The sequence below is a fragment of the Shewanella sp. ECSMB14102 genome, assembly GCF_000813075.1.
GTDB classification, from domain to species: Bacteria; Pseudomonadota; Gammaproteobacteria; order Enterobacterales; family Shewanellaceae; genus Shewanella; species Shewanella indica.
The window spans coordinates 1-57508 of record NZ_JWGX01000019.1; the positions used below are offsets into that span (position 1 = coordinate 1).

Consider the following 57508-nt stretch of genomic DNA (forward strand, 5'->3'; position numbering starts at 1 on the left):
GATCAATCAACACCATGCGTGTCTACTGAATTGAATAAAAAGGGAATTACCTGGGGATTCCCTAGATTCGGGGTAAAGGTCACTGCCAAAAGGTAATAAAGATTAATCCACAATGAGTTAGTTGAATAGCTAACTTAGTTGTGGGCATTAACTGGTTAGAATTTTTGTTCTACTTTGATGAATCATCATTGTAAAAAAAATTAGGTTTGTAGTACAAAACTCCGATAACAACTTACTATCGATTTAACCACGGCGTCTTTTGGCATTGATCTTTTAGTAGAGATAAAAAGCCAGTGACTCGCGCCGACCTCTCATGCGCAGCAGAAGTCACTAGGGCAACAATATCGGCGTTTGGAAGCTCGTAAGCAGGTAACAGCCGCACTAATTTACCACTATCAATCTGTGACTGAATGTCCCATTCGGATCGCATGATGATCCCCAAGCCTTGTAACGCCCAGTCTTTAATCACTCTACCCTCATTACTTGCAAGAGAAGGGCGAATACGAATACTTTCTATGGCCCCTGTCACTGCATGAGTAAAGCTCCACAGCGTGACATCTTCATTATTTTCTCTCAAGGCAATACATTGATGCTTCTTAAGATCTTGCGGAGTCTTAGGCTGTCCATGACGAGATAGATACTCCGGCGAAGCGCAAACAAAGCGTTTGTTTGGGGCCAAGCTCACCATCTTAAGGCTGGAATCCGCTAAGTGGCCAATGTAGATGATAATGTCCCATTTATGATGGTTTGCCCAGTTTGGGTTGTCTGACAATTCTAGCTCCACCTCTAGGCGCGGATGAGCTTGTTTATACTCACCTAATAAAGGGGCTATCACATCGTTGCCAAAGCCAAGGGGCGCCAAAACTTGTAGACGACCACTGACATCCCCTCTGCTTTCATTGAGCTTATCGATGAGTTCATCCAAGTCCTCAAGGATCGAAATACCGGTATCGACTAAGACGCGCCCTTCTTCTGTTAGGCTAACCACACGCGAAGGTCGTTGAAGTAACTTAAGTGATAGCTTCTTTTCGATATGTTGAATACGCTGAGTGACTGATGGAGGCGTTATATTGAGCGCACGAGCCGCATCTGCCAATGTTCTATGGTTAGACACTACCACAAGAAATCGAATATCTTCTGTCGTCAACATTAACTTTCAACCTAATCTATAAGTAGATTTTTGTTAATATAATTCAACTTTCTCCTATCTCATAATCATTTCATCGACATTGAACTGCAATTTGCGAGCTTAGGTAAATGAAATGATTAAACATACAGAACACCCTGATTTAGAAAAGCAATACAATGCCATCGGCACACCATTTCTCTACCTGGACAAACAAAAGTTTTTAAACAATCTCGCGCAAATGCGCAGTCATATGTCGAAACTGGGCGCGCCACTAAGACCCCACTTTAAAACGGTAAAGTCGTTAGATGCGCTTCCTTACTTAATTGACTCTCTAGAGGATCCAATCACTGTATCTACCCTTGAGGAAGCAGAACAGCTTGCTAATTATGGTTGTAAAAACATTCTCTATGCAGTTGGTATATCACAAGAAAAGCTATCACGAGTCGAGCTATTACTGAAACGTGGCATTAGCATTGTGGTGTTACTTGATAGCATGGAACAAGTCGATTTCGTTAACACCTACTGTCAGGAACATGAGTGTGTCATTAGCTGTCTTATAGAGATTGATTGTGACGGACACCGAGGTGGCGTCAGTGCAGATTCCGAAGCCTTGATTGCTATGGCTAAGAGCTTAGATAAAGGTTTTGCCGATTTTAAAGGTGTGATGCTTCACGCAGGCGAATCTTACCACTGTTCGTCTCAAGAAGCGCTAAACCAATCAGCCAGTAATGAAGTAGCGACTGCACTACTTGCAGCGAAACGCCTCGAATTAGTGGGGATTCACTGCGAAATAGTCAGCATAGGGTCTACCCCAACGGCATGTTCATACACAAACACAAGTGGAATTACAGAGGTCAGAGCTGGTGTCTATTCGTTGTTTGATTTAGTGATGCATCAGCTTGGAGTATGTACCTTAAACGATATCGCAATCTCAGTAGTAAGTAGTGTTATTGGACACAACAAATCAAGGGGACAAATATTTGTTGATGCTGGTTGGATGGCTCTTTCTTTAGATAAAGGCCATGACGAACAATGTTATGGCGTGGTTCTCCAACCGAATGGTCAAGAGAGTCAAATACTGAAAGTCGTGCAGGTAAATCAAGAGCACGGCATACTCGAAGCGGCTTCTGGAAGCGAGATCGACTTCGAATGTTTTCCCATTGGTTCTCGAGTTCACATAGTCCCAAATCATGCATGCTCTACAAGCGCAATGCACAGTCAATACCATGTCTTTGACTTGGTCGAGGGGCAAATTGAACAATGGCAACGTATCTCAGGGTGGTAAACATGCTTTATTTAGATGAAAAAACAACCGCAGCGTTAATTACTCACGAACTGGCATACAAAGCAGTCAAAGCGGCATTTTCCGCAGTACAAGAGCAGCACTCATCAATATTTCCGGTCGTTAACGCATCTGGCCAGATAGAAGGTTCAATATTTTCACTCAAATCGGCACGCACAGATCAATTGCTTGGTTGGAAAATGGGAAGTTATTGGCCTTACAATAACCAAGTTGGGCTACCAAACCATGGTACTCATATTTTTCTTCTCTCACCTGATACGGGAGAAATGAAAGCCATTTTGTCAGCAAGTTTGGTTAATGCCTACCGAACCGCTGCAGCCGATGCCATCGCAGTTGATCTATTGGCGAGACAAGATTCAACGGTACTCGCGTTATTTGGCACGGGTCATCAAGCTAAATATGAAGCGCTTGCCATTTCAAAAGTTAGGAACCTATCTAAAGTGCTGATTATTGGTAGAAATCAGACTAGTGCTAACCAACTGGCGCAAGAGCTAAGCGATGAAGGTTTAACAACTGATATCAAGACTGCTCAAGAAGCCTGTGAAAGCGCAGATATTATTGTCACCGTCACGGCGTCTACAGCTCCTCTATTTGAATCGTCGTGGGTGAAGTCTGGAACTCATATTTCTGCAATGGGAGCAGATAAAATAGGAAAACAGGAACTGCCGCCATCGCTATTTGAGAATGCCATACTCTACTGTGATTATTTACCTCAGTCCAAAACAATTGGTGAGTTCCAGCATGCACCAGATAAAGAGATATATCAGATCTGCGACAAGCTTCAATTAAAAGAAAGGAACGAAAACGACATTACTATTTTTGATAGCTCAGGAATTGCCTATCAAGATCTTTATATTGCTAAAATAATTTTAGATAAATACCTATCCAAGGAAGATGGCCATGAATAACGTTAGCTTTTTAAAAATAAACGGTAACACCATCGATGACATTATTGACCTTACAGTGGGAGAGTTTCAAAAGCATCTTATTGCTAGTAACGCAGAATGGCTTGCAGAGGCGAGTTTTAACGACGATAGTGTCAGCTACGGCATTTATTTAGACGACAAGCCAGCAGGGCTCATCTCTCTTATCGATCCAAGATTACTCGATAAGTTCGATGATCACTTTCAAAAGGATCATTTGTACGTGTGGCGTGTCATGATTGACCATCGTTTTCAAGGAAAGGGATTGGGGAGTCACGCGATTAACTTCAGCAAGCGATACGCTTCCATTGTTGGTTTAAAAGGCGTGTCGCTAACCACAATGGATAAAGAGGAAGGGAATGCTCTCTATATTTACCAAAAGCTTGGGTTTACACCAACGGGCAGAAGACTTGATGATGAAATTGAATTAATTTTTAGCTTAGATATTTGATTGAATAAACGGGTTAGACGGTTCAGTGTAGTACTCATGATTTAATTTGTGATAAAAATTAAGTGGCTATTTAAATTTAGGTTTTCAAATTGTTGATGAATTGATTCATAAAGTTGAGGTTTTAATTTGTCAATCTGGAGAGCTAATGAAGAATATACTGAGATATATTATTTTCTATTGTCACCCCAAACCACTGCCTATGGCGGTGGTGGTTGTCTTAAATTCGGGGTAAAGGTCAATTGATATAAAAAAGACCTAAATGAATAGATCTTTTTATATGCTACCAACCACAAGTAATAACATTCTGGGCTTTATGCTTAACGGGAAACTGCCTCATCAGCAGCCGCGGCAGAATGCTTTAGTCCACCAGGCTGTATTGTTCCTTGAGCACTCGGATGATTTCTGCCTTGGGATTATCCGAGAGAGTAATCTTGGTTCCGGTGACTTTCTCGGCAATACCTGTGTAGGTACGCGAGACATTCATCATGGCCTCCAGTGGCAGGTCGTTGTCGCGGGCCAGGGCTTCACGTTCCGGCATTCTATCCTTGTTCAACAGGATATCCGGATCCGGGAAGTGGTTGAGCAGGAATTGACGGAAACCTTCTTTGGAGTTCTCGAGGATCTTGCCGTCACGGTAGGCGCTGCCATCCCAAATACGTGAAGAGTCCGGGGTTCCCACTTCATCCATATAGATAAGCTTGGATTGGCCTTGTTTGTCAGTGACATAGCCAAATTCGAACTTGGTATCGACAAAGATCTGATCTTGCTGTGCCAGCGCCTCGGAAATGACTTCGAATCCCTGCTTGAGCAGTTTTTCGTACAGATCGATATCTTCAGGCTTTTCAAAGCCGAAGGCCTCGAAGTTGGCTTCGATATCTGCGCGGCTGATGTTGACATCATCCTGCTCCGGCACCCCAGGGATCCCCTTGAGTATGCCCTTGGTCGATGGGGTGATCAGTAACTCGGGTAGCTGCTGGTCCTTTTGTAATCCTTCCGGCAGCGTGATGCCGCAAAATACCCGCTCACCCTTTTGATAGGCGCGCCACATGGATCCGGTAATATAGCGGCGAATAATGGCTTCTACCTTTATCGGGCGAGCCTTTTGTACTATCCACACGAAGGGATGGGGAATGTCGAGAATATGGCTGTCGGCCAGCCCTTTTTCCTTGAACAGGCTGAACCAGTGGTTGGAGATGGCGTTGAGTGCCGCCCCTTTGCCCGGGATCCCTTTGAGATCTTCTTCGCCGTGGAAGATGCAATCGAAGGCGGAGATACGATCCGAGATCACCATGATCGCCAGCGGAGTATCGGCGGGCACATCATAGCCCTTTTCGCGGATCAATCTGGCGCTGTCGGCCTCGGTCAACCAGTAGACACTGCGCACTTTTCCGCTGTGAACCGGCTTGTCGGTGCGGATAGGCAGATCATTGTTTACGGCTAGAACGGAATCAGCAAGACTCATGACGAGTATTCCTCTGGGTGTAGGGTTTAAGGCTAAGTCCGGCAGGCGGGGTTATTGTTATCTGCCTGTTTCCGGGAGAATGCGAGCCGGCGGCGGGGCAGCAGCAAGCAGCAAAAAAGACTGTGCTTGAGAGGTAAAGCCGCTGTGGAGTCATGCAAGTATGAGATGCCGCCGACAAAAGATGGGTTATTTTACCTCAGTCGCAACCTTTTGCCACGGGGAGGCTTTGTTTACTGGAGCAAAACTCTGTTCGCGATAGAGACTAATGAGGCTGCACCCAGGGAGATTGGGCGCTGATTCGGCATCCATGTTTCAGCCACGTTATTTGCGCCAACAGTTTTCGGCGACACCGAGGGGGAAAGTCGGTGCAATTCTGCAATCATAGCGTTGCTTGAAATTGCTTATATACCTACAGACATACGCCTATTTTCCAGGCATAGGCGGAACTGTGACCTTCCGCGCCAGGGATGGCGAGGCGACTACCGCATTTGTTCCAGACAAATGTCGGCATACACTCCATATATGGAGATAAGGGATGTACTTGAATAACGTCCCTGTTTAACGGCCGGCTCACCGTCCCTGGCTCGCGCTCGAAAGCACGTTGCTGTGCAACTCTCGCCATGTCACAGGAGCGCCTATGCATAAGCCTGCGGCAGGCAATGAGCAACATCCATCGCCGGAAGCTCGGGCAATACTAGCTTAGATACTTTTAGCTGGAAGCCATGCTAGCCGCTGTAGCAGCGGCCTAAAGTCGTGGAGCAAGTGCATCCATGCATAACGGCAGTACTTGAAAGCACGTTGCTACGCAACTCTCGCCGTGTTACAGAATCGCCTGTGCGAAAGGCCGTTCTCGAACATCCTATTCTTCACTGCATTCGGGCTTCCTGCCCATCCTCACTGCAGGTGATGAGCTGCAGCTTAACCAATACCCAGGCACAGGATTGTCTGTGTAAAAGTTGTTCTTGGCAGCGCCGCGTTCGGGGGAGGGAATAACTTGGTTTCCGGCGGTTATTATCATTAATGAAAAGACCCAACTCACGTTGGGTCTTTGGGGTTTTTAAATCAAGGAGATTTTGCCGCTCAGGTTGGCGGCAAACGCCTTAAGCCTGTTGCGGTTCCACTGCCCGATAATGATCCTGCATGGTGTAAGAGCGGGCATAGAGCGCAAACACCAAGGCGGCCAGCAGGGCGAAGCCGGCGAAGAAGAACATCTGGAAGGCGGTGACACTCAGGCCGGTTTCGGCAATCTGATTGGTCACGGCATCGCTCTTGACGCTGGCGTTGGCTAATAGCACCCAGAGGTTGCCCACAGTGACCGATAGGGTCCAGAAACTCATGATGCTGCCTTTCATCGACTTGGGTGCCTGGCTGTATGCAAACTCCAATCCGGTGGCAGAAACCAGTACTTCACCGAAAGTCAGCAGTGCATAAGGCAGTACTTGCCAGGTGATGGACATGGGGGTGCCGCCATCCATCATCAACTGAATGCTGCCTATCACTATCCAGGAAAGGCCGGAGAAGGCGATACCCGCACCCATTTTACGCAGGGCATTGAGGCGCACGCCATTGCGCTCCAGCATGGGGTAGAGCACAAAGTTATTGAAGGGGATCAGCAGCATAACCAGTAGTGGGTTGAGAGCTTGCATCATGGCCGGCTCAAACCAATCCGGCTTGACCATGTCGTTGGCCTGTAAAATCCAGGTGGAAGCCTTTTGATCGAACAGCGACCAGAAGGGGGTGACCAGGGCAAACAGGATTAAGATGCGAAATACGGCGCGCACTCCGTCCACTGCCTCGAGCGGGTGTTGATTGCGGGCCCGCTCAAGCTGCATGGAGGCGCCTACGCCGACAAAGCCCATCAAGAGCACCATTGCCAGACATAGCGCTGTTACCACTCCAAGGCTGTTGTATTGGGTGAGGGAAAACAGCGCCAGCAGTATACCTATGGCACTCAGCAGCAAACCTGTATTGGCCTTGCCGGGTACGGGGGTGAAGATGGCGCTCTTGAGCACAGGTAGGAAGCCGTGTGGATCTTTGGGCTCGGGTTGCTGGTGGACATAACGTTTACGGCCGCCCCAGAAGAATACCGTGGCGATAAACATCAATACCCCTGGGATACCGAAGGCCACCGAAGGGCCGAAGAATTTCAGCAGCAGCGGCATCGACAGCGAGGCGAAGAAGGAGCCGAAGTTAATGGTGAAATAGAACATATCGAAGGCTTTTTGCGCCAACGACTTATTGCTCTGATCGAACTGATCGCCCATGAAAGAGGATACCAGCGGCTTGATGCCGCCTGACCCCAGGGCTATCAGAAACAGGCCCGAATAGAAGCCGGTTTTGCTGGTTTCGAAAATCGCCAGAAAGGCATGGCCAATCACATAGACTATGCTAAGCCACAAAATGGTGTGGTATTTACCGAAGAAACGGTCGGCCAGCCAGCCCCCTAAGAGGGGGAAGAAATACACCCCGATCACAAAGGAGTGGAACACATCTTTGGCTTCGCCCTGACGCAGTTCTTCCGGCACTGACAGCAGCAGAGCCGTCATCAGGAAGGGAGTCAGAATATTGCGCATGCCGTAAAAACTGAAGCGCTCGCAGGCTTCACTGGCAATGATAAAAGGGATCTGCCGCGGCCAGCGTGCAGAGGAAGGTGAGCTCATAATGTACCTTGGTTATTGTCGATTCTAATAAAGGTTGCAGCTATATGCGCATAATCCGGCTTTCCATTCAACTCCGGCCATGAACAAAACCGTTTTTTTTGTGAACTGAAGTGCAAATTTGCTTCGAAAGCCATGAAAAGGGCAAACTGATTACTCGCATTGGCAACGGCATTGAGCTGTCATCATAGCGCCACGCTAAACCAAGGTTATCGGGAGCCAGGCACCATGGATACACCCTTGTATGGACCATTGACTATCGATGAATGGCTCAGGCTCAATCTGCAGCGCCAGGGCTTGTTGCAACCGGCGAACTCGGCGGCGGCCGTGATCCGTCAGTTGGGCTATATCCAGATAGATTCCATCAATGTGGTCGAGCGGGCCCATCACCATGTGCTGCACAATCGGTTGCCCGGTTATCACCCCGAACAGCTGCAACAGGCTATGGCCGATAAGGAGGTGTTCGAGTACTGGGCTCACGCTGCGGCCTATCTGCCCATGAGTGACTACAGGTACAGCCTGCAGCGCAAACGGCAACTGAGTCAGGGGGATAAACACTGGTTTGAACCGGACGAGCCCTTGATGCGGGAAGTGCTTGCCAGAGTGCGCGCCGAGGGGCCGCTCAAGGCCAGTGATTTTGAACACTCAAGTGATCAACGTGGCAGTTGGTGGGACTGGAAACCGGCCAAGAAGGCGCTGGAACAGCTGTTTATGCGCGGCGAGTTAATGGTGCTGCGGCGTGAGCGGTTTCAAAAGGTTTATGATTTGGCCGAGCGAGTGCTCCCGCCGGGCATAGATACCAGGGAGCCTGACGATGATGAGTTTGGCCGGTATCTGGTGAACCGCTTTCTCAATGCCAACGGTTTTGGCTCAGAGGCCCAGTTTGCCTATCTGCGAAAAGGCATGCGGCCGGTTATCAAGCGGGTGTTGGACCAAGGGCTGGAGGCCGGTGAACTGCAGCGGTTCAAGGTCGATGGTCAGCAGTATTTCTGCCCGGCAGAGCTGAGCGCGGTGCCCAAGATCCCGGAGCGGGTCTGGCTGCTCAATCCCTTCGATAATCTGGTTATTCAACGTAACCGCTTAAAGCAATGGTTTGGCTTTGACTATCAACTGGAAGTGTACCTGCCGCAGGAAAAGCGGGTCTACGGCTATTTCAGCCTGGCCATCCTCTGGCGCCAGCAGTTTATCGGCCGGGTCGATGTCAAGGCCGACCGGCTGCGCCAATGCCTGTTGTTGCAAAACCTGGTGTTGGAGCCCGAGTATGCCAACCGGCCTTTGGATGATATGTTGCTGGCCGAGCTTACCAGGGCCATTGGCGACTATGCCTGTTTCAATGCCTGTGAACGCTGGAAGCTGGTGCGCAGCAATCACAAGGGGCTGAAGCAGCGCTGGCGCCGTTTGCAAAGTTTATAGTGCCGACTCGGCTCTGAGCCTACCTTAAAATAGCCGTGTAGTTGGCTGAGAGGAGTGTGGCATTTTGGTCAATAAATCCCCGCAAGCGGACTTTTGTTCTCAAGGCTTTTTTGGCGTCGCCGGTAGACTCGGGCCAGTTTTTATCCGAGAAACAGCTTATGGCAGCACATGCCAACGGCGCCAAAGGCGATTTTGCCAAGACAGTTATCATGCCCGGCGATTCTTGGTGGGCCAACTACATTGCCGAGCACTTTCTCGATGATGCCCGCGAGGTGATCTCGGTGCGCAATATGCTGGGTTATACCGGCAGTTGGCAGGGGAAGCCGGTTTCTGTAATGGGCCAATCAAAGCAAAGAATACGCTTTATAGTCAGCAGTGACAGAGTCAGCGCGCGCTTATGGTACGTTTCGGGACGGCGCGAAATGACATATTGTGAATGGCCTTTGTCGGTTTTTTGCAAGCACACAATAGGTTTCAGTAAAAAAACGGGAGCCTTGTGGCTCCCGTTGGCAGTGACTCACTTCAACTTTGCATCAATCGTTCAGGTGGGCACAGCGACCAAACTCGGCTCCGCCTTTAACGGCAGCAACCACCTGTTTAGGGAAGCTGAGCTGAACATCCTGGCCATCATGGCAGACAAAGGCATTGTTCAGATCGACATCGATAGACAAGACAGCTCCTGCGATACCACCCATCATTTCAGAGCCGTTGGCACTGATGGCAAATGGGTTATCTATGGTCAGTGCCTTGGCTTCGGTAACGCCCTGCTTGGCGAAGAACTCCTTGGTGCTCATCCAGCCCAAACCTTCCAGGTAGATACCACCACTGAAACCGGTAAACAGGTTGCCGGAGCGAGCAGTAATCATCGACAGATCGTCGCTGGCATCAAGCAGCAGCATACGCGGTACGCCAAATTCGGCGCTGATGCTGTCGTGATCCCAACCTTCGGCACACAGATTACCCAGGAAGAAGTGATTGAAAGGTACCTGCTCACACCAGCGCAGACTGCCTATGTTCTCCTGTTGGCCCGAGTCCGTATGCCACAGGGTGACTCCGGTGCGGGTACCAAAGCCAACTGTGTTACCGTCGTTGGAGATCACCGAGGAGTCCTGGGCGCCAAATTCAGCCGAGGTGTCGTGGAAGCGGCCATCGACCCAGGCAACCTGACTGGTGCCATCATAAGTACCGGTAATGGTACTGCCGTTGCCGGCTATCCTGTCGGCACGTAGCCATTGAACCTTGTCGGCAAATTGGTAAGGCAGTTGCTGCATACCGGCCTTCTTGGTCCAGATAAAGGGCACTATCTCGTCTTTGAATGCACTCTGGCAGGCGCCGTTACCGTCAGTATCCATATAGGCGGTGCCGACAACTGTGTCGCCGCTATCGTCCATATCCCAGACATAGCTGGAGTTGGTGCCTGACTGGCCCGAGCCACCGCAGCTGTTACCGTTGAGATCCCCAAGCGAGGTCAGCTTGTCGCTGCGCAGATCCCAGATGGCGGCATTGCTGATGCCGTTGCCACTGAAGTCCGCCATGACACCGGCCTTGGTAGCGTTTTTGTTCATGGTGGCGTGTCCGGCAACCACGGCATTACCGGCCGGGTGCAGCTCGAACAGGGCTTTCTTGGTGCTGTCATAGAGGAAAGGCGTAGTGCCGGTTATCCCCATGGCACGTTTGCCGTTCTTGGCATGATCCAGCACAAAGGCGCTTACCAGCGGGGTATATTGGATGCCATCGCTATAGCCGTTGAAATAGATATCGGCCTGTTTGGTCACCCCGGCTTCGGCAATGATAGGAGTGAAATCACAGGCTCTATCGCTGGCCGGATTACTGCTTTCATTGCTGTTCCAATACTCGGCCTCTGACAAGAGGGAGGTTTGCCGGGTAGGATAACCACCGGCCTTGATGGTCTCCATATAGAGCACATAGCGGCCGCCGGGAGTCAATCCATTGATGGTGAACTTTCCATCCGGGCCTACCAGTCCTTGAGTCAGGTTGCCGGTCTGCTGAGTGACCACATCGTACAGCGGGTTATCCAGGTTGCGGGCCACCATGTTCATGTCCGAATAGTCCACTCCTTCCTTGGTGTACAAGGTGCCGGAAATCGAGCCGTAGCCTGAACGATATTCCGCTGTTGGATAGAGGTCGGACAGATTGACTATATCGTCGCGCACATTAACAGTTGATTGCTCGGCACCCTGAACTCCTAACACATTGATGAAGGGGAACATGGTTTCAATAGTGTCCGGCGCTATCTGGCTGGCGCTGGTGTATTGATTGGTGATGGCGCAACCCGGTACTCCGTCATATTGCGGGCTGTATGAGGCTGACATATAGCTGAGATGGCCATTGGCCTGGGAGTGCGACATGTTGAGGGCGTGGCCGAATTCATGGGTAAATACCCCGGCAATCATTTCGCCTTCTGTGTCATCTATACCCACATACCAGCCGTTCATCAAGGCAGTAGCCTCGAGGATTTCACCGGTTTCTTCATCGGCCCACTCGGGGAAGGCTATCCCCAGCACCTGGCTGCGTGGAACACCGAAATACTGTTCCAGGATCTGGCCGTCGGTGTCATAGTTGACCCAGAAACCATAGCCGTTAACGGCGGAATAGATCTGATCGACATTATGTTGATTCACATCTTTGATGCCGGTTTGTTGTTCAATGGTGCCTTGAACCGACATTTCAAAGGTGGAGGTTTCCACCGCAGACCATTCGCCCACGGCCTTGGCGGTAATGGCATTGGCCTGAGCTATGCTGAGGAAGGTGTAATCCCGGTCCAACACAGTACCTGCCGGGATAACAGTGCCGTCCGGCAGTGTAATGTCAAGATTGAACACCAGCCCTTTTTCCAGAACGGTGAAGGTTTGTACGTCAACGCCATCCTTGTTTTTAATCACAGGGCCGCCGTCGGTATAGACGGGAATCGCCCCCTTGGACGTATCCCACTTATAGGGCTGCATTGTAGGTTCGTGAATATACAGCGGGCCACCGGCCAGCGCGGCAGAGGAGACTGAGCCCAAAAGTAAGGCAGTGGCAATTCTTGAAAGCTTCATTATTTGGCCTCCTGTACCAGTTTGCCAACCAGAGACATAAATGCGGCGGCATCCACAGCACCGGCCGTGGTGATAAGGCTCTGCTCTTCAGGGCTGAGCGACTGAGTGTTCATGCCATCAAACAGGCCTATGTTGCCCAGTTGATTGCTGACTTTGCCGTTTTGCACAATGAATTTGCCTTGTTCCAGCCCTACGGTAGAAGTCAGGCCGGCACCGAGATCCGGATTCATAAAGGCCACTACCTGCTCGCCAACCGACCAGCGGGCGAACCCTTCGGGTGATACGCCCAGGTAGACTTTGCCATTACCCATGGAGCGGGGCTTGAGCAAACCAAACTGGCGGAAGGTATATTCGCTGCCTGCTTTATGTTTGTGTTTGGCATCCATACCTACCCGAATGGTTATCTGGGTATAGGGGCGTTTGCGCTCATCAAAGCCATCGGTCACAGACACCACTTGGCCCGAGACTATGCTGGACGCTTGATTGGTCAATTGACTGAGATTTTGTTTGAGATGTTTTTGGGCTATCGCGGCGGGTGTCAGCAGCAAACTGGCTGAGACGAGACATAGCGCCGACAGACGCTTGAACCACTGGGATCTTGTCACTGGAATACCTCCTGTATGATTGGGATAAATTCAGCTTTCGATCATCGACCCATACATCCTTGGTCGAATATTGACCGAGCACCTACTTAAGCACGTCGACTCAGTGGGTGGCACGGCAAATGATGTAGCGTTTTGTAGCGTGTTTGTTAAACGCACACGATTTGTCTCAATCTTGTGCTAGGAAAATATCACGGAGAGATAAGAGATTGGCTTTCAACACACCTTTGGTTATCTTTTGCTCAGCGTGAGCTGTTTTGCCATGCTGAATATCAGTTAATAACAGGGAGAGAGCTGATGAGCTGTAACTTTTGTGGTGGGCGTTTGAATAGCGGAATGTTACGTAAGCAGGAGCCGGGAAGCTGCCGAAAGTTTAAGTCGTGTCCCAACTGTTCAACGACTCATGGTGAGGAACATATATTTCATCCCTATCCCACTGATTTTGGTAATACGCCGGCACGAGTGACCGCGGCCAATCCGGACGGGCATCAAAGTTATTGCAGAAATTGCCGGGCGCTTGATACGGGTATTGCTTCAGAGAACTATCAAAAATGGAAGGTGCGAACAAGTCCCATGTGTGCTCTGCGTCGGCTTACAGGCCTGGATGCAAGGCGTGGTTCGCAGCAAATGGCCCTAGTCCTTTGCAAGAAGCACAACACAGCAGACAGATCTGTAAGCCACGCCCTTCGGGGCTTTCACAGCAACCGGCTCTCTGCGTTATTCGACTTCAACATGCCCCGGCATGCCTTCAGTCAGATGCCTTGAGCGCCAATTGCTGTGTAAGCCACTCTCTACAAAAGAGAAGGCCACGAGGACCTATTCGCACCTTCCTAAGCGTTGCAGCGAACTGAGCTGATGGCTCTGCCAATTTATCAGCCTAATACCTGATGCATGACAGAGCATGAAATTGACCCTCAAAGCCATGTGAGTCAGGCCTTGAGGGCGCACAGGATTAAACAGGTTTGTTCATTTGTGCTTTGGCGGCTTCAACCTTGGAAAAATCCAGTCCCAGTTCTTCCACGGCTTCTTTGATCAGGGCTGGGTTCTGCATCACCTGCATCATCAACCCCTGCAGCTTTTCCGGTGGCAATCCCAACTGACCCAAGATACCCATGGCCATCAGAGGATTTTCGGTCAGGCTCTGGAACAGGCTGCTTATTTGTTCATCGCTGATATTGTGCTCTTTCAGCAGGGCAATAATAGGGTTCATAAGTTCCTCATTGGTTTCAAGCATTCAGATTGAGTTGATTTTAACAGAAGAAACGCCTGGTACCTTCATCGGGACATCGCAAAATTAAGCTGCTTTGGGTTATTTTTAAAGACTCTATTCAAGCCTGGCTGAGAGAAAACCTGCCAAGAGTCATGGGGCTTGGTTTTTTGTTTTTAGTCGTAGTCTTGGGGTTCAGTTCGATACGGCGTATATGGTCGAATAGCAGGAGAATTGTGACTTCTGATTTGGCATAATGTGGCGCTAATTTTTCAGCGTTCTTCTTCAAGGAATGAAATGAAGCAGTATCTTTCCCTCTTCGGCCTGTTATGGCTCTTATCCGCGTGTACCCCCAATTCCCATGTTGAATTTGACCCTAAACAAGGCGATCGAGTCGATTACTGGGTGCAGACAAAAGCCAACATAGATATTGGCGGACGGGTATTTACTCAGTACAGCAACTCTTTGATGCACTATGAGGTGATTGAGACCTCGCCGACACTAAAGCTGGAGCTGGTGCCCAGGTTTATGACTATGTCCGGTGGCGGCAATAGTTTCAGTAGTTTTACCGCTGCAAACGATGAGCCCGAGTTGCAACAGATGTTTTCCAGCGGCTTTGAAATCACCCTGGATAAAGACTCCGGCAAATTACTGGCATTTAAGGGCAAGGATGAAGAGAGCTGGCAAAAGATGTTGGCACGCTCGGGCCCTGAGTTAATCGAGCATTTGACTCAGGGGATGGAGACTCCCGGTGTGTTGCAAAAGATCCCCGCCAAAGAGGGCAGTAAGCTGATACTCGAGGGGTTCAATGGTCAGCAAACGGAACTATTGGTCACTAAGGTGACCCCGGAGATAGTGGACGCAGAGTTGACCGCCGAAAGCGGCGATAGTCGCCTGTATGGTCATATGCGCCTGGCGCGTGAGAGTGGTTGGTTGCAGAAAATGGTATTGGTGCTGGAGAGCAAGATTGACGCCATGGGCCAACAAGGCAACAACCATATACAGATAGTGATGTCGCGCAAGGATCTGCTCGATCAGGTGGGCGATCTGAGGCAACAAATCGCCTTCGATGATATGGACAACTGGAACCCCATCATGGCATCGCCCCCCAAGCCAGCCGATGGGCTTGAGCTCAGTGCCGAAAGCTTATTCCAATATGGCAAGGGCACATTTCGTGGCGAGTCAGAACATCTGCAACTGGAACTCTTGCTGACCGAAGTCGATAGAGAAGTTTTGGGGGAAATCCGCTACCGAGATCTGCAGGCGCTGGATGCCGAAGATAAACCCATTGCAATGGAGTGGAGCATACTCAGCCAGTTGGGTCCCTATCGGGAGAGTGGTGCGCTAATCACCAGCACCGCGATTGTGCCCCTGGGATGGGATCAGCGAAACCAGTTTGAAAAAATATCCTCCTTCAGTGCCGTGGCAGACTATACGCCACTCGAGTTGGTATCGGTTTCCAGCCAATGGCGGTCTGGGCAGGAGCAGCAGTTGGCGCTGGCCGGTGGCACACTCACTATTACCCCGGTAGCGCAGCAAGAGGGCGAGTATCTGCTGCATTTCAGTGGCGCCGATGGTTATCTGGTGCCGTTTTTCGATGGGCTTGAAGGCGAGTTCCGCTATCAGACACCGCAAGGTGGCCCCGAGTGGCTCAACAGCATGGATCGCAGTTTGCTGTTTAGCGGCCAACAACTTTTTCGGGTGAAATTGACCAAGCCGGCAGCTGAGGTAACCTTCCATGCCATCTTGGATCAGCAACAAGCCGGTTTCAGCCGTGAGGTGCGCTGGGTAAGCCGAGAGGCCTTTGCCGCCGATTACACTCTGCCTCCCATGGGCAAGCATTACCTTTATTACAATGATACCGACGAAGAGGCGGTCGATTTTGATCCGGCCAGCTTTGCGACTCAGGCCGATACGCCACAGGGTGCCAAGCTGATTCTGCCGCAGGACTGGGCCGGTATCTGCCAGCTGCAAATTGAAGGCGATTTTAAACAAGGGCCATCGGCTTTGGTCTGGAAAGCAAAGCCTAACGAGCGCATGACGACTCAAGTCGAGTACCAACTGAGTACCGAGGATGGTATACGCCGTTATTTCTATGGTCTGGAAATACCCAGTCACCTGCATTGTGATGGTCGCCCGGTATGGAACTCTGTCGACTATACCCCGGGTGAACGTGCCTGGTTGGTGCCCCTTGAAGTGTTTGGCGAGCTGGATCGGCAGCAATCTGTGCAGCAATTCCTGCAGAATTACCATCTCTACAGCGCCGATGATGTGCAACTGCCGTTGCTGGACAAGCAGGCGCGCTACCTGAGTTCAGAGGATATCCCGCTGAGCGAAGCCATCATGGAAGACAAATACCTAAGGGTTGCCGATAGCGTGGAACGTATCGGTAAACTCGACTACCAGGGCGAACCCCTGGATATCCGCTGGGTCAACAGTTTCCCGCCACTGCCTTAAGGACAAGAAAATGCGTGTATTGATATTACTTTGTGGCCTGATGAGCTGGATGGCCAGCGCCGAGACAGTGTGGCTGAATGAGGATTGGCAAGTGGTCGACAGTGAGCGCCAGGCCAGTTTTTATGTCAAAGATCCGCAAACTCAAGATCAACAGGGTTGGCAGACCACCATCTATTATGTCGGCTCGGATACCCCCAGATTCAAGGGCAGCTTTGCCAAGCCGGGTATCTTTCAAAATGCCTTGGGTAACTACCAGTTCTTTCACAATAACGGCAAGCTGTCTTCCGATGGCCGTTATAACGATAACAGCGAGATGGAAGGCCCGATCCGTTTCTATGATGAAGACGGCATCTTGACCATGGAGGCCGGTTTTGTTGATGGTGAACAAAGAGGCACTCAAAAAAACTTCTACAGTAACGGTCAGTTAGAGGAGGTTTATCAGCAGTTGGGCGACAAACGCGTCGGTAAAGACAGCCACTATTACCAGGATGGCAGTCTGCAGGCGCAGCACTCGCTGGTCAATGGTCTGCCGGAAGGGGAGCAACTGGAATACTACCCGGGTGGGCAACTGCGTGAGCGCAGTCTGTATCTGGCGGGTAAACTGACAGGGGAGCGCAAACGTTATCACCGCAATGGTGAGCTGTCCTCCATTGACACCTTTGGCCCTAAAGGTCAGCAGGGAAAAGCCTATGAATACTGGGATACAGGTGTCCAAGAGGCCGAGTATGTCTATGTGGATGGTCAGCGACAGGGACCGGCCAAACGCTGGCATAAAAATGGCCAGCTTAGTCGGGAAACCAGTTTCCGGCAGAATCGAGAGCATGGGGAAAGCCGCCAGTATGATGCCAAGGGACAGCTGACTCGAATTGAACATTATCAGCAGGGCAAAAAGGTGGGCGAGCAGCAAACCTTTTATACCAGTAGCTCGCAGCTGCAGCAGTTGCAGCGCTTTGACGAAAAAAGCCGTTTGGTCTTTGAACAAAAGTTTGCCGATGACGGCAGCAAGACCATGGAGTTCAACGCCCGTTTTGTCAAAGACAAACAGATCCTCGACAGACAATACTTCCAAGACGGCAAACTCAGCTCAAGAATGCAGCAGGATATGACCCGGGTGTGGACTTTATACCAGAAGTTTGATGCCAACGGCGTTGTCATCGAACGAGAGGAGAAACTCAAGGGCAAGCGCGAGGGGCTGGCCGTGCAAATGTATCAGGGGCTCTGGGATGATGAGCCCTACATAGAGACCAGTCACTACCAAGAAGGCCAGCTTCACGGTGCTTATGAGAAGAAACTGGTCAGCGGCAAGCTGCTGGAGCAGGGCGAATATGCCCATTACAAAAAGGTGGGGTTTTGGACTTATCAAGATGCCCGTAACCGCCGCACAGAACAGCGTGATAGCCAGGGGCGGTTGCACGGTGAAGTGAAAGAAATCCAGGTACACGATGGCCAATTGTTACAGCTGGCGCATTACCGGCACGGGCAGCTTGAGGGGGAATACCAAACCTACAGCGAAAAAGGCGAGCTGCAAGCCAAGGGAAATTATAGCCAGGACAAACGGCATGGCCAGTGGCAGTACCAGGATCCCTATGAAACCCAATTGTCCCTCTGGCAAGGGGAGTATCATTACGGCAAAAAAGTCGGCACTTGGCTGGCGCACTCTGCAGCGGGTTACGAACTGGGGCGGGAGCAATATGACGCCAAAGGACAGGCGCAGGGCAGTTTTTACTATTTCACCGAAGATGGGTTACTGAACAAGGTCGCCCGTTATCAGGACGGTAAAGAGCATGGCGAAACCGTGTCTTACATCCAGGGTAAAGCTTACTATATCCAGACGTTCGAACACGGTGAGTATCTGGGCAGTCGTGATGTTTACGACGATGAGCTTAAGGCCGAGAGCGACTGCGATAGCTCTGCCTCATCGCTGTTATTTGGCTGTTGAGGCTTTATTTATGGTTTAGCCGTGTGGGCTTAATGATTGCCGCAATAAGCTGTTTGCGCTGCAGCTTGAGCCCTTCGGCAACCTGTTACGCCGAGGGACTATAGTGGCTCTGGCGCTTAAAGCAGGCCGGTTTGTCTGTCAGGAAAGTGGTCAACTCGGCTTCGCTCGGCGCCTGTGCGAATTAATGGGCAGAGTTGTTGAAATCGGGTGTAAAATAAGGTTTTCAACCCTTACCGCAAGCGTTACAAGGAAAGTATAAGTGGCTGAATTTACTTTTTTATTCCTATGTTTAGTGGTGCTCTCTCTTTGGGTAAGAGCATGTCTGAAACTGCATAAACTGACTCAGACCAATCAGGATAAAAACAGGACATTTTGGGGACAAATAGGCCAACAACTAGGCGACTATGATCTGTATATGGGGATCTTGTTTGGAAGAGCTGAACGTTATTCCCTGTATCATTCAGAGTTGGCAGCGCTAATCACTGAAATCAGAGCGGCTTTCAAACTGGCTATATGGGCAATACTCTTGTTTATTTTGTACTTGATATTCAACTTTGGGTTATAGCAAGGCAAATTACCGCGAAAGAAATTTGCGGGTCGAAAAAAGTCATACCAGGGGGCATCAATAGGCAGTTGTTAATGCATAAGCGTGTTTTTTATACATCTCTTACCCAAACTGTTTTTACATGCTTTTTAAGCAAAGCTACCACGCTGTTATGGATAAACAGGTAACCGAAATCCTCTTCAAGCTTAAATATTAGTCGCTCTTCAAGTGGGACACCTTCCAGGCGTGAAAAATCCAGCTTTGCGGTTTCCAAATCCAACCAGTTTAACTTGCCATATTGCTTCTCTTCATTAGTTAGCCGATAAGTCTGGTGTATGTACGGCATACGGAAGTTTTCAAATACTTTTATTTGATCTTTTGATGGTTGGCTTGGTGAGCAATCTACCCTTGCGTCTAGCCACTCGACACCATGTTGGACCCGTTCCGCGATTCTCTCTGCTATATCGTTGACAATAAAAAGCTTGGGGGAGAATGTTATTTCCAGAAGCAGGTCTGGTTCAAGAGTGACTGTGGATTTCGGGGTTGGCTGGAATGCAAATTCAGCCAGAGATTGTCTGGACAGCAGCGCGTAATCATTCATGGTTATATTCATAGCGGCATTATTAGTGGGACTCATAGCCAGGCGCATCCTTTTTAAAGGTTTATATTCTAGGTGCTTCTTCGGATGTATCAAATGAGAAAGCCACAATGCTGGTGTTTATCTTTCCTTCCTCGTCCAGGCGTATGAGGGCTTCAAGTAGTTCAATAGAGAAGAATGTTTTCGTCATTCCTATCGGTTTGAATACATGTCTTTTACTTTCGGGGAGTTTATTGATTTTTTCAGCCGATAAGAAAAACCGGCTGGTAGCTTTGGTTATTTTGATGCTGTTTTCGGTATCAACGGCATCCACCAAGTTGTCTACTGCCAGTATATAACGATCGGTTAAAACCCCTGAGCCGGCGCAGGTTAACTTGGAGGGATAGACTTCGACCCCGTAAGGGTCAAAGCTCATGATTAATTCGGCTACCTCCTTGGTAACATTAAAAGCGCCCCCTCTGATTAAATCCAGCGCTTCAATATCGAGGATGTCAGTGTCCTGCCATACAATCTCATTCAGACAACTAGTTGGGATAAAATCATTGTCATCATAAAGTGACGAGCGAATATCGACCGCACTAAATAGTGATTCCCCTTCATTCATGTCTTCGTTTATATAGGCTACTTGCATTCTCAATTCTCTATATTTTTCTCTGGGGTAAAAAAGCCACCTCGTGAGGTGGCTTGGGGGAGTATAAACCGGCGTTAGCCCATACGTTTAAGCTTTTCCTTCAACTCCGGGATGGCGCGGGTAAAACCGTCGATATGGTCGGTCAGGCGTGACAGCAGTTTGCGCTTACGCTCTTGGTTACGCCGACCATAAAGTAGGGTCCAAACCAGGAGTACTGCACTGACCATGATAAACACCACCAGGGTCAGGTTGTGTCTGAAAAATGAGGTGCTGTAGATGGGATCCAGCAGCGGGAAGTAGAGCATATCGAACAGCGGATACCAGATATGATCCGGGCCCCAGAAGTTGAAGACCAAGGCGGCAATCGCCAACAAGATCCAAGTGCCTGCGCCGTTGAGCTTGCCGTATTGCTGGAAAGATGTGTTGTTATAGCGTTTGTTCTTGGTCAGGTTGTAGGCGTACTCACGGTTATAGTCATCAACGCCCATTTTGGCTCTTGAGCTGGCGTAAAGCATCCAGTCGCCCACATCCAGATCCCCCAGCAGATCTTCGCCGAAGCGCATCTCCCGCACTTCGCCATCGGCCAGTTGTAGCAAGACTTCGCCATCAACGTTGGAGCTGCGGCTGCGATGGCTGCTGGTTTCAGTGTCTGTGGTGCTGTGGGAAAATCTGTTACCCACATAATGGTCTGTAGTGGTGGTTTTAGTGGTGGTGACCGTGAAGTCATCGACACTGGCGCTGGCACTTCTGTCGAGCACTTTGCCCATGATGCAGGAAACGCTGACTTCACCCTTTTCATCGCCGGCCAAGACATGTTTGTGCAGATAGGGTTCACGGTAACTCAAGCTGTATTGCCGCATCATGGCCTCTTCCTCATCGCGGACACTGAGGCTGTTGGCGGCCGTTGCCGGTGCTTGCTGCTGCGAGCTGCCGCACTGAACACAGTAGCCGTGCTCGCCGTCGATGCGACTCTGGCATTTGAAGCAGAAAATATCCGAGTCTTTTCTCGGCCGCTGGGCGATATGGTAGCCCAACGCTTCCTGGGTGACAGACAACAGGCGTTTCATTGCCAGTTGCAGCGCCTCGTAGCGGCGCAGTTCCCTGGTGTGCTTCTTCTGGTTGCGCTGACGCTCCAGAATGAAACACACCACAGACAGAACCACGGCCACCCCGATAGCGATTTCTGTGGGTTGCTTGGCACCAAAGTACAGCAACAAGGCGCTGGCAATCCCCAGCAGCAGCCACCAGAAGGCGCTGGATTGGCTACCCGGCTCATAGTCGGGCACTATGGTCGAGCGTTGACCGTCGGCTTCATGACTGATGGCTGCCGGAGCCATATGGTTATGGCTGACCAGGCGTTTGGCGTCTTTACCTTCGATGCGGTAATTCAGGGTGTAGTCTGTCGGATAAAACAAGGTCAGCACATCGCCGCGGCGAATCTGGTCGTAGAACTTGTTCTCGGCGTTGACACTGACCCGCTCTATGTTGCCGTCTTTATCTTCCAGCTCAAGCCACCAGTAGCTGTAGGTGAGATTATTGCCACTGTCTACCCGGCGCCGCTTGTAGAGGAAGCTGGAGTTGACCCGGCCGGTGAACGTCCTGGCACCGGAATAGTGGGGTTTAAGATCTTTTAGGATCTCAGGGGCGACATCCTCAATGTTCTTCAGCTTGGGCTGCTCAGGCAGGGACTCTCCGCAGTGACCGCAGAAGTTTTCCTTGGCATAAATGGGTTGATTGCAGTGGTGCATTCAGTTTCCTTGTCAATTGGGTAAAAGACGGATTGTCAGTGTTTGTTCGCCGCCATTCAGGCTGTGCCATTTGCGGTAGGTCTGATAACCGGGGGCGCTTACCTGCACATCGTAGTTGCCCGGTTTAAGCCGGATCCCCGGGTGATACTTGGGGCCGATATTCATGATCCTGATATTTGCATTGTTCACATTGGTTTTGACCTTGAGGCGTGTCTCGGTCGGTGCCAGCTCGCTGGCCTTGAGTGGCGCTGGAGTGCTCTTGTGCAGCAAGTCTATCTTGGCCAGTGAATGCGCCAGCGGCGAGAAGGCCTGATAGATACCCGTGTGTTGCTCAAAGCTCAGCCCCAAAGGATGCAGCAGCGGTTGGGCGTGCAGTGTCCAGCGCAGGGCGTAGGCAAAGCCGATATTGCCGGACTGTTCCACCTTGGTGAGGAAGTAGTTCACCGGGCTGGTATCATCCTGGGTGTAGCGGTTTTGCACCAAAAGCACCGGCAAGGTCAGCAGCAGTAGGGGCGGCAACAGCTTGGCGGTCAATGCCAGCCAGCGGCGTTTGCCGGACTTGGCACTTTCAGTGGCATTCTCATTTGTGCCGGTACTGTCTTCGCTGGCACTTGCTTGACTCGCGCCGGGGCGGAATAGCTGCAGCGTCTTCAGCGGCAGTTTGATAAAGGTCATACAGATCAAAAACAGGCTGAGTGACATGGAGATGGGCGGAATAATCACAGATCGCAGCGCCTGCTTGCCTTGCTCGGCATAGCGGCCGCCATCGGCAAATTCACGTTCCGACTCGGCCAGCATCTGCAGGTAACTCTGGGTACGCTTCTGGATGTTGGGATCCAGCACATGGCGTTTGAAGTTGGCCTGGTTCCAGTCGGCGCGGACGTTAGGCACATAGAGATCGCCCATGCGAGCGGCTATCTTGCGTTGGATCTGCGGATGCAACTGGAAGGCGTTCCAATTTAAGTTGATGGGCAAGTCCAAACCGCGTTTACGCATCTCGCTCTGCCAGCGGGCATCGGCTTCAGCCTTAACCGTCTTGGCCACGCTTTGACTAAACAGCGGACGATTGTTGATATGCCAGCTGTCCGGCAGTTTCAGCCCCTTGGCCTTGAGGGCCCGGCGCAGTTTCACCTGAGTCACAGGATGCACCCTGAAGTCGGCCAGTGACGCTATGTTGAACGGATAGCCGGTTTCCTTTTCAAACATCGCCTGGAACTTGGGATGGGCCAAGAATAGGCGCTGGTAATGATCCGGATCGTCTGTGTACTTATAGCGTTTGTCCTTAAGACCGCCATCGCCACCTGTGGCCAGGCTCAACGCCTGCATGGCGGTGCCGACACCGGCTGTCATCACCCCGAACAGGGCGCTGGACAGCAGGTTTTCGCCTGTGCTGATATCTTCGACTATCAACCAGTAGTTGGGATCTATGTAGCCGAGCCCCGCCTTGGAGATCATTGTCTTGTAGCGGGCGTTTTCCCGTTCTATACATTGATAGCGACGTTCTTTCTGGGATGACTTCTTGTAGCGTTCCTGGCAGCGGTTGGTGTCTTCGTGGTAGGCGAAGATCTTGGGGCCGTATTCCTGGGCCCTGGCACCGGCCTTGGCCACATGGGCCTTTTGCGCCTGTTGATACTTGCCCCATCCCTGATTGACCTCCTGCTCTATGTTTTGCCAGTAACCCATCTCCCGCTCAGGGATCCCGGCCAGGGTCTGGTTGTAGCGGTTGGAGCCTTCGGCATAACTGCGATAGCTGGCCGACAGCTCATCATAGAGTTGACCAAAGTCGTGATAGTGCTGGTCAAAGTCGCGATAGGCCCGCTTTTGCACGAAGTTGTGAATGATCTTCTGCTTGTAATCATCCAGGTTGTCGGTGAGGTTGTGGTCGGCATAGGCCAGGCCGCCGAATAGGGCCAGAAAGGTCAGGTTTTCAGAGCTGTGCAGCTCTTTGGGGTCGTAGTTGAGACCTTCGACTTCGACCGCATTAACCGCCAGGGCATCACGCAGCGCCGCGCTGTAGGCCGCGTATTGACGCTGTTCCGGGGTAGAGGGTTCAATCAGCCATTGCTCTATCAGGTATTTTTGGCCGAAAAACACGCTGGGCCAGACGCACAAGGTGAGCAGCAACAGGGTCAGGCTGCCTCTTAGGCCGGTTTTGAACAGCCGTGCCGGCAAGAGATCGGCCAGCAGCAGGGTCACACCTATCCCGGAAATGGTGCGGCCGTATATCTCCAGGTGTTCGAGTTGCTCAGGCTTGGGGGTGCCCAAGCCCACCAAAGAAACCAGTTGGGCGTTGAAGATGGCCTCTGGGATCAGATAGGCAGCGCTCAGCAGCAGGAAAAATACCCGCCAGGATAGTTTTTTCATCCTTGGTTCCTCACTGCTGCTCGCTGCGGCGCAGCTCGATTTTCACTGCGTCATCTGCGGTGAGGTCCACTTGGGTCTGGTTTTCTCTGGGGCCGGCCTGGGTTTTCATGATCACAGGAACAAAGCCGCCGCCAGCCTCGGACTGGGACGCCTTGCCTTTATTGGCCACAGCGCCTGTCTTGAAGGACTTCAGTTTGCCATCCACCGCCGGATACAGGCCGTTGGGCCAGTAGGTTTCCAGCAAAGAGAGCTTGGAAAGATCCAGATCCTTGGGCAGCGTGGCCAGCTTGCGGGTCAGCTCAGTATTGCCTTGATAAGGCAGCATGGGCGGCAGGGCGAAGCGGCTGCAAAAGCCATAGAGACTGTCGTCGATAATCACAGAGTCGGGTAGTTGACTGCGCTTGAGTCCCAGCAGGCTCTGTTCGTGGTAATCATGACCATTGATGGTATAACTGGCCACAGGAATGCCGCGGTTATGGGCCAATGATTTGAAGCCTTGGGCGTTTCGCCGATAGTGGCGTATGTCCAGGGCGATACCGAAGTTGGACTTGAGCGCCTTTTTCAGCTTATTGAGTCCGGCCGCAGAATCGTAGCGTTTTTCCCGGTAGCGGCGGTTGGCGTAACCCTGAATATCCTCCAGCATGGATTGATTACGCAAAAAGATGGGATCTTGACCTGCGCCGCGTTTCATATCGGCCGCCAGTTTGTTCATCGAGGCCTTGGCCGGGCTCTGGATAAAGGACAGGAAAACAGCGTCGTTTATCTGCCTCATTTTTTTGAGGTTTTCCAGCTCCAGACTGCTGTAGAAGTAGCGCCCCTGGCCTATGATACTGAAGGCCAGATAGTCGAGCATCTCCAGATCCCGGCTGCCGGCACGACTCTTGATCTCAATATTCAGCTTCTGTCCGCTATGGGCATAGCGACTGAACACCTGCGCCAGTTGGCGAAAGTTAGGCGGTACCGTATCTGTGAGGGCGCCGGTTTGCATGTCCCGCTGGCGCAGATAGCCCCACTCTTTCTCATAGCGAATCGACTCTATCTTGCGGCGCTTATTGTCTATGGTGCCGGTTTCGCGTCCGGTGCGGCCATCGTGATGAATGACCCAGACATCATCCCGGGTCAGGCGCACGTCGATTTCAATCACATCAAACTGGTTATCCAGGGCATCTATGACGGCTTCCAGCGAGTTTTCCGGAAAACGTATCGAGCCTCTGTGGGCCTGGAGCTCCAGGTTGCTGCACTGCCTGGCACCCAGATAATTGATGTTATCCAGTGCTGACAGAGTAAAGCCTCGGGCGTTGAAGGCTTGTTCCAGCGCCAGTTTTTGCGGATCCACGGGCTGAGATTCGGGGGCGGATGGGGTGCTTTTACAGCCGCCAAGCAGGCCGAAACAGCAAAATATCAGGATGAAAAAGAGGCGCACTTGTATTCCTTGGTGCTCTGTAAGTATATATAAAAACAGGGTATTAAAATTAATTATTTACTCTCGGTCAACCTGTGATGCCAATGTTTAACAAGTTTTACTTGTGCCGTCTCAAAACTGAACATTGGCTGACTTTTTATTGGTCAAATGGTGCGCTTTTTTACGGCCGCAGAACCTGGGCCGCGCGTTTTACTCGCAACTTGCTTGAGGTATGCTTGAAGCAATTTTGTGAATAACCAAGGAAACCAGGTGAACCGACTGATACTCTGCCTGCTTTGCAGTTTGGCTCTGAGCCCTGCCGCCCAGGCCAAGTCGCCCAACAAAGCGGTTAATAAAAGCGTTAGCGCCAGGCCGGCCATGCGCATAGTGGCGCTCTCTCCCCATGCGGTGGAGATGCTGTTTGCCATAGGCGCGGGGGAGCAGATAGTGGCCACCACAGACTATGCCGATTTCCCCGAGGCCGCCAAGGCCATTCCCCGCATAGGCGGTTACTACGGCATACAGATAGAAAGAGTGATAGAGCTGAACCCGGATCTGGTGGTGGTCTGGGACACGGGCAACCGCAGCGAAGATATCGAACAGTTGACCAAGCTTGGGTATCGCATTTACGGCAGTGACCCCAAGACCCTGGAAGGTATTGCCGAAGAGCTGGAACAGCTAGGGCGTCTCACCGGCCACAGACAGCAGGCCGGGGAAGTGGCTGCCGACTACCGGCAACAATTGGCAAACTTGCGCCGGGACAATGCCGCCAAGCCGGAGATCAAGGTGTTCTATCAACTCTGGTCCGAGCCTTTGATGACAGTGGCCCAGGACAGCTGGATCCAGCAGTTGTTGGAAGTCTGCCATGGCAACAACGTCTTCAAGGACAGCAGCTCACCTTATCCGCAGGTAAGCATGGAAAATGTGCTTCTCAGTCAACCCGAGGTGATCATCAAGACGGATGAAAAGGGCGATGGCAAGCGGTTGGACTGGAGCCGATGGCAGGAGATCCCTGCGGTGAAAACGGAACAAATCTACACACTTAATGCCGATCTCCTGCACCGGGCGACCCCAAGGGCGCTGGAAGGTGTTGAAGCTATCTGCAAGGTGCTCGACCAGGCCCGCGAAGGGCAGCGGCCATGATAATCATCATCCCGGCTTCGGCGCCAGTCTGGTAATCCTGCTGCAAGCGTTTTAAGCCCGCTCTCTATTTATTCTTCTGTTACTAAGTGTCCGCCAGGCGGACACTTTTGCAAAAAGCGGACAGTATCCGCTTGTCCGCGGACACAAATAAAATCTCCTCTGTTTTTCAACCAATTGATAAATATGACTATCTAAACTTGGCACAAGCTTTGTAAACCTAGTTGCAACAAGATGGTCACAAGCTCAATTGAGGAACAAACGGGATGATTAAGGATACCAGCGGACAAGACAAGCAAGTGGCACCGGGTTTAGCGCGTCGCCTCAAGTGGCCGGCTACCCTGGGCGCGGCAGTATTGTTGCTGTCGGGCCTGGTGTGGGCCAGTGTCAGTGGCAGCGGTGTCAGTGAATCCATAGATCGCAGTGAGCTGCGCTTCGCCACTCTGGAGCGCGGCACTCTGACCCGGGATATCGCCACTACAGGCAAGATAGTCGCCGCCAACGCGCCAATCCTCTACAGCCCGGAAGGTGGCACTGTGACTCTGATATCCAACCCGGGGGACAGGGTCGAGCAGGGCCAGGTGGTCGCGACCATAGAAAGCCACAGCCTGACCAACAGCCTCAAGCAGCAGCAAGCCCTGCTCGATGGGATGAAGAGTGCCCTGGAACGGGCCAAGTTGGACGCCCGACGTAATCAACTCAAGGCGAATCAGACACTGGATATGGCCAAGGTGGATCTGGAGGCCGCAGACAGGGAGAGCCGCCGCGGCGATCAACTGATCGAAACCAGTCTGATCTCCAAGATAGATTACGAGAAGAGCAAGGATGAGCTGCACAAGGCCAAGCTGCAGTATGCCCATGCCCAGCAGGAAGCCGCACTGATGAAAGACACCCTGACCTTTGAGCTGCAAAACAAGGCGGCCGAGGTCAATCGTCAGGCACTGGTGGTAGCCGAGTTGGAACGTCAGGTGGCAGCACTGAACATCACAGCCCCTGTTGGCGGCATCATAGGTAACTGGCTGACGGAACAAAAAGCCCGTATCGCCCAGAGCCAGCCGATCCTCACCGTTGTGGACTTGAGTGCCTTCGAGGCCGAGTTGGCTGTGCCGGAAACCTACGCCGATGAACTGGGGCTGGGGATGGATGTGGAACTCAACTTCGGCGGCGTGATGGTGATGGGCAAGTTGGCCTCCATCTCCCCCGAAGTACGTAACCGCGAAGTCTCTACCCGGGTCCGGTTCCAGCAGGATACCGCTTTGCACCTGAGGCAGAATCAGCGCCTGTCGGCCAGGGTCTTGTTGGAAAACCGTGCCGATGTGCTGATGGTCAAGCGCGGCGCCTTCGTGAACAGTGGCGGTGGCCGCCTGGTGTACCGTCTCCAGGGGGATATAGCCGAGCGCACCGAGATCAAACTCGGCGCCCGCAGCATGAGCCATATCGAGGTGCTGGAAGGCGGCGAGGTGGGCGACCAATGGGTGATTTCCAATATCGATCTGTTCAATGACGCCGAGCAAGTGCTGGTTCGCTGAGGAGAGAAGAATGAAAACCGAAAGCTTCAACACCGAACGTCTGGTGGCGGCCCTGGCTCTGCTGCTGTTGCTGGTGGCGACTCTGGTCTATACCCGAGATACCTCGGACTGGTTCCTGCTGGGACTCAATCTTATCGAAGCCACCACAGTCAACTCTGTGTCGGCCGAGCCGGGGCAAGTTGCCGATTTCAGCCATGCCGCGATGGCACCGGGCCAGTGGCTTGGGCAATGCCTGTCTGCCCTGACGAAACTAAAATAACCCACCGAATAACGCAAAAAATAAGGAACTAAAACCATGTTAACCATGAAAAATATCAACAAGGTGTTCAAAACGGATTTAGTGGAAACCCATGCGTTACGGGATTTCAATTTGTCGGTGCAGGAGGGGGAGTTTGTTGCCGTGACCGGACCGTCGGGCTCGGGTAAAACCACCTTTCTCAATATCGCCGGTCTGCTCGAAGGCTTTACCCATGGCGAGTATTTTCTTGATGATGTCAATATCTCCAACCTGAATGACAACAAGGCTGCGGCCATTCGTAATGAGAAAATTGGCTTTATCTTTCAGGGTTTTAACCTTATCCCTGACTTGAATCTGGCAGAGAATGTTGAAGTACCACTGCGTTATCGCGGCTTTGGCGCCAAGGAGCGCCAGAAGCGGGTGAAGCAGGCACTGGAGCAGGTGGGCCTGGGGGCGAGGATGAAGCATCTGCCCTCACAACTCTCGGGTGGTCAGCAGCAGCGGGTGGCCATCGCCCGTGCCTTGGCCGGGGAGCCGAGATTCCTGCTCGCCGACGAACCTACGGGTAACCTGGACAGCCTGATGGCCCGCCAGGTGATGGAACTGCTGGAAGAGATCAACAAGGCCGGTACGACCATCATCATGGTGACCCATGACCCGGAGCTGGCCCGCCGCGCCCAGCGCAATATTCAGATAGTGGATGGCCAGGTGTGTGACTTCAGCCGTTATCAAACCGAACAGGCGCCGCAGCTGGATGTGGCCGAACAAGTGGCCAGCTAAGGAGCGCGAGCATGTTTATTTACTATGTTGACCTGGCCTGGCGCAGCATCAAAAAGACGCCGATATTGTCGCTGTTGATGGTGTTGGCCATCTCAGTGGGGATAGGGATCACCATCACCACGCTGAACGTGTACAGCATGATGTCCTTCAACCCGGCCGGGGATCGCGCCGAGCAACTCAACACAGTGCAGCTGTGGAGCCAGGGACCCGATTCCTGGGATGAGTTTAACTCGCTGATCACCTTTCAGGATGCCATGAATCTGCGCAAGGGGGAGCTCCCCAAATCGCAGGCCGCCATGTTCCGCAGTGGTATGGCGGTGCAAACGGATGACCCTGAAGTTCTGCCCATGTTGCAGGGCGTCAGGGTGACAGACCGCGGCTTCTTCCCGCTGTTCGAAGTGCCTTTTCTCTATGGCAACGTTTGGGACAAATCAGTGGACGAGCAAGCGGCCTATCAAGTGGTTATCGGCAGAAAGCTGAACCAGAAGCTGTTTGGCGGCGAGAACAGCGTCGGCAAGACTGTCTATCTCAACCGCAAACCCTTTCAGGTGGTGGGCGTGATAGCCGACTGGAACCCTCAGCCCAAGTATTACGATCCTACCAGCGGCGCCTTTGCCAGTGCCGAGCAAGTGTATATTCCGTTTTCGCTGGCCGCCCATGAAGAGTTTCCGATTTGGGGGAATGTCTCGGGTTGGAAGTATGAGCGTCTGGACAACTATCAGGACAGACTGGTTTCAGAGAAAGTCTGGCTCGAGTACTGGGTCGATCTGCCAAGCGCAGAAGACAGAGCCGCCTATAAGAACTTCCTCGCTCAGTATGTCGAGCAGCAAAAAGAACTGGGGCGCTTTACCGATGGCAAGTCTCCCTCTGAGTCGGCGCAGCTGTCCGATGTAGACGCCTGGCTGGAGAAAAATCACGTAGTGCCCGAGGACAATAAGATTCTGGTGGGGCTGAGCATACTGTTTCTCAGTGTTTGCCTGGTCAATATTCTGGGATTGATGCTGACCAAGTTCCTTAAGCGAGCCCCCGAGGTTGGCGTGCGCCGCGCCATTGGGGCCAGCCGCGGGCAGATCTTCTCTCAATACATGGTCGAGGTGGGCGTGATTGGGCTGTTGGGTGGTTTTCTCGGCCTCGCCTGGGCCTGGGGAGCACTCTATAGCCTGTCGGCGCGCTTCGGGGTTGCCGAAGGGCTGACGCACCTGTCTTTGAGTATGTGGTTTATCACCCCCGGGATAGCGGTAGGTACCGCCATGTTGGCGGGTCTTTATCCGGCTTGGGTTGTGTGCCGCACTAAACCAAGCGTTTACCTCAAGAGCCAGTAAGGGATTGACTATGCTAAATATTAAACCGGTTTTCAGCAGCCTGATGCGCAGCAAGAGCGGCCCGATACTACTGCTGATGCAGATCATCTTATCGGTGGCCATAGTCGCCAATGCCAGCTTTATTATCCATGAACGTTTGACCATGATGCAGCGTGATTCCGGGATTGCCGAGCAGGAGATCCTGGTCTTTACCGTCTATAACTTTGACCCCAATATAGATACCAAGCTGCAGAACAAGGTCGACCAGCAGATCCTCCGCCGCCTGCCCAATGTCGTCACGGCGACGTCCACCAATATGTTGCCGCTCAGTGGCAGTGGCTGGTCCACCACGCTGAATCTGGGCCCGGATCCGGAAACGTCCAAAACGACGCCCCAGCTTGCCATGTACCTGGGGACAGAGCACACCCTGGAAACCTTGGGGGTCAAGTTGGTGGATGGGCGTAACTTCTACGCCAACGAGATCAATGATGATGTTAACGGCAGCAATAAGCTGGTGATCATCAGCAAGGCGCTGGCCGATGAGGTTTGGCCGAATGAGTCCGCCGTGGGCAAGACCCTCTGGGCCGACAGGGACGAGAATGTCACAGTGATAGGTGTGGTCGACAAACTGCAGGGTGCCTGGGTGGACAGTAAAGATCTCGAGTACAGCCTGATCCAGAACGTCGATTACAGCGGGCATTTCTACATGGTGCGGGCGCCGAGCGAGCATCACAAGGCGCTGAAAGAGCAGATCCTCGAGGCCTTGATGAAGGAAAACCCCAATCGGGTGATCGATGATTTCCAATCTATCCAGGAAGTAAAACAAAGCTCCTATCGTGACCACGAGCTCATGGTCAGCGTGCTGTCCATGATGGTGATTTTGCTGCTGCTGATCACCAGTTTGGGCCTGACAGGTATGGTGATGTTCAATATTCAGCGCCGCACCAAACAGATTGGCACCCGGCGGGCCTTGGGGGCCACCAAGGCCGATATCCTGAGTCTGTTTCTAACGGAAAACTACCTTATCTGTATCGCCGGAGGGCTGTTGGGGGCTTGTCTTGCCGTGGTGTTGGGGCAACAACTGATGCAGCACTATGACCTGCCACAGCTCGACCTCATCTATCCGCTGCTGACAGTGGTGGGCATGTTGCTGGTGACGACAGTGGCTGTGGTCTTGCCTGCCCGCAGGGCGGCGAATATCTCACCGGCAATGGCGACCCGCAGCGTCTGATCTGTCTGCCGCCCATTCGGGCCGAGGGCATGGCTCATGCAGTTTGGCTCGCGTTGGCGGCAGCTTTAGGTTAGTTTTACCCATAATTTTTACAATAGATATAACAGGATGTAACAAGCAGGCATGATGGATACTGTACTTGTTGTCGATGACAATCAGGCCGTATGTCAGGCGTTGTCGCTGATGTTGGAAATTGCCGGTTACCGGCCGCTCAGTTGTCAGAGCCCTCAAGAGGCACTGTACTTTATCGAGCAAGAAGAGGTCAGCCTGGTAATCCAGGACATGAATTTCAGCCGCGACACCACCTCGGGGGAGGAAGGGCGGGAGCTGTTTCACGCCTTGCGCAGTCGTCAGCCGCAACTGCCAATCATCTTGCTCACCGCTTGGACCGAGCTGGAAATGGCAGTGGAATTGATGAAGGCCGGGGCCGCCGATTATCTGGCCAAGCCCTGGGATGACAACAAGTTGCTCAACAGTGTCGCCAACCTGATTTCCCTCTACAAGCTGCAACAGGATAACCAGCAGTTGCAACAGCGTGAGCAGCAACGGCAGGCGGCATTCGACGGCGCCGATCTCTGTGGTTTGGTATTTGCCAGCGCTGCTATGGAGCGCTGTATTGATCTGGCGTTGCAACTGGCACGCTCGGATGTCTCTGTGTTGATCACAGGTCCCAACGGCGCAGGCAAGGATAAACTGGCGGACATACTGCACGCCAATTCGCCACTGAAACACAAGCCGCTTATCAAGGTCAATGTCGGCGCCTTGCCAATGGAGCTGATGGAGGCCGAGCTGTTTGGCGCCGAGGCCGGTGCATTTACCGGCGCCACCAAGGCCCGTATCGGCCGTTTCGAAGCGGCCGATGGCGGCACCCTGTTTCTGGATGAGATAGGCAACCTGCCGCTGTCCGGGCAGATAAAACTGCTGCGGGTATTGCAGACCGGCGAGTTTGAGCGCCTGGGCAGCCATCAGACCCGTAAGGTCAAGGTCAGGCTGCTGAGTGCCACCAACGCCGATCTGCGTCAGGACATTATCGAAGGCCGTTTTCGCGAGGATCTTTTCTATCGCCTCAATGTGGTGGAACTGGCATTGCCGCCATTGGCGCAGCGCAAAGACGACATCTTGCCGCTGGTGGAGCACTTTTGTGCCGGCGCGGCCGCGGCCTTGAACAAGAGCGCGGCGTTGAGCAAGAGCCTTACGTTGGACAAGAGTGCCAAAGAGGCGCTGCTGGCCCACGACTGGCCCGGTAATGTACGCGAGTTGGAAAACGCCTGTAAACGCGCGGTTTTGCTGAGTCGCGGCGAGTCTTTGAGCTACAGTGATTTCGGTTTGGCTGCGGCAACCGCCTCGAAAGCTATTTTGGATTCAAGTGTCGGCCAAGCTGCAGAGAACCAAGGCCAACAAGCCGGGGCAGAGGAGCCGGGCAAGGCGGAAATAGAAGCAGCGCTGGCCGAGCACGGCGGCGTTATCGCCAGGGTTGCCAAGTCATTTGGCATCAGCCGTCAAGCGCTCTATCGGCGGATGGAGAAGTTTGGTATCGACGGCAAGAGGCAGGCATGACAGGAGGACTCAGTCTAAGACACAGGCTGCTGCTGGGCATGCTGCTGAGCACCTTGCTGGGTTTGCTGCTCGGGTGGGGTTGTCTGTTGTGGTTGGGGCCTGAATGGTTATGGCTGGCGGTAGTGGCAGGCTTGCTGGCAGCGCTGGGCATAGGGCTCAGGTTGACCCGAACCCTGGGTGACAGCCTGGCGGGGCTGGAAATCGGCATGCTTAACCTGATTGATCGAGATTTTAGTGTCTCGTTGCCGGACAGCGGCATCAGCGAGCTGGATAGACTGGCACAACTGTTCAACGAGGCGTCGGCCCGACTCAGGCAGGAGCGGCAGCATATTTACCAGCGGGAACTGCTGCTGGATAAGGTCATTCAAAACTCGCCCAATATCATGCTGCTGTGCGATAGCGTGGGTCATATCATTTATGCCAACGACGCCGCCAAACATCTGTTCAATGCCAAGAAAGGCCTTGAGGGAAGCAGCCTCTCTGAGCTCAAAGCCAAGGTGAGCGAAGAGATGCGCCAAATGTTGGAGAGTGAGCGCGATGGCCTGTTCAATCTCGGCTTGCCGGAAGGCGAAAACCAGAGCTGGCACTTGAGTCGCGGCCAGTTCAACCTCAATGGTCAGCAGCATCAATTGCTGCTGCTCAAGCAGATGACCCGTGAGCTCAACCGCCAGGAGGTGGCGGTGTGGAAGAAGGTGATTCGGGTAATCAGTCATGAGCTCAATAACTCGCTGGCGCCAATTGCCTCCATGGTCAACTCGGGTCGGCGCTTGACCACAGAGAACCGCGATCCCAAGCTGAGCCTGATCTTCGATACCATAGAAAATCGCACCAATCATCTGGGGCAATTTATCGAAGGTTATGCCCGTTTTGCCAAGCTGCCCAGCCCCAAAAAACAAGTTATTCCATGGGCCCGCTTGCTGCCTGAGTTGGCTGAGCATTACGCCTTTGTCTGCCACGAGCCCCCTACGCTGACTTTGCTGGCCGATGAGGTGCAGCTGGAGCAGGTGTTGCTGAATCTGCTCAAAAACGCCCATGAGTCCGGCTCAGCGCCTGAGGAGATTGAGCTGCAGATAGCCAGCCGCTCCGGTTGGCGTAGCGATGCTGCCGACCCGGTTGCCGGCGTTAGTATCTGCGTGATGGATCGCGGCAGTGGCATGTCAGCGGAGGTGTTGTCGCAGGCGCTGTTACCCTTCTACTCCACCAAGCCCCAGGGCAGTGGCCTGGGACTGGCGCTGTGCCGGGAGATAGCCGAGGCTCACGACGGTCGCCTCAGCCTGCAAAACCGTCAGGATGGTGGCTTGCTGGTTCAGCTGTGGTTACCGCAACAGTGAGTCATACTTTCGGGTGATTTTTAACGGATCTCGACTCAGCCGAAATAGCTATTTTTCAGGTAAATATGTCGCTGGCGGGTGACTCGGTTCCGGCGCTGCTGTTAATGTAATGCTCTTGTTAAAGGAATGGCCTTTTCAGGCAACAAAGGGAATTTTCGGGGACAATGCCGCACTCTGTCTTGTTATTCATGCGCTGTATCTTGTGCTTACTGATGCTGACACTTGCGCCTGCTCCGGCGTTGGCCGCAGCCGAGGCGGATGACATAGAGATCAGTGGCCTGGTCATAGACAGAACCCTGACCCGCTTTGGCAAGGATTTTGGTTTTTACTACTCGGGGTATTGGCGGGATCTGCCCTTTACCCAGGGATTCAATGTCACCCTTTACGAAACGGTTTTCCCTCAGGCCGGCACCTTGCTGACACTGGAGGTTAACGGTACCCGTATTTACCAAACCCATTTTGGCCGCAGAGCCAGTCCCATCAAGGAGCGGGCCGAACAGGCGATTCTCTTGACCATAGATTATATCGCCTCGGTCAGAGCCCAATCCATGACAGGGGAATTGGGATCCCATTGGGATGGAATTTAGGAAGCAAGCACAATGACACTCAGGATGTTAATCGCGGCCGGCGCCTTGCTGGCTTTTTCGGGGCAGGCCACCGAACTGGTCTATACCCCAATCAACCCCAGTTTTGGCGGTAACCCTCTCAACGGTTCGTTTCTGCTGAGCAAGGCCCAGGCCCAAAATGACAATCAGGCCGCCGGCAATGAAAAGGACTTTGTTACCCGCTTCAAGGAGTCACTGGAGCGTAACATTATTAACTCTATCACCCGTGGTGTGGCCGACGGTGATATCACAGATGGCGTTTATGATACGGGTGACTACCGCGTCGAAGTGGCTTCTACCGGCAGCGGTGTGATGTTGACCATTACCAACCTGCTTTCCGGCGAAGTCACAGTGATAGAGATGCCTATTTATGGAGGTAATCCATGAGGTGGCTGGCATTGGTTTCACTGTTACTGCTGGGGGGCTGTAGCCTGGTTCCCAAGCCTGATTTGAATATCAATGAGGCCCAGGTAAATCCCTTGAGTGAAACCATGAAGGCGCTGCAGTCGCGTCCCGGCCCGCGTTTCCCTATCCCGGTTGCGGTTTACTCTTTCCGGGATCAGACCGGGCAATATAAGCCCCAGGCCAATGTCAGTTCCTTCTCGACCGCAGTGACCCAGGGTGCCACTTCCATGTTGGTGCAGACTCTGCTGGACTCCAGGTGGTTTACCCCTGTGGAGCGGGAAGGGCTGCAGAACCTGCTGACCGAGCGCAAGATCTCAGGTAAGCAGCAGGGGCGCAATAATGAAGTGCCGACCCTGACCAATGCCAGGCTGCTTCTGGAAGGTGGGATCATCAGCTATGAAACCAACGTGGAAACCGGCGGCAGTGGCGTGGAATACTACGGCATAGGCGCCTCCGAGCTGTACCGGGAAGATCAGGTGACCATATATCTGAGGGCGGTGGATGTGCACACAGGTAAGGTGCTGATGTCGGTCAATACCACCAAACGGGTGTTCTCTCAGGAGATGCGTGCCGGCCTGTTCCGTTACACCAGTTTGAACCGCCTGGCCGAGGCAGAAGTGGGCTTTACCACCAATGAGCCGGTACAGTTTTGTGTGTTGCAGGCGATAGAACTGGCGGTCTCCGAGCTTATCGATAAGGGGAGCCGCATGGGTTACTGGAGCGCCGAGGCCTCGGGCGACGACAACAGTCTGAGTCAGGGATAAACAGCTTGAGCGATAGGTAAATCTCAGTTTGTTGATTTTTAAAAAGAAGGGCCCGCAATTGCGGGCCCTTTGTTTGACTAACTCCAGGGCGTTCATTTCAGCTGGCTCATTTCAGGAGGCCGATTTCAAGAGCCAGGCTTGCGGCTGCCATTGGGGTTTGACTCCGAAGGGCTAGGCTGCAACACCGCGCCAGAACAGGCGAAAGCTGGCGTCTCTGGCCTCTCGGGTGGCCTTCTGAGGTTGATTGCAGAAGAAGCGCGCCGCAGCCAGGAACTGGCTGTGGCAAGCTTCCAGCAACAGTTCTCTGGGTAAATCTGCCAGAACCCCTTGGTTGATGCCTTGCTCCAACAGGTCAGCGATAAAGCCGAGAATGCCATGCATCGCCTGCTGCCGGACCGCTTCACTGACACTGGGCGACATGGCGTATTGCACAAAGAAACTCAGCTTCAGAGGCTGCGCCAGCGCCCAATCGAGCCCGGCCTGCCATAGCATTCCTGCCCGCTGCGGCAATTCAGTGATGCTTGCCGGCGTCTTTGGCAAACTTGCTGAAATGGCGTTGGCAAACTCTGTCTTGATAGCCAGAAACAGCTGATCCATCAGGGTTTCTTTACTGCTAAAGTGATGGAACAGGGTGCCGGTGGCCACGCCGGCGTGGCGGGCTATGCTGGCGGTCGAGGTGGCATAGAAACCTTGCTCGACAAACAGTTGCAATGCGCTGCCCAGGATCTGTTGCTTCTTGTCCTGTTTGCTGCTTATTGCCCGGGCAGCTTCGCTGCTGCGCTTCATCTGAGAAACACTTTAAGCAGCAGCTTCTGGATCCCCTTGCCGTAGGGAGGATGCACCAGTTTGCCGGTATTGAATCGCCCCCGGGACAGCACAGTGCGGGCGTGACTGAAGGTGCGAAACCCTTCCTGGCCGTGGTAGTGTCCCATGCCGGACGGACCTATGCCTCCGAAGGGGGCATCATCGGCGGCTACATGAAACACGGTTTCATTGATACAGACGCCGCCTGAGTGGGTTTGGGACAATACCTTTTGCTGCACTTCTTTATCGAAACTCATCAGATACAGGGCCAAAGGTCTGGGGCGCGCCTTGATATAGTCGAGCGCCTGCCCCAGCTCTTGATAACTGACCAAGGGCAGTAAAGGGCCGAAGATCTCTTCCTGCATCAGTTTCATATCATCGCTGACCTTGGTCAGCAACAAGGTGGGCCATTTGCGCTGTTTGGCGCTGGGCAGTTTGCTGAGTGGTTGCTCGCGGTCGGCGGCAAATACCTGTGCCCCTTTGGCGGTGGCATCTTCCAGGAGGGCGACCAGCCTGGCGGCCTGACGTTCGTTGAGTATCTGGCCATAGTCCGGGGTGTTGTCAAAGTCGGGATAAAACTGCTGGAAGCGGCGCCGATAGGCGCTAATAAACTCAGCCTCTTTGCCACTGGGGCAGAGAATATAGTCGGGGGCGACACAAATTTGCCCGGCGTTGAGACACTTGCCGTAGATGAGGCGCTCTACCGCCGTCTCCATGGGCATGTCCCGGGCGATTAACACAGGGGACTTGCCTCCCAGCTCCAGGGTGACAGGGGTGAGATTATCGGCCGCCGCGCGCATTACATGGCGTCCTACCTGAGTCGAGCCGGTAAACAGCAGATGATCGAAGGGCAGGGCGGAGAAACTGGCGGCAATCTCGGCTTCCCCTTCAATCACACAGACCTCGGAGCCATCGAATACTTCGGCCAGCAGGGAGCGCAGGGCGGCATTGGTGTGGGGAGTAAATTCAGACAACTTCAACATGGCGCGGTTACCGGCGGCAATCACTGTTGCCAGCGGACTCAAGGACAACATGATAGGAAAGTTCCACGGCACTATAATACCCACCACGCCTTTGGGTTGATACTCCACCCTGACGCTGGCCGGGGCCAGCAATAATCCGGCATGGCGGCGACTGGGTTTCATCCAGCCTTTGAGATGCCTGAGGCTGTAGTTGATCTGGGTAACGACCGGCAGTATGTCGGAGATCAGGCTATCGTCGGTCGATCTGTGGCCATAGTCGCGACTGAGTGCATCCGTGAGGGCTTGCTGGTGTTTCAACAAGGCTTGTTTTAACGCCTTGAGCTTGGCCTTGCGCTCGCCAAGGCTTGGCATGGGGGCGGCATTGAAAGCCTGGCGCTGCACGGTGAATTTTTGCAGTAATTGCTGATTTTCCACTGTGAGCGGCTCTGGGTTAACAAGCGACATTTTGCCTCCTTCGGCAACCATTAAGCTGCTTTTAAAATAACCGACTGATTAGTCGGTCTGATGTTAGTTCAGTCTGCGCCTATTGGCAATAACCGGGCTATATTTGATATGGATCACAGAATGCGTTACGGTCGCCAACTAGACTGAAATCGAATAGATGGGGCTTTGTTTTTGAAATCGTTGACATAAGGAATTGATGATGAGCTTGAACATGCATGGTATTTCAATCGGAATTGAGCGTTATGGTGATGACGATTTCTTTGTCACCATGAAAGCCGTGGGAAAACTGACCCACGAAGACTATGAATATATGGTGCCTATGCTGGAATCGGCGATATCCGGTGTGAAGGATCCGGATATTTACGCCCTGCTGGATGTTACCGAAATGGATGGCTGGGAAGCCAGAGCCATGTGGGACGATCTCAAGCTGGGGATCAAGCATGGGCGCCATTTCGAGAAGATTGCCATCATAGGCAATACCAGTTTGCAGGAATGGATGACCAAGATGGCCGACTGGTTCACTCCCTTAGATGTGAAGTTCTTTGTCGACCGTCTCGATGCCATCGACTGGCTGAAAGACTAAACCGTCTTGCCATGAAATGCCCGCGACCTGTGAGGAGGCGCGGGCATTTTTTATTGTCATTCCAACAGGGCTTTGAGCTGCTCGCTGCGCTCTTGAGTCAAGAGCGCCTGCCACTCCTGCTCAGTGGTAGAGCCTTCAAGTGCGGCAAATAGGCGCGCATTGCTGTCGCGGTATTTAAGCCATAACCGCTGCACCGCGCGAAGGTCTTCTTTGGTCACTTCAAACATATAAAGCTCGGGATCATCCGCCGGGCGCAGTTTCTTCATCAAGGCACGGTACACTTGGTTGAGCTCTTTGTCGGCGCTGGCAAAGTCAGGGAAAGTGCTCACCACTTGCTCTTCGTTACTGAGCATTTCCAAACGTGCCAGATAGTTTTGCCGCTGCTCGCTCTGGGAGCCGATAATAAAGGCGCTGCGACCGCTGCCGCCATGAGCTTCCTCCCTTGAGGTTTTCGCTTGCAACCACAGCTCGAATGCGCTGTTGGCCGACTCAAGTAATTTAAGCGGCGCTAATCCCAGGCGTTGTTTGATATTTTGGTTGATCTCTTCTTGTTTGGCGAGGCGTTGCTGCTCCAGCCGCTGCTCTTCCCGTGAGGCACAAAAGCCCATTCCCATGCCGCTGGTAATCGCGCTACAGAGATCAAATTCAGTGGTCTGTTTGGCACCGGGGTCGAGTTTGAGCCTGTCTTTGACGGCGATATCCAGCTCGGCCGGTACCTCGGCGCCATAGCAGATGAGCTGCAGTACCTGGCGGTCATAATTGTTGCCATCTTGCAGTTTGGAGAGATTCTCGGCCTGTTGCCACAAACGGTAGCTATAGCCTTCCTCTAAGGGCGCGCTCAGAGCCTTAAGCCGGTTGAAATCGGGCTTGTCGGCATAGATGCAGGCATCCAGCGTGGTTTGATAGTCGAAGCTAAAGTCCGGGTGGTGAATTCGATACTGTTTTAACACCTCGGCCAGCCTGACAGGATCGGCACTGTTTGTTGAGCCGCCGCGGGTCAGCAGGCGCTCTGTCAGGTAATAGAAGGCCTTGGGGTGACCGGCCCTTGCCGCCTGGCTTAAATGCGCTATGTCTTCGGCCAAAGGTAAGGAATAACTGTAGCTCAGCATGAAGTGGGCTTCGCTGCTGCCAAGGGCCGCGGCTCGTTCAAAGAGCGGCTTGGCCTGCTGGCTCTGTCCGGCTTGTTGCAGCGCCTTGGCTTCTTCTACCAGACTGGCGGCATCCTCGGCGTAAACCGGGGTAAAAATAATCACCAATAGGCTTACGGTTGTGGCTAAATGGAGTAAAGTATTCATAGGGTGCTTAAAAGTTTTGCAATATAACTTGTTGATATTATTCGGCAGGTATCTCATTAGTCGATACCCGTCGTGTCAAGGAGGTCGCTATGCGTAACAAAGATATCCTCTGGCCTACTGATTTCAGTGATACAGCCGCCAACGCATTGAGATATGCTATTGAAATGGCTAATCTTTACCATGTAGGACTGCGAATTTTGCACGTGGTGGATCAACCTTTCGGTGATGAAAACTATCAGCTGTTGATCATCACTCCGGAAGAACTGGCACAAACCATGGAGAAGGCCGCCGCCGAGAAGATGCATGAGTTGCTGGCCAAGCTGAAAAGCCCGCTGAAGATTGAAACTGTGATTCGCCGTGGTGACGCAGTTGATGAGATCCTGGCGGAAGCCGAGTCTGCCGATGTCGGTATGATAGTGATTGCCAGCCATGGTCGCAGTGGTCTGGCCCATTTCCTCAGCACCAATGTGGCCGAGGCCGTGGCCAACAAGGCAAGCTGTCCCGTGCTGGTGGTGAAGTAGCAAGTCGATGCCGCTTGAATGAGCACTAGAACGAGGAGCCGGGCTGCTCTAGAAAGGTCAGCTCCTCGGCGGTCGACTCTCGTCCCAATATGGCATTGCGATGGGGATAGCGGCCAAACCTGTCGATAATCGCCTTGTGTCTCAATTCAAAGTCATAGTTGTCCTTGGTCTGTTCGGAGGTGAATAGTTCCAGGGCTTTTTGATGGATAAGCGCCGACTCGCTGTGCATAAAGGGCATATAGAGGAATGCCAGCATAGGGGCTTGCAGCTGTTTGTCGGCGCCTATGCTGATAGCCTCCTGCGCCAGAGCCAATGCCATGGGATCGGCACTGAAGGCATCGGGAGTGTCGCGGTGAATGTTGCGCGAGAACTGATCCAGCAGCAAAATTTCCGCCAGGCGCCCTTGTGGCGTTTGCCGCCAATGCCACAACTCGCCCTGACGGGCCGCATTGAGCAAGGCGCCGAAACGACGCTCAATTGTTTGGTCAAACTCAGGATCCTTGACCCACCAGGCCTTGGGGTTTATCTCTTCAAACCAAAAATGGATTATCTGTTGTGGCTTGTACTCGGAGACGATTTGAGCTGACATGACAATTCCTTCTATTGACCTGAGATTAAATCCAGTTGCTGTGATCATGGGCGATAAGCCCAAGGGTTTGCGCCGCGATATCCTGCGCCTTGGCCAGCGGGATCGCAGGTAGCGTCAGTTCACCGCTGGCCAGCCCCAGTTTGAGGCTGGCGAGGCCTCGGCGTTTTTGTCCCCGGCTTTGGATCAGCTGCAGATGTTGCACCTTGTTCAGCGACACCAATAGCCAACTGTGGCTTAGGATCCCTTTGTGGATCCAGAGATCGTTTTCAATCCGCCAAAACCCCCATTGACGATAGCGTAGGTAAAGCGCCGGGACAGCCATTACTCCTGCCAGTAATAGTAGCCAAACTTCTGTCGTCAGACCCCAAAACGCCCATGTCAACGATGCGGGAGTTAAGCACCACAGCGCCCTATAGTAAAACCAGCTCGGGTGAATGGGGTGCCAACGATTGGGAATACGGTCGGCCTTGCTGCTTCTTTGGTTGAGCCTTTTCAGCAGGCGATGCACTTCGCCGCTACCGAGAGATGGCACCAACATGTGATTGCTGTTGCCCCCTTCCACTTCATTGCCTTTTACCTGCTTGAAGCTCAAAGTCCAGCGTTTCAGCCAGCGGGCCAGCAATGGCTGCTGCAAACTGATGAGTTGAATCCTGTGCTGCTTGAGTATGTCTTGCTGGTGGGACAGCAGGCCGCCGCTACGCTGTAATGTTTCCTGCTCCTGGGTCAGGCGATAGGGGGCATATTTCAGCAGCGCCGCGACTATTGAGATCAAGGAAAACAGCAGATAGCCAAGGAGCAGAAGGCCGACAAGGAACCCCAGCTCCAGCAGCAGGTTGCCGCTTACCTGCTGCTGATGCCAGTCGAAGACTTGTGTCAGCCCGAGCTCCATCAGTTGACTGCCTTCGAGCTGGCTGAGCACCGGACCTGCGATGACGGCAAACCAAACAAAATTATTCTGATACAGACCAAAGAGCGCCAGCTCGGCCAGGGACTTCTTCACCAGTAAGCGGGAGTTTGGCGGTGCAGAGGTGGCGGCGCTTTGGTCTGTGTCGGCCTGTTTCATCAATTGCCGCCTCAGTGACTCGGCCTGAACTTGGGTGACTGCGCTTAAGCAGGCTTCATCCTTGGTTGAACCCGCAGTTTCCACTATCAAGTTACCCAGTCGCAACGGCTTAAAGTAAAAAGGCTGTTCCAGACGCACATTCTGAATTCTATCTACCGGCAGTTCGACTTTGCGCCTGAACAGGGCGCCGCTGTGGACCTCGAGTTGCCCTCGAGTCAAGCGATAACGGAATTTACGCCAGCTCAACAGCCCATGGGCAAAAATGATTACCAGGGTCAATACCAGCGCCAGTGGCAGCCAAACGGAGTCAAATCCCTGCTGCCAGCCGGTATAGAGGATAGGCACCAGGGCATAGCCGTTGCTGAGGAAGTGCTTCAGGCTGGAGAGGCTGAAACTGATGATTGCCCAAGGCGAGAGCGAGTGCCAGTCGGCTTGCTGCACCTGGTTCAATTCGGCGTCTCCATTGAGGTGCCACTGACATTTTTACTCGCCAAGAGACAGCAGATGTTGGCGCAGCGCTTCGGCTACTTCATTCTCCAACCCGGGCAGGCTGACCTCGGCCGCCGAACTGCCGGCACTGTAGCAGCGCAAACTTGTCAGTCCGAAATGGCGCTGCAATGGTCCCTGAGACAGGCTCACATGTTGCAGCCTGCTGGCCGGCATGGCGGTATGGCTCTGCCACCAAAGCCCTTCACGTAGCAAAATGCCGTATTCACAAACGCCATAACCCATGGCTCCGGCTTGTTTTTGATTGAGCCAGATCTTGAATCCCAAAAGCAGCAGTGCCAGCGTGACCGAGATGATGACTTCAAGACCACTCAGTTTGGCGCTGAGCAGTAAAGCAGGCACTAGCAGCAGTATGATCAGTGCCATCAGCAGCAGGTTTTGCCACAGCAATTGTTGGCGGTAGCGGGGAGACAAAGGGGTTAAGGGTTGGCTGTCAAAGCCTAACCACTGTTGCTGTGGCAGGGGCGAGTGGGGCGAGCGGATATCCATGTGCTTTGAGTCCTTGGGGCATTGACTCGACTATAGCAATAGAGAGTTTGTCGCTTCAAGCAGCCAGCTCGGATGGCAGAGACTTGATGCAGTTCCAGATCCTGAGCGATTGCACTTGTGTTAACAACTGGATATCAAGTAGTTTGGTTGCAAGACTTTGTTGCCTGTGTGGTGCTCGTTTTCTCAAACGCGCCGCTACTGGCTGTAAACCATCAGGACGATGAGTATGTTCCAAGCCGATAAGGTATCCAAACAGCAAACCGCCTTTTTACGTAAGCTCTATCTGGCCCACCTGATAGACGATAGCCAACATAATCTGTTGTCCTTGCAGAAGGAAACCGGCATGCCGCGCCGCACCTTGCAAGATGCCATTGCCGCCTTCGGCGATATAGGTATTCAGGTGGACTTTATCCAGGATGGCCGCCGGAATAACTCAGGGCACTACCATATCCGCACCTGGGGGCCGATTAACAGCGCCTGGGTCGGTACTCACCTGGAGCAGATACGCACCTTGTTGTTTAGCGACATCTGAGCTTCTCTGTTGCCATTAACCGTCAGGAAGTTCGCGGATTATCGTATCTTAAATCATGCCGCAACTTGTTCGTGTGTGGCTGAACTCACTGTGAGGAAGCTATCTTTATAACCTTATCAGTTCTCCAGCTCAGCATTAAGTATTTGATAAGTTTATATAAAAATAAACCAAATCCAGCTTAAAATCAGCAGTATCCAAGGTAACAAGAGTTGCCATTTGGGGATGTGGCTTGAAGGCATTTCGCTTGCCTCTACACAGTCATCTTCGTCGTGCTGGAGTTTCTTTTTCTGTCTAAGCTCTTGCTTGCGCGCCTTGTCTCTTTCTCTGGCCTTGGCCTTTTGTTGCTTCTTGTATTCGGCAATGCCTTTCTCTATGCCCTGGGCAATGAGGCGGGTTTGCTCCTTGGTCTGCCCCGCCTTTTGAGTGGCTTTGGCCATACGCATGGCTTCGGTTTGGGTTTCGTTGGAAATCGCTGGCTTCTTGTTCATCTCTGATGGGGTTGATGACTGACCCAAGGATTATACTTGCCTGCTTGACGTTCTGACCACAGACGGCTTCACATCAAAGGTGTTTGTTGGTGCTGAATTTGTTCTGGGTCATCTTATGGCAGGGTTCATACTGCATGGGCTTTGATAGCTTCAAAAATAGAGTCTCTGTCCCTGCGCGTCGGCGAAGGTGCCAGGTTCATAGTGCCAGACCCTGGAAATCAGTTCAGGTGTCAAAGCCTGTTGGGGCGGCCCCTGTACCAGGAGTTTTCCTTTGTCCATAACCAGCAATTGATCAGCATAGTGACTGGCCTGGTTGAGGTCGTGCAGCACGGCCAATACAGTGTAGCCCTGCTCATGTGCCAGCTCTCTGGCGAGCCGCAGTACTCTGTGTTGCTGGGCCAAATCCAGTGCCGAGGTGGGTTCATCCAGCAAGAGTACAGGCGAGTGCTCGGCCTGGGCCAATTGAGTCAAAACCCTGGCCAACTGAACCCGCTGGCGTTCACCGCCGGACAGTGCCGGATAGTTGCGCTCACTCAGATGAGCCAGGTCCAGACGCCAAAGTTGCTGCTCAACCAGTTGGGCGGCATCTCTGGCACTGAGACTGAGAGGATACAGGCCCATGGCTACCACTTCACGAACGCTGAAGGGAAAGCTGAGACTCGAGTGTTGCGGCAACATGGCCAGATGCCTGGCCAAGGCTTGCTTCGGCCACTGCCCAAGAGGCGAGCCGTGAAGGCTTATCCGCCCGGCATCGGCCTTGAGCTCCTGGGTCAACAGCCTTAGCAGACTGGACTTGCCGGCGCCATTGGGCCCCAGCAGAGCGTAAAATTGGCCGCTTTGCAGTCGGCAACTGACATCGGTCAGCAAGGGCTTGTTGTCGACTCTGGCATGGAGATGTTTGAGCTCCAGTACTTGCTCAGTAACTGCGGTGGACTCAAATGGCATGGCTGTCTGTGCGGCAGTTGTCGTGGTCACGGATTCAAGTGAAGGCATGGAGTACCTCAATAAAGCTTACGTCGCTGACTCAGCAGCAAATAGAGGAAGAAGGGAGCGCCGAGCAGAGCCGTCATCAGGCCGACAGGGATCTCCGCCGGTGACATCAAGGTACGGGCCCCTGAGTCGGCCAATGCCAGTAGCACGGCGCCGAGAATGGCACTCAGCGGCAGCAGTTGGCGATGATCCGGCCCCTTGAGCAGTCGCACCAGATGCGGTACCACCAGTCCGATAAAACCTATGATGCCGGTGGCCGCCACGGCAACACCAACACCCAAAGAACAGAGCAAGATCAACTTCAGCTTGAGCCTGTCTACCTCTATGCCCAGATGACGCGCCTCGGATTCGCCCAGCAATAGGGCGTTGAGCGCCAATGCCTGTTTGTTGAACTGCCAACTCACCAAGGCCAGTACCGGCAGACAGATAAAAACGGATTGCCAACTGGCACCGGCGATGGCCCCCAACTGCCACAGGCTAAGATCCCGCAGTGCCATGTCGTTGGCAAGGAAAGTCAGCATGCCAATTCCGGCACCGGCCAGGGCGGTAATAGCCACCCCGGCCAGCAAGAGTAACACCACTGAGGTGCTGCCACCTGAAGTGGCGAGCCGGTAAACCAGTAAACTGGTTGCCAGACCGCAGAGAAAAGCACCAAGGGGGACGGCATAGCTGCCAAGATGCGGCAGCAGCACTATACAGATGGCGGCTCCCAGCGCCGCGCCCGAGGACACACCTATGATGCCTGGGTCAGCCAGAGGGTTACGAAACAGGCCTTGCATTACGGCGCCGCACTGTGCCAACAGGGCGCCGACAATCAGTGCCAGCAAGGTTCTCGGCAGACGGACATTTTGCACTATCAGGGTATTGGCTTCCTGCCCGGCGGCGACTGAGCCAAACAGGGCGTCGATTATATCGCTCAAGCCTATGGTCACTGGCCCTGTTGTTATCGAGAGCAACGCGGAAAACAGCAGCAGGCTGGCGAGTCCAGGCCAGAGCCAGGGGTGACGGTGGGTGGGCAGCACGGCAGCCATGATTATTGCTCCAGCAGTTCCTGATTCAGGGACTCGGCCGCTTCAATGGCGGAGATACCCAATCCTCCGAGTAAGGCCTGAGGTTGGAGATCCCGGATCAAACCGGCTTTTCCGGCCGGAGTATGGGCCAGTAGTGGCATGCTCTTTAGTAGCTTATCGGCTTGAGGCTCGGGTTGCTCGCTGGCGCTTGAGAGTAAAATCAGCTCTGGCTTGAGCGCCAGAATGCCTTCCTGAGACAGGCTGCGGTAGCCGCTGAAGTCGGCGGCGTTGGTGGCACCGGCCAGCTGGATAATGATATCGGCGGCCGTATCGGCGCCGCCGACTCTGGCGGGACGCTCTGACTGCAGCAACATAAACATGACTTTGGGAGGATGTTTGAATTTGGCCGCAGATTGCGCCAGCTGCTGTAACCTGCCACCCAGGGTATTGGCCAGTTCGGTGGCGGCTTTCTCCTTATTCAGGGCCTTTCCCAGAGTGAGGATATTTTGCTGCAGTTGCTCGGCGGTATCGGCCGCCTCCAGGGTAATAACCGGTACACCGGCCTGTTTTACCAGATCTATACTGCTGGTAGGTCCCATCACAGAGGTGCCAATCAGGAGATCCGGTTTTTGCGCCAATATGCCCTCGGCTGACAGCATTCTGTGGTAGCCGAGTCTTGGCAGTTTCAGCGTCTTTGGCAGGGCGCTACTGGCGTCGACAGCCACCAGTTGTGGGGCGGCATCCAATGCCAGCACCAATTCAGTGACACCGGCACCGGCACTGATCACTCGCTTGGGGGGCTCTTCAGCGGCAAAAAGCGGCATGGCGAGCAGGCCACAGAGAAAGATAAGAGAATTTTTCATTCTAGCTCCAAAATAATTCAGGGACTCATCGCCACAGACTTGTGTCTGAGGTTTCATCAGGTGTTTAGGGTTCCATCAGAACCCGGGTCTGGCTGATCTGCAGCCGTTGCAGCAGACTCAGCAGCTGCATCAGCGGCTGGACTCTTGCCTCCTTGTCGGCGGCCACGATTAAGGTCAGCTCGGGATCGTCGGCCAGCGCTTGAGTCAGGGCCTGCTCGAACGCGTCGAACCGGGCAAATTTTTGTTCATTGAGTGCCCAGAACGGCGCCTGGGGTAACACGCTGACCGTCAATTGAGTCTGCGCTTGTGGGCTCAAAGTGCTGGCGCTGTTATCCGGCACTTCAATCGGCAGGCTCAATAACCTGGGGTTGGCTGTGAGCAGTAAAAACACCAATACTATGAAGATGATGTCTATCAAGGGGGTTAGATCCAGGCCGCTATCCAGGCCATGCTCTTCCTTAATTTCAATCATGACAGCGGCTCCGGATGGCGCCGCTTGCCGTTGACACCGGTGAGCTTGGTCAGGTTGAAGGCGGCGTAATCATTGTCTTCGCCCTGCAGCGGAACCCCTTCCAACCAAAGGTTGAGATGATTCAGTACATGGGCGCAGGAGGCCACTGAACGCTCGGCCCAGAGTCCGAACAGCTGCGCTCCCAATAACGCGGGTACAGCGATCAACAAGCCGGCGGCTGTGGTGTACATGGCTAATCCCAAGCCCGAGGCCAACAAGGCCGGAGTGATACTGTCACTCTGATTGGCGCCAATATCGTTGAACATCTCCACTAGCCCCAGCACAGTGCCGAGTAAACCCAGAAGCGGGCTGATGGTACCTATGTATTGCAGCAACTTGAGTCCAGCGTGGAGTTTGCGCTTCTCCCTTGCCAGCCAAAGTGACAACAACTCTTCCCGCAGCGCCTTGGGTTGTGCGGCCTGCCTCAGCAAATGGCGGGCACCGCAGGAAATCAGTCCCCGGTTATCTTTCAGGCGTTCAAGCAGGCTGTCACTGCTTTCATCCAGTGTGCCGTTGCGTAATTCGCCGAGCCAGGATTGGCGCCTGAACAGGCTGGGCAACAAGATGGCAAAGCGCTCCAGTAATATCATCAGGGTCAGAAAGGCGCAGATGAGCAAAGGCCAGGTAAGAGCGCCTAGTTGCTGGTGCAGGCTTTGGTACAAATTTAATTCCATCGTGTCTCCAACTGTTAATTAAGGGCGAAGCGAACCGGCACCCTGACTTTGAAACGGGCCGCTGAAGCTTGGGAAGGAATGCTGAACTGCCAGTGGCGTACGGCGGCCAATGCCGCTTCATCCAAAATGGCATAGCCTGAGCTGCTGACGAGCAAGGCGTTTTGGGTTCTGCCCTGGTGATCAAAGAAGATGTCTACCAGAGCCGTACCTTCAAAGCCCCGCTTGCGGGCGAGTTTGGGGTAGCTCGGCGGCGTCGGCGGGCTGGCAAATACAGGCTCAGCCAGCTCTACTGTGTGATTCAGCCCTGAGGTGGCGGCAGTTTGAACCTGTGACGAAGGAATACCCGGCTTTTCCTCATGGGACACAGGCTCTTCTCGCGGAGTCGATGGGGCGTGTTTCGGTTCAGATTTCTCTGCTATCTCACGCGGCTTTTTCTGAGTCGGTTGTGGCTTGCTCATCTTTGAAGTTTGTTTCTGACTCGCTTTGAGCGGCCTGGTTTTGAGCAGCTTTGACTTTGGCGGCTCAGGTTTCGCCACATTCTGTTTCAGCAGTTCTTGATGTTGAGGGGCTTTATGTTCAGCTTCTTTATGCTTAGCGGATGGGGCGTTTGCCGCAGGGTGGCTTTCGGCGTTAGCAGCCTGGTTTTGAGTCTGTTCTGAGGCAGTTTGGGACGCTGCAGCAGGGGCTGCGCTGAAACTCAGTTGCAAACCGCCCTTGGTGGGCATTACCAAAGGATCTGGGGTGGCTGTCTGAGAGGCCAATACGGCACTCTGAAGTGACAATGCCATGAGCGCAAAACCACAATAACGCTTGGGGGTCACGCCGTTACTCCTGTTTACAACCGCTTGTTGCGGCGGGTGAATGTTCAAATTCAACTAAGCAAGGACCCGTAAGGCTCAATGCTGTTCAGTCTTGGGTCGGCTCTGTCCCTGAGCCGCCACCATTCCATGGTTCCTGCCTTTACCGTCTGGCCAGTTTTTACCGTTTGGCTGGCACCGCATTTAGTACCGAAAAATGGCTTGGCTTCCCGAGTAACTTTCCCTTTCTTCAGATTAAAATATATTAGAGTAAATAATATTGCAAATGATAATAATTACTATTTGATCATCTTCTAAAGTTAAGCTAGAGTGCCGCCTTAAGTGGTGTTGTCCCGGGCTTGCTGTTTGCCCTTGGGCTCAATTTATTTTCAGTAATGCCACTCCCATGAGAAAGGCTGGAGATACAGCCTGATAATCTGTTTGAGGATTAAGATGATGAATAGAAAACCGCTGGTTATGGCTATTACTCTGGCATTGGGAACCCCCCTCCTGAGTCTGGCCGCTGTTGCCGAGCAGGTGAAAACAGCTGAATTTGATGAAGTGCTGGTAAGTGCTACCCGCATTCAGGAGAAAGTCTCTGAATCCAGCCGCAGTGCTGCGGTTGTCGGTGAAGAGCAGTTGGCCGAGAAGCAGGGCAACTCGGTGGCCGAAGTGCTCAAGACGGAAGCCAACATCAATATCGCCAATGGCCCCAGGGCATCTGCCCAGCAGGTAGAAATTCGTGGTCTCAGTGGCCAGAGGGTATTGCAGACCATAGATGGTGCCAGGCAAAACGTCAGTGCCGGCCACAGAGGCACCTTCTTTATGGACCCTGAGCTGCTCAGTTCTGTTGAGGTTGTACGTGGCCCGGCTTCCAGCCTTTGGGGCAGTGGCGCCATAGGCGGTGTGGTATCGCAAAACACCAAGTCGGCCAGAGAGATGCTCGACGAAGGCCAGAGCTTTGGTGGCTATCTCAAGCAGGGCTATGAAACCAATGGCCAGCGCAGCAAGAGCAGTGGTGCCATTTATGGAGCCAAGGGCAGTATCGACTGGTTGTTGAACGGCAGCTACAGCGACGGCGACAACATCAAGGCCGGTAATGACAATACCCTGGAAAACAGCGCCAGCCGTAGCCGCAGCGGCTTGGCCAAGTTCGGTTGGCAGTTGGATGAGGCGCAAAGGTTGCAACTTTCCGGCAGGATCAATGAGATCTTTGAAGCCGTGCCCAGTAATCCGGCCACAGGTGTCAGCAACAGTGTGCCTCTGGTGCGCCGTGACAGTAAAGATTCCAACCTGACCCTGGACTACAGCCTGGCACCAAGGGGCAACGCCCTTTTGGATCTGGATGCCAAGTTCTATTGGAACAAGACGGATTATGATGAGAATCGCCTGACCAAGGGCCAGTTCGACACCACAGAATATGAAACCCTGGGGTTCAGTATTGCCAATCGCAGTCAATGGCAGGGGCTCAAATTAACTTATGGTCTGGACGGCTACCGCGACCAGATAGAAACCTTCCGTGATGACAGCGGCCAGAGCGGTCAGCGTCCCGGCAACATAGATGGTGAGTCTCGGGTGTGGGGCGCTTTCGTTGCCGCCAATATCGCCCTGGGGGAAAACTGGTCATTGGATCCGGCGCTGCGTTACGACAGCTTTGAAAACGAAAGCAATAACCTGGGCCATTCCAGTGATGACGATGCCTTGTCTCCCTCGTTGGCACTGGTGTGGAAGACTGCGCCTTGGCTGACACTCAGCGCCCGTTACGATGAAGCCTTCCGCGCACCATCAGTGGAGGAGATGTACTCCAGCGGTACTCATTACTGTATTCCTCCCATCCCTAACTTTTTGCCCAACGGCCTGTGCAATACCTTTGAGGTCAATGAAAACCTCAAGGCTGAAAAGGCCAAGAACAAAGAATTGAAGGCCGATATGCGCTTTGCCGAGCTGGCGGGCAACGATGAACTGGCGCTGAGCCTGAGTGTATTCAGAAACGATGTCGATGACTTTATCGAGCAGCGGGTGACCAATCCACTGCACGGCATTCCCAGACTTGAGCAGAACACCCGCTGGGATAACGTCGACAAGGCCAGACTGACTGGCTTTGAACTGACAGGAAAGTATCGCATCAATCAGACCCGCTTATCGCTTAGCTATGGTCAGACTGAAGGTAAAGACAGGCATGACGGGGGCTATCTGGCTAATATTCCGGCCAACAAGCTGGTGCTCGACTTGTCGCAGGGGATCATGGCGGGCGATATGAAGCTGGGAACCCGGGTCAGCTATAACGCCAGTCAAGACAGGGTGCCCAAAGATAACCCGGTTAACCGCTACCAGGACTACACCCTATGGGATGTGTATCTGGCTTGGGAGCCTGCCATGGGGACCTTCGAAGGGTTGCGGGTCGACTTTGCCATTGAAAACATTGGCGATGAAGAGTACATCCAAGCCTGGCAAACCCTGATGGATCAAGGGCGCAACTTCAAGCTCTCGGCCCGTTACCGTTTCTGATGGAGCAACAGATGCAGATAAGCGATACAACAAGGGCGGCCGCTGGCCGCCTGCAGATAGCCGCCGCCATGCTGGAACACCCCGAGTGGTTGCCGGCCGATGCCGCCGCTAATCTGGGGATTTCAGAGCTTGAGGTGGTGCAGGCATTACCGGCCGAGCAGCAGCAATTCTTGCCGCTGGAGTGGCTGGAAGCCCTGCTGCAGGCACTGCCTGAGTGGGGTAAGTTGACCACCATAGTCACAGTTGCCGGGCAGATATTTGAATTCAAAGGCGACTTCCCCAAGGGAAAGACGGCTCATGGCTATTTTAACCTCTACAGCAAGGGAGATGGCCTGCATGGCCATCTGAAATTGGAGAATTTCAGTGCCATTGCCTTGATAAGTCGTCCATTTCGGGGCACTGAAAGTCATTCGATTAATTTCTTCGGCCCTGATGGCGCCATCGTTTTTAAGGTCTATTTGGGCCGGGATCAACAACGCAAGCTGCTGCCGCCACAGTTGGCACTGTTTGCCGACTGGCGTCACCGTGGTGAAGTGGCTGCCCAAAAGGGGGAAATATGACCAGTGAAAACCAACGCCTGCAGGAAAAACTGCTGCCGGAAATCGAAGAGTTCAAACAGGGGCGTACCACCTTGCAGTTGGCGACCCAGGATGCCAACGGGATCCCCAACGCCAGTTATGCGCCGTTCGCGCTGGCCGATGATGGTTTCTATATTCTGGTAAGCGATCTGGCGCGTCACGGTATCAACCTTAAACAGTCACCGCGGGTATCTGTGATGCTGGTGGAAGACGAAGCCGAGGCGCGCAGCGTGTTTGCCCGCCGCCGCCTGACCTTTGATGCCGCCGCCGAGCTGATAGCAAGAGACAGCCCGAGCTTTGCCAAAGGGGTACAGGTGTTGTCCGGGCGCTTCGGTGAGATGATAGATAACCTGGCGGCCTTGACCGATTTCAACTTGTTTAAGCTGGTGCCCGAGCGCGGTCTCTATGTCAAAGGCTTTGGCCAGGCGTTCAGTCTCAGCGGTGCCGAGTTGTTGGATGTCAACTGGATGCGTGATGGTCACCATGGAACGCCCAAGGCCGTACCTGCCTGAGCTGGACTCATCGGCGCTTTGGCGCCACAATCCTGATTAACAGTCATTGTCTGGATTTTCTCTTGTCTGCTCCTCAAACCTCTTCGGCTCGGATCCTGCCCTGGATCCTGAGCTTTCTTAAGCCTTATCGTTTGCGGGTTGCCCTGGCGCTGCTGTTTCTGCTGCTGGGGTCATTGGCCTGGCTGGCCCTGGGGCAAGGGGTTCGCTTGATAGTGGATGAGGGCTTTATGGCCGACAACTCGGGGCGCCTCAACGAAATTGTATTGCTTATTCTGGGGATCACCTTGGTCAGTGCTGTGGCCGTGTTCTGCCGCTTTTATCTGATGACCTGGCTCGGTGAGAAAGTCAGCAACGATATTCGCCGCTTGGTGTATCACAGGTTACTGGAACAAAGCCCGGTGTTTTTCGCCCGTTTGCGCACCGGGGAAATCATCTCCCGCTTTACCGCCGACAGCACTCTGTTGCAGACAGTTATAGGTTCTAGCCTGTCGATGGCGCTGCGATCTTCAGTGACCACTATGGGTGGCTTGGTGATGATGGCTTTTACCAGCATCAAGCTCACGGCCTTGGTGCTGCTGGCCGTGCCGCTGGTGTTGGTGCCTGTAGGTTTGCTCGGGCGGCGGGTACGCAAGCTTGCGCGCACCAGTCAGGACAGTGTCGCCGATCTCGGCGCCTATGTGGATGAAACCTTGCATGAGATCCACACGGTACAATCCTATGGTCACGAGGCTCGCGATCGCGATAATTTTGACGGCTACCTGGCGGCGGTGATGCGTGCTGCCAGTGGTCGCATCCGCTATCGCTCGGCACTGATCTCCTCTGTCATGTTGCTGACTATCGGTGCCATAGTGGCTGTGACCTGGGTGGGGGCCAGAGACGTAATGGCCGGTGTGGTCAGCGCCGGTGAGCTGTCGGCATTCATGTTTTACGCCATGATGGTGGCGGGCGCGGTGGCCACCATAAGCGAAGTGATAGGTGATATTCAGCGGGCCGCCGGTGCCAGCGAACGCTTGATGGAGCTGGCCGAGTCCAAGGCAAATATTGCCGAGCCGGCCAAGCCGCTGGCGCTGCCCAGTCCGCTCAAGGGGGAACTCAGAATAGAGCAGCTGAGTTTTGCCTATGATGAGGGCGCAACTGTGCTTGAGGATCTCAATATCCATATTCAACCCGGTGAACGGGTGGCTTTGGTTGGGCCCAGCGGTGCCGGCAAGAGTACGTTGTTTCAGCTGCTGCAGCGTTTCTATCAGCCGAGTTGCGGCCGCATTCTGCTCGATGGTGTCGATATCGCTTCTGTATCATTGGCGAGCCTGAGGGCACAGTTTGCCCTGGTGCCCCAGGAGTCGGTGATCTTCGCCACCAGTGTGCTGGAAAATGTGCGTTATGGCCGCCCGGAGGCCAGCCTGGAAGAGGTGGTTGCCGCCTGCAAGGGCGCCAGAGCTCATGAATTTATCAGTGAGTTTGCCCAGGGGTATGATACCTATTTGGGTGAGCGTGGCGTGCGTCTTTCCGGTGGTCAAAAGCAGCGAATTGCCATTGCCCGCGCCATCTTGGCCCGCAGGCCTTTACTGCTGCTCGATGAAGCCACCAGTGCCCTGGATGCGGTCAGTGAAGTCAAGGTCAAACAGGCTTTGGATGAGTTGATGGCGGGACGAACCACTCTCATCATAGCCCACAGATTGGCGACAGTGCTCAATGCCGACCGTATTCTGGTGCTGGAGCGGGGGCGATTATTGGCCAGTGGCAGCCACAGTGAGTTGATGCAAACCAGCCCGCTGTACCGTGAATTTGCCAGTCTGCAGTTGCTTGCGCCCGATGGCCTGGCCGGGAGCTCAAACGAGCCCGGGCAGACATCATCGCTGGCTTGATCTCAGCGCTTCTGTTTTAAATAAATGATCAGGCCAGTCACGGCCAGCAACAATAAGGCGATCGCCGCCAGATCCATCAGATAACTACCGGCAGCGCCGAAGATCCGGCCGCTGTGCAGATCCTGAAGAACCCTGTGCCAGGACAGGCGACTGGCGCGAATATCTCCGAGCAACTGCTGCGTTTGTATCTTTGCCCCTTCGAGTGGTTTTATCCAGGGGAGGGCAACCAGGCTGCTGGCCGCTTGCCAATCCAACAGTTCGCTGTCGCTGCGATATTGGCCCCGGGGTGTTTTCAGCCAGACACTGCCGGGCTCGACCGCCATGGCGTTTATCTGCGGCGGCAAACCTGTCAGCTCGGTTTGGGTTTCCAGCACAGCAAGATCCTGGCTCAAAATTGTCAAACTGTTTCGGGTCAGCAGCAGCCACTTGTCTTCAAAGGGGGCTATGGCCAGTATCTCATCGGTTTGCTCGGCTAGCGGCGTGCCGGCTATCCAGGCCTGCCCCTGACTGCTGCCCGCCAGCGGCTGGGCTTGCCAGACTTTGACATCTTCCGGGGCGCCAATGCCGTAATAGTCTTGCAGCCATTGCCAGTGCACGCCTTGGGATAGGTTCAGCTCACGGCCGTGATTCAAAGCCAGGCCGGTCAGAGTCAGCAGCAACACAAGCACACTGCTGATGATGCCAATACGTCTGTGCCAGGGGCGCAGGGTGCGCAGGAGACGGACTCGAAAGTCCGGATGTTTACGTGTCATCTGGGCTCGCTGTTTTGTTGCAGGCTGTGTTGTTGCAGATCGTGTTGCAGGCTGAGTTGCCGGTCAAGATAGAGGGCGATGCGGGCCAGTTTGGTCAGGGCCCTGACGGAAAGTGTCGCTCCGGTAATGCCATCTATATGTTTGTCCAGCTGTTTATCTTTTGTGAGTGTTGCCGATTTAAATTGGTCGGTAAAGAAGTCGTGCCTGACTTCATCGCCGCGGCTCTCGCGGTAGATAAGCACCTTGGTGCGATAAATCTGCCCATGGCGCACCTGAATACCCACAGTGATTGGCGCTTCTTTACCTATCTCCTCGAGGATCCAGACAGTGTCGTCTCCCTGCTGCCAATAGCGGGTACGCAGCGGCCGAAAATCGTGGGCCAGTATCTCTTCTATGACCTGGCGTTGCTCGGCGCTGAACCAAAAGACTTTGGCTTTCGCTTGACCTTTACCTTGGTTTCCCAAGGCCTGGGTGACAAAGTCTGCCGGGCTTTGGTAAACGCTTTGCGCCGCCTGGGTTTGAGTGAATGGCAGCAAAAACAGCGAGAGTAATGCAATAAGAGTCTTCATAAATGCCTCAATGAGGGCGCCCCAGAGGGCACCCAAAGATCATCAGAACTGATAACCTACACCCAGATTGAACCCATCTGAGTCTGACTTACCGCCACGTTTTTCGTAGTCGGCCTTGAACACCACATTCTCGTGCAACCAGTAGTTGATACCCACATTGGTTTGGGTTTCTTTGGTGTCTTGATTGTCACCGGCGTTGTTGTCCCATTCGTTGTAGCGGGCGAAGATACCGAACTGCTCGTTAAAGCGGTAGGACGGTTCTATGTACCAGCCATTTTGCTTGTCGCGGCCCAGGGCTTCGGCTTCAAATCCATCTATGTCCCACTCGGCATAGAGGGCTCTGATACTGAAGTTTTCTAGGTGGTAGATAGCATGCGCCGACCACATCAGGGCCGAGGCGGTGTCTACACTGGCTTCGCCTTGAGTCAGATCCGATTGGTACTGCACCGTCGCGGCCAGCTCCAGGCCGGGAACGGCTGTGTATTTCACCCGGCCGGTATAGGCCAGATCGTCAGCCTTGGCCTCGGAAACCTTTTGGCGACCGCTTCTTGGCTTATAGGCATTTTTACCTGTGGTAGGGACATTCAGACCCGAGGTCACGGCCGCATCGAAGGCCAGTCCGGGAGCCGCCTGGATATTCATTGCCAGACCCGCTTCCCACCAGGTAGCCGGGAGTATGTCTTTCTCAACCGGGTTGCGCTCGACACCATAAAATGCCGGTGGCTCGTGGGTTTCATTGATGATGCCAACCGGCATCAGGAACAGACCCGCCTTGGCAGTCAGGGCTTGGTTGAAGTCGTGCTCTATGTAG

General features: G+C 53.3%; 52 protein-coding genes and 1 pseudogene (1 of these 53 cut by a window edge). 26 read left to right on the plus strand and 27 right to left on the minus strand.

Going from position 1 to position 57508, the window contains the following annotated elements:
• Nucleotides 1-235 precede the first annotated feature (235 nt).
• Nucleotides 236-1150 carry a LysR family transcriptional regulator gene (locus tag RC73_RS07715; RefSeq protein WP_039034108.1) on the minus strand — a complete coding sequence of 305 codons (915 nt, stop codon included), beginning with the start codon at nucleotides 1148-1150 and terminating at the stop codon, nucleotides 236-238.
• 112 nt (nucleotides 1151-1262) lie between these two features.
• Here RC73_RS07715 and RC73_RS07720 point away from each other — a divergent pair, with 112 nt between their 5' ends.
• The 3 genes from RC73_RS07720 to RC73_RS07730 are packed head-to-tail and all read left to right on the plus strand — an operon-like array spanning nucleotide 1263 to nucleotide 3806.
• The gene (locus RC73_RS07720; RefSeq protein ID WP_028779625.1) at nucleotides 1263-2414 is read left to right on the plus strand and encodes an alanine racemase; all 1152 of its coding nucleotides are present in this window, start codon (nucleotides 1263-1265) and stop codon (nucleotides 2412-2414) included.
• 2 nt (nucleotides 2415-2416) lie between these two features.
• Nucleotides 2417-3340, plus strand: coding sequence for an ornithine cyclodeaminase family protein (locus RC73_RS07725; RefSeq protein ID WP_039034109.1), 924 nt, complete (start codon nucleotides 2417-2419; stop codon nucleotides 3338-3340).
• Nucleotides 3333-3806 carry a GNAT family N-acetyltransferase gene (locus RC73_RS07730; protein WP_039034110.1) on the plus strand — a complete coding sequence of 158 codons (474 nt, stop codon included), beginning with the start codon at nucleotides 3333-3335 and terminating at the stop codon, nucleotides 3804-3806. The genes RC73_RS07725 and RC73_RS07730 overlap by 8 nt, the downstream gene beginning before the upstream one ends.
• A gap of 358 nt (nucleotides 3807-4164) precedes the next feature.
• Here RC73_RS07730 and RC73_RS07735 read toward each other — a convergent pair whose 3' ends face one another.
• Together RC73_RS07735 and RC73_RS07740 are read right to left on the minus strand one after the other, a co-directional pair.
• Nucleotides 4165-5268, minus strand: coding sequence for a phosphoribosylaminoimidazolesuccinocarboxamide synthase (locus tag RC73_RS07735; protein ID WP_039034111.1), 1104 nt, complete (start codon nucleotides 5266-5268; stop codon nucleotides 4165-4167).
• 1100 nt (nucleotides 5269-6368) lie between these two features.
• A complete protein-coding gene (locus RC73_RS07740) occupies nucleotides 6369-7928 on the minus strand; it encodes a POT-type proton-dependent oligopeptide transporter (RefSeq protein WP_039034112.1) in 1560 nt (519 codons plus the stop codon).
• A 237-nt stretch (nucleotides 7929-8165) separates the two neighbouring features.
• Here RC73_RS07740 and RC73_RS07745 point away from each other — a divergent pair, with 237 nt between their 5' ends.
• Nucleotides 8166-9338 (plus strand): winged helix-turn-helix domain-containing protein, encoded by a 1173-nt coding sequence (locus tag RC73_RS07745; RefSeq protein WP_405130435.1) that lies wholly within the window; start codon nucleotides 8166-8168, stop codon nucleotides 9336-9338.
• Nucleotides 9339-9496: 158 nt separating this feature from the next.
• Nucleotides 9497-9679: pseudogene (gene deoD, locus RC73_RS20905) on the plus strand (purine-nucleoside phosphorylase); the annotation flags it as partial.
• A 192-nt stretch (nucleotides 9680-9871) separates the two neighbouring features.
• On the opposite strand, the gene RC73_RS07750 reads toward deoD, so the two are convergent.
• From RC73_RS07750 to RC73_RS07760, 3 genes are all read right to left on the minus strand, one after another.
• Entirely contained in the window at nucleotides 9872-12397 is a 2526-nt protein-coding gene (locus RC73_RS07750; protein WP_039034114.1) for a hypothetical protein, read from the minus strand.
• Nucleotides 12397-13002, minus strand: a complete 606-nt coding sequence (locus RC73_RS07755) for a hypothetical protein (protein WP_052248059.1) — start codon at nucleotides 13000-13002, stop codon at nucleotides 12397-12399. Before RC73_RS07755 ends, RC73_RS07750 begins: the two co-directional genes overlap by 1 nt.
• 949 nt (nucleotides 13003-13951) lie before the next feature.
• Entirely contained in the window at nucleotides 13952-14209 is a 258-nt protein-coding gene (locus RC73_RS07760; RefSeq protein WP_039034164.1) for a DUF2999 family protein, read from the minus strand.
• Nucleotides 14210-14503: 294 nt separating this feature from the next.
• Between RC73_RS07760 and RC73_RS07765 the strand changes: the two genes are divergently transcribed.
• From RC73_RS07765 to RC73_RS07775, 3 genes are all read left to right on the plus strand, one after another.
• On the plus strand, nucleotides 14504-16663 hold the full coding sequence (locus tag RC73_RS07765; RefSeq protein WP_039034115.1) for a hypothetical protein: 2160 nt from the start codon (nucleotides 14504-14506) through the stop codon (nucleotides 16661-16663).
• Between the two features lie 10 nt (nucleotides 16664-16673).
• On the plus strand, nucleotides 16674-18602 hold the full coding sequence (locus RC73_RS07770; RefSeq protein WP_039034116.1) for a toxin-antitoxin system YwqK family antitoxin: 1929 nt from the start codon (nucleotides 16674-16676) through the stop codon (nucleotides 18600-18602).
• A 259-nt stretch (nucleotides 18603-18861) separates the two neighbouring features.
• Nucleotides 18862-19167, plus strand: coding sequence for a hypothetical protein (locus RC73_RS07775; RefSeq protein WP_039034117.1), 306 nt, complete (start codon nucleotides 18862-18864; stop codon nucleotides 19165-19167).
• A 91-nt stretch (nucleotides 19168-19258) separates the two neighbouring features.
• On the opposite strand, the gene RC73_RS07780 is transcribed toward RC73_RS07775, so the two are convergent.
• The 5 genes from RC73_RS07780 to RC73_RS07800 form a co-directional block, all read right to left on the minus strand.
• Entirely contained in the window at nucleotides 19259-19783 is a 525-nt protein-coding gene (locus RC73_RS07780; RefSeq protein WP_200887989.1) for a hypothetical protein, read from the minus strand.
• A gap of 25 nt (nucleotides 19784-19808) precedes the next feature.
• Nucleotides 19809-20375 (minus strand): hypothetical protein, encoded by a 567-nt coding sequence (locus RC73_RS07785; protein WP_152608424.1) that lies wholly within the window; start codon nucleotides 20373-20375, stop codon nucleotides 19809-19811.
• A 74-nt stretch (nucleotides 20376-20449) separates the two neighbouring features.
• The gene (locus RC73_RS07790) at nucleotides 20450-22123 is read right to left on the minus strand and encodes a hypothetical protein (RefSeq protein WP_039034118.1); all 1674 of its coding nucleotides are present in this window, start codon (nucleotides 22121-22123) and stop codon (nucleotides 20450-20452) included.
• Nucleotides 22124-22135: 12 nt separating this feature from the next.
• Nucleotides 22136-24487 (minus strand): PEGA domain-containing protein, encoded by a 2352-nt coding sequence (locus RC73_RS07795; protein WP_039034119.1) that lies wholly within the window; start codon nucleotides 24485-24487, stop codon nucleotides 22136-22138.
• 10 nt (nucleotides 24488-24497) lie between these two features.
• A complete protein-coding gene (locus tag RC73_RS07800; RefSeq protein WP_052248060.1) occupies nucleotides 24498-25910 on the minus strand; it encodes a glycerophosphodiester phosphodiesterase in 1413 nt (470 codons plus the stop codon).
• Between the two features lie 357 nt (nucleotides 25911-26267).
• Between RC73_RS07800 and RC73_RS07805 the strand changes: the two genes are divergently transcribed.
• The 11 genes from RC73_RS07805 (at nucleotide 26268) to RC73_RS07855 (ending at nucleotide 36770) form a co-directional block, all read left to right on the plus strand.
• Nucleotides 26268-27032, plus strand: a complete 765-nt coding sequence (locus RC73_RS07805) for a cobalamin-binding protein (RefSeq protein WP_082014276.1) — start codon at nucleotides 26268-26270, stop codon at nucleotides 27030-27032.
• A gap of 263 nt (nucleotides 27033-27295) precedes the next feature.
• Entirely contained in the window at nucleotides 27296-28558 is a 1263-nt protein-coding gene (locus RC73_RS07810) for an efflux RND transporter periplasmic adaptor subunit (RefSeq protein WP_039034121.1), read from the plus strand.
• A 10-nt stretch (nucleotides 28559-28568) separates the two neighbouring features.
• Nucleotides 28569-28817, plus strand: a complete 249-nt coding sequence (locus tag RC73_RS07815) for a hypothetical protein (protein ID WP_039034122.1) — start codon at nucleotides 28569-28571, stop codon at nucleotides 28815-28817.
• Nucleotides 28818-28853: 36 nt separating this feature from the next.
• Nucleotides 28854-29576: an ABC transporter ATP-binding protein gene (locus tag RC73_RS07820; protein WP_039034123.1), complete on the plus strand. Its 723-nt coding sequence runs from the start codon at nucleotides 28854-28856 to the stop codon at nucleotides 29574-29576.
• An 11-nt stretch (nucleotides 29577-29587) separates the two neighbouring features.
• Nucleotides 29588-30898, plus strand: coding sequence for an ABC transporter permease (locus RC73_RS07825; protein WP_039034124.1), 1311 nt, complete (start codon nucleotides 29588-29590; stop codon nucleotides 30896-30898).
• A gap of 10 nt (nucleotides 30899-30908) precedes the next feature.
• Nucleotides 30909-32108 carry an ABC transporter permease gene (locus RC73_RS07830; RefSeq protein ID WP_039034125.1) on the plus strand — a complete coding sequence of 400 codons (1200 nt, stop codon included), beginning with the start codon at nucleotides 30909-30911 and terminating at the stop codon, nucleotides 32106-32108.
• 126 nt (nucleotides 32109-32234) lie between these two features.
• On the plus strand, nucleotides 32235-33665 hold the full coding sequence (locus tag RC73_RS07835; RefSeq protein WP_039034126.1) for a sigma-54-dependent transcriptional regulator: 1431 nt from the start codon (nucleotides 32235-32237) through the stop codon (nucleotides 33663-33665).
• On the plus strand, nucleotides 33662-34996 hold the full coding sequence (locus RC73_RS07840) for a sensor histidine kinase (protein ID WP_039034127.1): 1335 nt from the start codon (nucleotides 33662-33664) through the stop codon (nucleotides 34994-34996). Before RC73_RS07835 ends, RC73_RS07840 begins: the two co-directional genes overlap by 4 nt.
• A 212-nt stretch (nucleotides 34997-35208) precedes the next feature.
• Nucleotides 35209-35583: a curli production assembly/transport protein CsgE gene (locus RC73_RS07845; RefSeq protein ID WP_052248079.1), complete on the plus strand. Its 375-nt coding sequence runs from the start codon at nucleotides 35209-35211 to the stop codon at nucleotides 35581-35583.
• A 12-nt stretch (nucleotides 35584-35595) separates the two neighbouring features.
• Nucleotides 35596-35988 (plus strand): curli assembly protein CsgF, encoded by a 393-nt coding sequence (locus RC73_RS07850; RefSeq protein WP_039034129.1) that lies wholly within the window; start codon nucleotides 35596-35598, stop codon nucleotides 35986-35988.
• On the plus strand, nucleotides 35985-36770 hold the full coding sequence (locus RC73_RS07855; protein WP_039034130.1) for a CsgG/HfaB family protein: 786 nt from the start codon (nucleotides 35985-35987) through the stop codon (nucleotides 36768-36770). The genes RC73_RS07850 and RC73_RS07855 overlap by 4 nt, the downstream gene beginning before the upstream one ends.
• A 171-nt stretch (nucleotides 36771-36941) precedes the next feature.
• Here the strand turns inward: RC73_RS07855 and RC73_RS07860 are convergent, their stop codons facing one another.
• Nucleotides 36942-37556, minus strand: a complete 615-nt coding sequence (locus tag RC73_RS07860) for a TetR/AcrR family transcriptional regulator (RefSeq protein ID WP_039034131.1) — start codon at nucleotides 37554-37556, stop codon at nucleotides 36942-36944.
• Nucleotides 37553-39001, minus strand: a complete 1449-nt coding sequence (locus RC73_RS07865; protein WP_039034168.1) for a coniferyl aldehyde dehydrogenase — start codon at nucleotides 38999-39001, stop codon at nucleotides 37553-37555. Before RC73_RS07865 ends, RC73_RS07860 begins: the two co-directional genes overlap by 4 nt.
• Before the next feature lie 199 nt (nucleotides 39002-39200).
• On the opposite strand from RC73_RS07865, the gene RC73_RS07870 reads away from it, so the two are divergent.
• Nucleotides 39201-39584, plus strand: coding sequence for an STAS/SEC14 domain-containing protein (locus RC73_RS07870; protein WP_039034132.1), 384 nt, complete (start codon nucleotides 39201-39203; stop codon nucleotides 39582-39584).
• Between the two features lie 56 nt (nucleotides 39585-39640).
• Here RC73_RS07870 and RC73_RS07875 read toward each other — a convergent pair whose 3' ends face one another.
• On the minus strand, nucleotides 39641-40879 hold the full coding sequence (locus RC73_RS07875; RefSeq protein ID WP_160289564.1) for a lysozyme inhibitor LprI family protein: 1239 nt from the start codon (nucleotides 40877-40879) through the stop codon (nucleotides 39641-39643).
• An 89-nt stretch (nucleotides 40880-40968) separates the two neighbouring features.
• Between RC73_RS07875 and RC73_RS07880 the strand changes: the two genes are divergently transcribed.
• Nucleotides 40969-41400: a universal stress protein gene (locus RC73_RS07880; protein ID WP_039034134.1), complete on the plus strand. Its 432-nt coding sequence runs from the start codon at nucleotides 40969-40971 to the stop codon at nucleotides 41398-41400.
• A 25-nt stretch (nucleotides 41401-41425) separates the two neighbouring features.
• Here RC73_RS07880 and RC73_RS07885 read toward each other — a convergent pair whose 3' ends face one another.
• Genes RC73_RS07885 through RC73_RS07895 form a run of 3 tightly spaced genes read right to left on the minus strand, consistent with a single transcriptional unit; the run spans nucleotide 41426 to nucleotide 44048 of the window.
• Complete coding sequence (locus RC73_RS07885) at nucleotides 41426-41989, minus strand: DUF924 family protein (protein ID WP_039034135.1); 564 nt, start codon at nucleotides 41987-41989, stop codon at nucleotides 41426-41428.
• 25 nt (nucleotides 41990-42014) lie between these two features.
• Nucleotides 42015-43493 carry a PH domain-containing protein gene (locus RC73_RS07890; protein ID WP_039034169.1) on the minus strand — a complete coding sequence of 493 codons (1479 nt, stop codon included), beginning with the start codon at nucleotides 43491-43493 and terminating at the stop codon, nucleotides 42015-42017.
• Between the two features lie 42 nt (nucleotides 43494-43535).
• Nucleotides 43536-44048 carry a PH domain-containing protein gene (locus tag RC73_RS07895; protein WP_052248062.1) on the minus strand — a complete coding sequence of 171 codons (513 nt, stop codon included), beginning with the start codon at nucleotides 44046-44048 and terminating at the stop codon, nucleotides 43536-43538.
• A gap of 226 nt (nucleotides 44049-44274) precedes the next feature.
• On the opposite strand from RC73_RS07895, the gene RC73_RS07900 reads away from it, so the two are divergent.
• Nucleotides 44275-44580 (plus strand): winged helix-turn-helix domain-containing protein, encoded by a 306-nt coding sequence (locus RC73_RS07900; protein WP_039034136.1) that lies wholly within the window; start codon nucleotides 44275-44277, stop codon nucleotides 44578-44580.
• 152 nt (nucleotides 44581-44732) lie between these two features.
• Here RC73_RS07900 and RC73_RS07905 read toward each other — a convergent pair whose 3' ends face one another.
• The 7 genes from RC73_RS07905 to RC73_RS07935 all read right to left on the minus strand — a co-directional run bounded on the left by RC73_RS07905 (nucleotide 44733) and on the right by RC73_RS07935 (nucleotide 49937).
• Nucleotides 44733-45068 (minus strand): DUF2956 domain-containing protein, encoded by a 336-nt coding sequence (locus RC73_RS07905; protein ID WP_039034137.1) that lies wholly within the window; start codon nucleotides 45066-45068, stop codon nucleotides 44733-44735.
• 150 nt (nucleotides 45069-45218) lie between these two features.
• Nucleotides 45219-46013, minus strand: a complete 795-nt coding sequence (locus RC73_RS07910; RefSeq protein ID WP_052248080.1) for a heme ABC transporter ATP-binding protein — start codon at nucleotides 46011-46013, stop codon at nucleotides 45219-45221.
• 56 nt (nucleotides 46014-46069) lie between these two features.
• Nucleotides 46070-47089, minus strand: a complete 1020-nt coding sequence (locus RC73_RS07915) for a FecCD family ABC transporter permease (RefSeq protein ID WP_039034138.1) — start codon at nucleotides 47087-47089, stop codon at nucleotides 46070-46072.
• A gap of 2 nt (nucleotides 47090-47091) precedes the next feature.
• Nucleotides 47092-47931, minus strand: coding sequence for a heme/hemin ABC transporter substrate-binding protein (locus tag RC73_RS07920; RefSeq protein WP_160289565.1), 840 nt, complete (start codon nucleotides 47929-47931; stop codon nucleotides 47092-47094).
• A gap of 64 nt (nucleotides 47932-47995) precedes the next feature.
• Nucleotides 47996-48403: an ExbD/TolR family protein gene (locus RC73_RS07925; RefSeq protein WP_039034139.1), complete on the minus strand. Its 408-nt coding sequence runs from the start codon at nucleotides 48401-48403 to the stop codon at nucleotides 47996-47998.
• Nucleotides 48400-49116 carry a MotA/TolQ/ExbB proton channel family protein gene (locus RC73_RS07930; protein ID WP_052248064.1) on the minus strand — a complete coding sequence of 239 codons (717 nt, stop codon included), beginning with the start codon at nucleotides 49114-49116 and terminating at the stop codon, nucleotides 48400-48402. Before RC73_RS07930 ends, RC73_RS07925 begins: the two co-directional genes overlap by 4 nt.
• Nucleotides 49117-49130: 14 nt before the next feature.
• Entirely contained in the window at nucleotides 49131-49937 is an 807-nt protein-coding gene (locus RC73_RS07935) for an energy transducer TonB (protein WP_039034140.1), read from the minus strand.
• 432 nt (nucleotides 49938-50369) lie between these two features.
• On the opposite strand from RC73_RS07935, the gene RC73_RS07940 reads away from it, so the two are divergent.
• From RC73_RS07940 to RC73_RS07955, 4 genes are read left to right on the plus strand one after another with little or no spacing between them, the layout of a single operon-like run.
• The gene (locus tag RC73_RS07940; protein WP_039034141.1) at nucleotides 50370-52421 is read left to right on the plus strand and encodes a TonB-dependent hemoglobin/transferrin/lactoferrin family receptor; all 2052 of its coding nucleotides are present in this window, start codon (nucleotides 50370-50372) and stop codon (nucleotides 52419-52421) included.
• Between the two features lie 11 nt (nucleotides 52422-52432).
• Complete coding sequence (gene hutX, locus RC73_RS07945; protein WP_405130414.1) at nucleotides 52433-52981, plus strand: heme utilization cystosolic carrier protein HutX; 549 nt, start codon at nucleotides 52433-52435, stop codon at nucleotides 52979-52981.
• Nucleotides 52978-53511, plus strand: coding sequence for a heme utilization protein HutZ (gene hutZ / locus RC73_RS07950; protein ID WP_039034142.1), 534 nt, complete (start codon nucleotides 52978-52980; stop codon nucleotides 53509-53511). Before hutX ends, hutZ begins: the two co-directional genes overlap by 4 nt.
• 32 nt (nucleotides 53512-53543) lie before the next feature.
• Nucleotides 53544-55376: an ABC transporter transmembrane domain-containing protein gene (locus RC73_RS07955; RefSeq protein ID WP_052248066.1), complete on the plus strand. Its 1833-nt coding sequence runs from the start codon at nucleotides 53544-53546 to the stop codon at nucleotides 55374-55376.
• 2 nt (nucleotides 55377-55378) lie between these two features.
• Here the strand turns inward: RC73_RS07955 and RC73_RS07960 are convergent, their stop codons facing one another.
• The 3 genes in view from RC73_RS07960 to RC73_RS07970 are tightly spaced (at most 42 nt apart) and all read right to left on the minus strand, a layout consistent with a single transcriptional unit that may run on beyond the window.
• The gene (locus tag RC73_RS07960; RefSeq protein WP_052248067.1) at nucleotides 55379-56128 is read right to left on the minus strand and encodes a PepSY-associated TM helix domain-containing protein; all 750 of its coding nucleotides are present in this window, start codon (nucleotides 56126-56128) and stop codon (nucleotides 55379-55381) included.
• Entirely contained in the window at nucleotides 56125-56697 is a 573-nt protein-coding gene (locus RC73_RS07965; protein ID WP_052248068.1) for an FMN-binding protein, read from the minus strand. Before RC73_RS07965 ends, RC73_RS07960 begins: the two co-directional genes overlap by 4 nt.
• A gap of 42 nt (nucleotides 56698-56739) precedes the next feature.
• Nucleotides 56740-57508, minus strand: the 3' portion of a protein-coding gene (locus tag RC73_RS07970; protein WP_039034144.1) for a porin. It continues 452 nt past the right edge of the window; only the last 769 of its 1221 coding nucleotides appear in the window; its start codon lies beyond the right edge, outside the window; it ends in the stop codon at nucleotides 56740-56742.

Coding starts and splice junctions, on each gene's coding strand:
- RC73_RS07860 (WP_039034131.1), bottom strand. CDS start 37,556: ATGAAGCGCAGCAGCGAAGCTGCCCGGGCAATAAGCAGCAAACAGGAC.
- RC73_RS07730 (WP_039034110.1), top strand. CDS start 3,333: ATGAATAACGTTAGCTTTTTAAAAATAAACGGTAACACCATCGATGAC.
- RC73_RS07815 (WP_039034122.1), top strand. CDS start 28,569: ATGAAAACCGAAAGCTTCAACACCGAACGTCTGGTGGCGGCCCTGGCT.
- RC73_RS07915 (WP_039034138.1), bottom strand. CDS start 47,089: ATGGCTGCCGTGCTGCCCACCCACCGTCACCCCTGGCTCTGGCCTGGA.
- RC73_RS07925 (WP_039034139.1), bottom strand. CDS start 48,403: ATGATTGAAATTAAGGAAGAGCATGGCCTGGATAGCGGCCTGGATCTA.
- RC73_RS07820 (WP_039034123.1), top strand. CDS start 28,854: ATGTTAACCATGAAAAATATCAACAAGGTGTTCAAAACGGATTTAGTG.
- RC73_RS07840 (WP_039034127.1), top strand. CDS start 33,662: ATGACAGGAGGACTCAGTCTAAGACACAGGCTGCTGCTGGGCATGCTG.
- RC73_RS07865 (WP_039034168.1), bottom strand. CDS start 39,001: ATGTCGCTTGTTAACCCAGAGCCGCTCACAGTGGAAAATCAGCAATTA.
- RC73_RS07855 (WP_039034130.1), top strand. CDS start 35,985: ATGAGGTGGCTGGCATTGGTTTCACTGTTACTGCTGGGGGGCTGTAGC.
- RC73_RS07900 (WP_039034136.1), top strand. CDS start 44,275: ATGTTCCAAGCCGATAAGGTATCCAAACAGCAAACCGCCTTTTTACGT.
- RC73_RS07765 (WP_039034115.1), top strand. CDS start 14,504: ATGAAGCAGTATCTTTCCCTCTTCGGCCTGTTATGGCTCTTATCCGCG.
- RC73_RS07895 (WP_052248062.1), bottom strand. CDS start 44,048: ATGGATATCCGCTCGCCCCACTCGCCCCTGCCACAGCAACAGTGGTTA.
- RC73_RS07810 (WP_039034121.1), top strand. CDS start 27,296: ATGATTAAGGATACCAGCGGACAAGACAAGCAAGTGGCACCGGGTTTA.
- RC73_RS07930 (WP_052248064.1), bottom strand. CDS start 49,116: ATGGAATTAAATTTGTACCAAAGCCTGCACCAGCAACTAGGCGCTCTT.
- RC73_RS07735 (WP_039034111.1), bottom strand. CDS start 5,268: ATGAGTCTTGCTGATTCCGTTCTAGCCGTAAACAATGATCTGCCTATC.
- RC73_RS07725 (WP_039034109.1), top strand. CDS start 2,417: ATGCTTTATTTAGATGAAAAAACAACCGCAGCGTTAATTACTCACGAA.
- hutZ (WP_039034142.1), top strand. CDS start 52,978: ATGACCAGTGAAAACCAACGCCTGCAGGAAAAACTGCTGCCGGAAATC.
- RC73_RS07715 (WP_039034108.1), bottom strand. CDS start 1,150: ATGTTGACGACAGAAGATATTCGATTTCTTGTGGTAGTGTCTAACCAT.
- RC73_RS07835 (WP_039034126.1), top strand. CDS start 32,235: ATGGATACTGTACTTGTTGTCGATGACAATCAGGCCGTATGTCAGGCG.
- RC73_RS07920 (WP_160289565.1), bottom strand. CDS start 47,931: ATGAAAAATTCTCTTATCTTTCTCTGTGGCCTGCTCGCCATGCCGCTT.
- RC73_RS07780 (WP_200887989.1), bottom strand. CDS start 19,783: ATGAGTCCCACTAATAATGCCGCTATGAATATAACCATGAATGATTAC.
- RC73_RS07850 (WP_039034129.1), top strand. CDS start 35,596: ATGACACTCAGGATGTTAATCGCGGCCGGCGCCTTGCTGGCTTTTTCG.
- RC73_RS07795 (WP_039034119.1), bottom strand. CDS start 24,487: ATGAAAAAACTATCCTGGCGGGTATTTTTCCTGCTGCTGAGCGCTGCC.
- RC73_RS07910 (WP_052248080.1), bottom strand. CDS start 46,013: ATGCCATTTGAGTCCACCGCAGTTACTGAGCAAGTACTGGAGCTCAAA.
- RC73_RS07740 (WP_039034112.1), bottom strand. CDS start 7,928: ATGAGCTCACCTTCCTCTGCACGCTGGCCGCGGCAGATCCCTTTTATC.
- RC73_RS07885 (WP_039034135.1), bottom strand. CDS start 41,989: ATGTCAGCTCAAATCGTCTCCGAGTACAAGCCACAACAGATAATCCAT.
- RC73_RS07760 (WP_039034164.1), bottom strand. CDS start 14,209: ATGAACCCTATTATTGCCCTGCTGAAAGAGCACAATATCAGCGATGAA.
- RC73_RS07830 (WP_039034125.1), top strand. CDS start 30,909: ATGCTAAATATTAAACCGGTTTTCAGCAGCCTGATGCGCAGCAAGAGC.
- RC73_RS07750 (WP_039034114.1), bottom strand. CDS start 12,397: ATGAAGCTTTCAAGAATTGCCACTGCCTTACTTTTGGGCTCAGTCTCC.
- RC73_RS07870 (WP_039034132.1), top strand. CDS start 39,201: ATGAGCTTGAACATGCATGGTATTTCAATCGGAATTGAGCGTTATGGT.
- RC73_RS07845 (WP_052248079.1), top strand. CDS start 35,209: ATGCTGACACTTGCGCCTGCTCCGGCGTTGGCCGCAGCCGAGGCGGAT.
- RC73_RS07825 (WP_039034124.1), top strand. CDS start 29,588: ATGTTTATTTACTATGTTGACCTGGCCTGGCGCAGCATCAAAAAGACG.
- RC73_RS07720 (WP_028779625.1), top strand. CDS start 1,263: ATGATTAAACATACAGAACACCCTGATTTAGAAAAGCAATACAATGCC.
- RC73_RS07940 (WP_039034141.1), top strand. CDS start 50,370: ATGAATAGAAAACCGCTGGTTATGGCTATTACTCTGGCATTGGGAACC.
- RC73_RS07770 (WP_039034116.1), top strand. CDS start 16,674: ATGCGTGTATTGATATTACTTTGTGGCCTGATGAGCTGGATGGCCAGC.
- RC73_RS07805 (WP_082014276.1), top strand. CDS start 26,268: ATGCGCATAGTGGCGCTCTCTCCCCATGCGGTGGAGATGCTGTTTGCC.
- RC73_RS07790 (WP_039034118.1), bottom strand. CDS start 22,123: ATGCACCACTGCAATCAACCCATTTATGCCAAGGAAAACTTCTGCGGT.
- RC73_RS07905 (WP_039034137.1), bottom strand. CDS start 45,068: ATGAACAAGAAGCCAGCGATTTCCAACGAAACCCAAACCGAAGCCATG.
- hutX (WP_405130414.1), top strand. CDS start 52,433: ATGCAGATAAGCGATACAACAAGGGCGGCCGCTGGCCGCCTGCAGATA.
- RC73_RS07880 (WP_039034134.1), top strand. CDS start 40,969: ATGCGTAACAAAGATATCCTCTGGCCTACTGATTTCAGTGATACAGCC.
- RC73_RS07785 (WP_152608424.1), bottom strand. CDS start 20,375: ATGCAAGTAGCCTATATAAACGAAGACATGAATGAAGGGGAATCACTA.
- RC73_RS07875 (WP_160289564.1), bottom strand. CDS start 40,879: ATGAATACTTTACTCCATTTAGCCACAACCGTAAGCCTATTGGTGATT.
- RC73_RS07960 (WP_052248067.1), bottom strand. CDS start 56,128: ATGACACGTAAACATCCGGACTTTCGAGTCCGTCTCCTGCGCACCCTG.
- RC73_RS07965 (WP_052248068.1), bottom strand. CDS start 56,697: ATGAAGACTCTTATTGCATTACTCTCGCTGTTTTTGCTGCCATTCACT.